Origin of the sequence: Nocardia sp. BMG51109 (assembly GCF_000526215.1) — a bacterium.
GTDB lineage: Bacteria > Actinomycetota > Actinomycetes > Mycobacteriales > Mycobacteriaceae > Nocardia.
Genome location: NZ_JAFQ01000004.1, coordinates 2,699,331 through 2,757,001, shown reverse-complemented (window position 1 = coordinate 2,757,001; position 57,671 = coordinate 2,699,331). Strand labels below are relative to the sequence as shown.

The window sequence follows — 57,671 nt, the reverse complement described above, 5'->3', positions numbered from 1 at the left end:
CGCCCACGCGGGCACCGGCCCGGTTGGCGGCCGCCTGGGCCAGCGCCGCGGCCACCAGCGACAGCCGCTCGTCCGGCTCGGAAACCAACGGTGCGGAAAGGGTTTCGATCCCGTGCGTGTCGAAGAACGCGGTATCGGTGTCGCCGGCCAGGAATGCCGGGTGCCGCAGCACCCGCACCAGCAGATCGCGATTGGTGACCAGGCCGTGAATCTTCGCCCGCTGCAACGTCGTCGCCAGCAGATGCGCCGCCTCCTCGCGACTGTCCGCGTAGGAGATGACCTTTGCCAGCATCGGGTCGTAGTGCACCCCGACCACCGAACCGTCGACCACGCCGGAGTCGAGACGGATTCCCGGTTCGGTCAGCACGGTGAACTCGGCGGTGTGCCCCGTACCGGTCCGGGACGGCCGCGAGCCGACCGCTGCATCGGATACCGTTGCGGCACGGCCGATGTCGAGCTTGTGGACCGTGCCGCTCTGCGGCTGCCAGTCGTGCGCCGGATCCTCGGCGTACAGCCGGACCTCGATCGAATGCCCCCGCATCGGTGGCGGGGCGGTAGGCAGCCGATGCCCCTGCGCGACCTGCAATTGCAGCCGGACCAGATCCAGGCCCGTGGTGTTCTCGGTGACCGGATGCTCCACCTGCAAGCGAGTGTTCATCTCCAGGAAGAAGAACTCGCCCGTCTCATCGGCCAGGAACTCCACTGTTCCCGCCCCCTCGTACCCGATGGCCTCCGCGGCCAGCCGTGCCGCACGAAACAACCGCCCCCGCATACTGTCCGCCTCGGGCGCACGCCCGCCGTCCAGCCGCTCCACGAGCGGCGACGGCGCCTCCTCCACGACCTTCTGGTGCCGCCGCTGAATCGAGCACTCACGCTCGCCGACCGCCCACACCGTGCCGTGCGTATCGGCCATCACCTGTACCTCGATGTGCCGCCCCGTCTCGAGATAGCGCTCGCAGAACACCGTCGGATCCCCGAAGGCCGATTCCGCTTCGCGCCGTGCGGCTTCCAGCTGCCCGGGCAGGTCGGCCGGCGCACGCACCACCCGCATGCCGCGGCCGCCGCCACCGGCGGAGGCCTTGATGAGCACCGGCAACCGGTCGGCGGTGATCTCCGCCGGATCCAGCTCGGCCAGCACCGGCACCCCGGCGGCGTCCATCATCTTCTTGGACTCCACCTTCGAGCCCATCTGTTCGATGGCGGCCACCGGCGGGCCGATCCACACCAGCCCGGCCTCGAGCACGGCCCGAGCGAAATCGGCGTTCTCGGAGAGGAAGCCGTAACCGGGATGGATCGCATCGGCTCCGGCGGCCCGCGCCGCCTCGATGATCAGGTCACCGCGCAGATAGGTCTCGCCGGGCGTGTTCCCCGGCAGCGGAATCGCCGCGTCGGCCTCCGCCACGTGCGGGGACCGCGCATCGGCGGCGGAATACACCGCGACCGTGCCCAGGCCCATGCGACGGCAGGTGGCGAAGACCCGGCGCGCGATCTCGCCGCGGTTGGCGACCAGGACTGTCGTGATCATGCCGGCCCTCACAGTCGGAAGACGCCGAAGCCCTCGGCGCCCTTGATCGGGGCGTTGTGGATGGCCGACAACGCCATACCCAGCACCGTGCGGGTGTCGCGGGGATCGATGACGCCGTCGTCGTAGAGGCGCCCGGACATGAACATCGGCAGCGATTCGGCCTCGATCTGCGCCTCGATCATCGCGCGCATCCCGGCATCGGCCTCCTCGTCGAACGGCTGCCCCTTGGCCTCCGCGGACGCGCGGCCGACGATCGAGATGACCCCGGCCAGCTGTGCTCCGCCCATCACCGCGGATTTCGCACTGGGCCAGGCGAAGACGAACCGCGGATCGTAGGCGCGCCCGCACATGCCGTAGTGCCCGGCGCCGTAGGAGGCGCCCATCAGCACCGAGATGTGCGGCACCGTGGAGTTGGAGACGGCATTGATCATCATCGCGCCGTGCTTGATGATGCCCTTCTGCTCATACTCCTTGCCGACCATGTAGCCGGTCGTGTTGTGCAGGAACAGCAGTGGCGTCTGCGACTGGTTGGCCAGCTGGATGAACTGGGCCGCCTTCTGCGACTCCTCGGAGAACAGTACGCCGCGCGCATTGGCCAGGATGCCGACCGGATAACCGTGCAGCTCCGCCCATCCGGTGACCAGGCTGGATCCGTAGAGCGGCTTGAACTCGTCGAAGTCGGAGCCGTCGACGACGCGGGCGATCACCTCGCGCGGGTCGAAGGGCACCTTCAGATCCGTCGGCACGATGCCGAGCAGCTCCTCCTGGTCGTGCAGCGGCTCGACGACCTCGGCACGCGGCGCGGGGCCCTGCTTACGCCAGTTCAGCCGCCGCACAATGGATCTGCCGATCCGGATGGCGTCCTGCTCGTCGGCGGCCAGATAGTCGGCCAGTCCCGAGACGCGCGCGTGCATCTCGGCGCCGCCCAGCGACTCGTCGTCGGACTCCTCGCCGGTAGCCATCTTCACCAGCGGCGGGCCGCCGAGAAACACCTTCGACCGCTCCTTGATCATGACCGTGTAGTCGGACATGCCCGGGATGTAGGCGCCGCCGGCGGTGGAGTTGCCGAAAACGAGTGCGATGGTGGGAATTCCGGCCGCCGACGCCCGGGTGAGATCGCGGAACATCCGCCCGCCCGGGACGAAGACTTCCTTCTGCGTGGGCAGATCGGCGCCGCCGGACTCGACCAGGCCGATCACCGGCAGCCGGTTCTGCATGACGATGTCGTTGGCACGCAGGTTCTTCCGCAGCGTCCACGGGTTCGAGGTGCCGCCGCGCACCGTCGGATCCGGCGCGACGATCATGCATTCGACGCCCTCCACGATGCCGATCCCGGTGATCACGCTGGCGCCGACGTGGAAGTCGCTGCCCCACGCGGCCAGCGGGCACAGCTCGAGGAACGGCGAATCCTCGTCGATGAGCAGCTCGATGCGCTCGCGCGCGGTCAGCTTGCCCCGCTTGCGATGCCGGGCGAGCTTCTCCGGGCCGCCGCCGGCGATCACCTTCGCGAATTCGCCCTCGACCTCGGCAAGTTTCTCCTCCATGGCCTCCGCCGCGGCCCGGTACTCCGCCGCCCCGGCATCAATGGCAGTCCGCAACACACTCACGCTGCATCCTTTCCGGCACGAGCGGGGCGCTCCGTGGTTACGCTCCGCTGCCACCTCCGCGCCTGACCGCTCATACTGCATCCATTCCGGCATGAACGGGGCGCTCCGTGGTTACGCTCCGCTCCCGCCTCCGCGCCTGACCGCTCATGCCGTGAACCCCAATCGTTTTGCTGCCAAACCGGTCAGGATCTCGGTGGTGCCGCCGCCGATGCCGAGAATGCGGATGTCGCGGTACTGCCGCTCCACCTCGGACTCGCGCATATATCCCAGGCCGCCGAACAGCTGCACCGACTGGTCGGCCACCCATTCGGCGGACTCCACCGCGGTGTTCTTGGCGAAGCACACCTCGGCGATCAGATCGGTCTCGCCGTCGGCGGCGCGCTCGGCCACCCGGCGGGTGTAGACCCGCGCGATGTCGATGCGCCGTGCCATTTCCGCCAGCGTGTTCTGTACGGCCTGCCGGCCGACCAGCGGGCGGCCGAAGGTCTCCCGGTCCCGACACCACCGCACGGTGAGGTCCAGGCAGCGCTGTGCCTGCGCGTACGCCTGCACGGCCAGACCCACCCGCTCACTGACGAAAGCCGCTGCGATCTGGGCGAATCCGCTGTTCTCCGGGCCGACCAGATTGTCGACCGGCACGCGTACGTCCACATAGGACAGTTCGGCGGTGTCCGAGGCCAGCCAGCCCATCTTCTCCAGCCTGCGGCTCACGGTGAAGCCGGGCGTGCCCTTCTCGACCACCAGCAGCGACACACCGGCCGCACCGGGACCGCCCGTCCGCACCGCGGTGACCACGAAGTCGGCGCGCGTGCCGGAGGTGATGTAGGTCTTGGCGCCGTTGACGACGAAGTGGTCACCTTCGCGCACCGCACTGGTCGTCAGGTGCCCGACATCGGATCCGCCGCCGGGCTCGGTGATGGCCAGCGAGCCGATCCGCTCGCCCGCCAGCGTCGGTTTCGCCCAGCGTTCGATGTGGCCGGCATTGCCGGACGCGATGATGTGCGGCACCGAGATACCGCAGGTGAACAGCGAGGCGAACAAGCCGCCGGACGCGCCGGCCTGATGGATCTCCTCGCACACGACGGCCGCGTCGATGCCGTCACCACCCGCGCCGCCCGCGGATTCGGGGAACTGGATCCCCAGCAGTCCCAGCGCACCGGCCTTCTTGTGCAGCTCGCGCGGGATCTCGCCCGCCCGCTCCCACTCGTCCAGCTGCGGCAGAATCTCCCGCTCCACGAAACCTCTGACGGTGGAACGCAATGCGCGGCGTTCCGGGGTCTCCCACACGTTCATGTCAGCAACTCCACGGGGATATCGATGTGCCGGGACCGCAGCCATTCGCCGAGCCCCTTGGCCTGTGGATCGAAGCGGGCCTGATAGGCCACGCCCTGGCCGAGGATGCCCTCGACGATGAAGTTCACGGCACGCAGGTTGGGCAGCACGTGCCGGGTGACCGGCAGCTTCGCGGTTTCCGGCAGCAGCGACCGCAGTTCGGCCACCGTCAGCGCGCGCACCAGCCAGCGCCACTGCGCATCGGTGCGCACCCACACCCCGATATTGGCGTTGCCGCCCTTGTCACCGCTGCGGGCCAGGGCGATGGCGCCCAGCGGAACCCGCCGGGTCTCGCTGGGCGGCAACGGTTCCGGCAGCACCGGCTCGGCCACCTCGGCAAGCTCCAGTGTCGTTGCGGCCGAACCGATCTCCGCCCGACGCCCGTCCGGCAGCACGGCGGTGTGCGGCACCTCGGCGGCATCGACGTAGCCCGCGGTGAAGACCCCGTAGGGCGCACCGTTGCCGGGCGGCGAGGTCAGCGTGCACCCCGGATAGCTCGCCAGCGCCAATTCCACGGCGGCGCCGGAGAATCCGCGGCCCACCACCTTCGGATCCGGATCCCGGACCACGCACCGCAGCAGCGCGCTCGCCCGTTCCTCGGTGTCGGCATCGGGCCGATCGGTCCGGCTCAGCGTCCACTCCAGCTCGGCCGGCCGCGCCGGCAGCGAATTCTCCAGCTGCCGGCGCACCAGCCGGGCCTTGGCCTCGATATCCAGTCCGGTGAGGACGAAGGTCATCTCGTTGCGGAATCCGCCGAGCGTATTCAGCGACACCTTGAGCCGCGGCGGCGGCGCCTCGCCGGTCACTCCTGTCACCAGCACTCGATCGGGACCCGCCGCGCCGAGCCGGATGCTGTCCAGCCGCGTCGTGACGTCCGGCCCCGCGTACCGCGCGCCCTGGATCTCGTACATCAGCTGCGCCTCGACGGTATCCACGGTGACCGCGCCGCCGGTGCCCTCGTGCTTGGTGATGACGCTGCTGCCGTCGCGACGCACCTCCGCGATCGGGAACCCGGGGCGGTCCGGGTCGGCGATCTCGGTGAAGAACGCGAAGTTGCCGCCCGTCGCCTGGGTACCGCATTCGATGATGTGCCCCGCCACCACCGCACCGGCGAGCGCATCGAAATCGTCTCGGGCCCAGCCGAAATGGGCGGCCGCCGGACCGGTCGCCAGCGCGGCGTCGGTGACCCGGCCGGTCACCACCACATCCGCACCCGCGGTCAGGCATTCCGCGATACCCCAGCCGCCGAGATAGGCGTTGGCGGCCAGTGGCGTGCCCAGCCCCAGCTCCGCCGCCCGCGGCAGCAGATCGTCACCCTCGACATGCGCGACTCGTGCTGTCACGCCGAGCTTTTCGGCCAGCTCGCCGATCCGCCGCGCCAGCCCCGCCGGATTCAGCCCGCCCGCGTTGACGACGACGCGGACGCCGCGCTCCAGTGCCGTCCCGAGGCAGTCCTCCAGCTGGCGCACAAAGGTTTTGGCGTAACCGAGCTGTGGATCCTTCATCCGGTCCCGGCCCAGGATCAGCATGGTGAGCTCGGCGAGGTAGTCGCCGGTGAGCACGTCGAGCCGCCCGCCCTCGAGCATTTCCCGCATGGCGCTCAGCCGGTCGCCGTAGAATCCGGAACAGTTGCCGATCCGGATGACCTCCGGGTCGGCGGCCAGCCTCGTCATCGCCCGGCGCCTCCTGTGGTGACTGGGCGCAGCCTCCTCGCCGCGTCGGAGTCCAGGGTCACATCGAGCCCGGAAAAAATCAAGCCCGCGTGCTTGTTAATTGGCGGAGGTTCGGCAAAGTGGCAGCTGAGGCGGGGTACGAGAGGTCGGCGGCAGCGGTCGGCTCCCGGCACGGCAAGATGGCACACGTGCCCCATTCCGTGCTCGTGGTCTTACTGTTCGCCCTGGCCGGGTTCCTGCTCGGCGGTGCCTACACCAACTGGACGAAGGCCCGCCGACTGGCGATCGCGCTCGGCGTCTGCGGCGTGCTGGCCGCCGCCGGGGCGGTCGCCTGGATGCTCTGACCCGCGTCAGTCCTCGTCCAGCCGGTAGATCCGCAGATCCTCCGGCACCCCGCTCAGCGGTGCCGCGAAGAAGCTGCGCCGATAGGGCTTGGGCGCATAACTCAGTGCCGCAAGCGTTTCCGGATGCAGTGCCTGGAGCGTGGGCGCCGACAGCATCATGTTGCCGTTACCACCGGCCTCCATGACCCGGGCGGCTATCGTCACGTCGACACCCAGCCAGTCGCTGCCGATCTCGCGCGGGCTGCCGGTATGCAGGCCGATGCGCATCCGCGGCCGATAGCCCGACACCTCCACGGCCGCCAGGCTCTCCTTCGCGGCGACCGCCGCCTGCACCGCCCGGTCCGGCGAGGCGAACACCGCCATCACGCCGTCGCCCATTCGCTTCACCACCCGGCCGCCGCGATCCACGATCGGCGGCTCGATGGCCTTGGCGACCCGGCGCAGCAGCTCGAGGGTCGCCTCGTCGCCGACCGACAGCGACCAGCTGGAGAAGGCCACCAGATCGGTGAACATCACCGTCATCTCCTGGCCGCCCTTGCCGCGGCCCACCCGCTCCAGCATCGCCTGCCAGACCTGCAGGGCGCCCAGGCCGATCTCCTTTGCGGCACTGGGTGAGTCACCGACCAGCCGGTCGGCCACCCGGGCCACCGCGCGCGCACCGCCCGGGCCCGACACCGACAGCGGATCGCCGAAAGCCGGGTCGCCGGGCAGGTTTTCGCGTGCCCGGCGGATCGCGCCGATCACGTCGGCGCGCTGGTTGGCGGAGACCATCAGGGACGACAGCTGCCCGGCCCGGAACCGGCCGCTCGGACGGGGCGGGGAATCCTCGGCATCCGTTGGGGTGGGCGGTATCACAGCTTCGGGAACGGACGCGGCACCGGGCGAGACACCGTTGCCCGCGGGGTCTCCCCGGCGGCGTTCCGAACGGTCGGCCTGTGTCGCGCGAGCCGCGTTTTCGCCCTCACCGGAAGGCTTTTCGCGCTCGGCGCCGCCGCGCGGGCGCTCGGCGTCACTGTGCGCGAGGCGCGGGGTGTCCTTGGCTCGCTCGCTGCGCTCGCTCACGTCACGAGCGTATCTCAGCCCATCGTCGATGGGCGGATTACCGATTAACGCCACCTGCCACCTCTCGATCGGGCGGAGCGGGCACAACAGTGGGTCCGCCGACAAAAACGTGCTGGGGTCGCTGCCGCCGATGCTACGCACCGGTAGGCGCCGAGGGGAAGTTCGTGCCGGACAGTTAACCGAGGTTTTCCAGACGTGCACCGGCCCGATGCGAATCGGTTCGCATCGGGCCGGTATCACGTCGCGCGGGCCGGGCAGTGGCCCGCGCGACTCGGGCGCAGCGGTCCCCCGACAGGACCGCCCTCCCGTCCCCGGGTAGGCGAGGGTCTGCTTTCCCCGGGGGCTCGGGCAGGTTCAGGCGTCTCGTTTCTCCACGGTATACAGCGCGGCACCGAGGACGACGGCCACGAAGACCGTGAAGTAGATCAGGCCGCCCCAGGGACCCCAGTGCCAGTTTCCGGCGCCCTCGCCGCCGAGGAAGCGCTGCATGTTTGCGAACGGCAGGAACGGCTGCACATTGCGCCCGAAGCTGCCGAAAGCGCCTGCCAAGGGCTCTACCAGCATCGGCCACAGCACGATCAGCGCGATCGCGGCGGCGGACTGGCGCACCAGCGCCCCGATGGCCACGGCCAGGACCGAGCCGAGGAAGGCGTACAGCGGCACGCCGATCAGCCCGCGCCAGTCCGCGGCGGTGGACAGGGTCAGATGCGCCCCGGCATCCGAACCGGTGATCATCTTGGCGATGCCGAAGGCCAGCACCGCCAGCACCGCGGTGAGCACGGCGCCGAACACGGCGACCAGACCGGCCTTGGTGGCGATCACCTGGATCCGGTTCGGCGTCGCCTGGAAGGTGGTGCGGATGATGCCGAAGCGGTATTCGCTGGTCACCGTCAGCGTCGCCATGATCATCAGGATCATCACGCCCAGGCCGGTGAGGCCGGACACCGCCTCCGACATGGTGATCTCGAGGCCGCCCTCCTTCCCGTAGGAGGCGTTGGCCACCAGGCCGAACACGGCCGCCAGGCCCAGGCCGATCACCACCACCGACGCGGTGCACCACCAGGGCGAGCGGGTGGAGGTGAGCTTGATTCGTTCCGCCGTCAACACGCCCATCAGAGCGCCCCTCCCATCGCTGTGTAGGATCCGGCGTCCGCGGGGCCCTCCGTGGTTACGCGAGCTGCCGCCTCCGGGCCCGTCGCTCCCGCCGATTCGATACCCCCACCGTGATACTGCACGGCATCACCGGTCAATCGCATGAACGCGTCCTCGAGCGAGGCCCGCTGCGGCGCCAGCTCGTACAGGGTGACGCCGTTCTCGCCGGCGAGCTTGCCGACGTCGTCGCTGGTCTGGCCGACGACCAGCAGCGCCGCCTCGTCCTCGCGCACCGTCATGCCGTGGGAGGTGAGCAGGCTGCGCAGCTGATCGAGCTGCGGACTGCGCACGCGCACGGTCGCTTCCGAGGCATGCTCTATGAATTCCTTGGTACCGGTGTCGGCGATCAACTTGCCGCGCCCGATGACGACCAGATGGTCGGCCGTCTGCGCCATCTCCGACAGCAGGTGGCTGGAGACCAGCACCGTGCGGCCCTCGCCGGCCAGCCGCTGCATGAACCGGCGGATCCACAGGATGCCCTCCGGATCCAGGCCGTTGACCGGCTCGTCGAACATCAGCACCGGCGGGTCGCCGAGCAGGGCGGCCGCCAGGCCCAGCCGCTGCGACATGCCGAGCGAGAAGCCGCCGGCCTTCTTACCGGCGACCTCGCTGAGGCCGACCAGGCGCAGCACCTCCTCCACCCGGGACTGCGGAATGCCGTTCGTCGCCGCCATCCAGCGCAGGTGCGCGCGGGCCGAACGGTTGGGATGTACCCACTTGGCCTCCAGCAGCGCACCGACGGTGCGTAGCGGATGGTCCAGTTCGCGGTACGGCTTGCCCTGGATCACGGCGGTGCCCGCCGTGGGCCGATCCAGGCCCAGAATCATGCGCATCGTGGTCGACTTACCGGCGCCGTTGGGGCCGAGGAATCCGGTCACCTGGCCGGGCTTGACGGTGAACGTCAGATCGTCGACAGCGACGGAGGTGCCGAACCGCTTGGTCAGGCCAGTCACTTCGATCATGGCACCCAGTCTTGCCGAGAAACGGCGCGCGGACCATCGCTCGAAGGTCGCGAGTCGGGTAGTCCTCCGGGATGACGGACACCCGCATCCCGGCCGAACGAACCCCGAACCCGGGGCCGGGCGAACCCCGACCCGTCAGCACTCCGGTCCCGCCCCCGTCGAAGCCCCGGTGACACCCCTCAAAGCTCCGGTGACGACGCCTGCGCCCAGAAGCGCTTGGGAATCCGGCCGGCCTCGCGCGCCAGATATCCGGCCTCGACCGCGCGGGCCATGGCCTCGGCCATCAGCGCCGGGCGGCGGGCCCGGGTGACCGCGGTGGCCAGCAGCACCGCCGAGCAGCCCAGTTCCATCGCCAGCGCGGCGTCGCTGGCGGTGCCGATGCCCGCGTCCAGGATCACCGGAACGCCCGCCGCCGCGACGATCATCTCGATGTTGTGCGGATTGGCGATGCCCAGCCCGGTGCCGATCGGCGAGCCCAGCGGCATCACGGCCGCGCATCCGGCGTCCTCGAGGCGCCGGGCCAGCACCGGATCGTCGGTGGTGTAGGGCAGCACGACGAAACCGTCGTCGACCAATTGCTCCGCGGCGCCGACCAATTCGATGGCGTCCGGCAGCAGGGTGCGCTCGTCGGCGATCACCTCGAGCTTGACCCACTCGGTGTCGAGGGCCTCCCGGGCCAGCCGCGCGGTCAGCACCGCCTCGGCCGCGGTGCGGCATCCGGCGGTGTTCGGCAGCGGCGAAATATCCAGTCGTTTCAGCAGATCGAGCACGCCGGTGCCGCCGGCGGCGTCGACCCGGCGCATGGCGACCGTCGTCAGCTCGGTCCCCGACGCCAGCAGCGCCTCCTCCAGCACCGCGAGGTTCTCGGCGCCGCCGGTGCCCATGATCAGCCGGGAACCGAAGGCACGGTCGGCGATCCGCAGCGGTTCGACGGCGGCGGCGGTCTCGATGCCCGGCGCGCTAGCCACCCTGCACCGCCGTGAGCACCTCGATCTCCCAGCCCCGGCCGACGGGCTCGTCCCAGCGGGACTTGGGGAAGACGGCGCCGTCCACGGCGAGCGCGATCCCCCGGCACGGCAGCCCCAGCCGGTCGAGCAGCTCACGCACCGTGAGCTGCTCGGCGAATTCGTGATCCTGCCCGTTGACGGTGACCCCGATCGGAATCGTTGCTGTCATCGAATACCTCCTGATGATGATGGGGCCGAGACCTCCGAAAATCGGTGCGGCTCGGCCGCTTTCGCTTCGGCGAGGACCTCGTCGGCGAGCAGGGCGGCGACCGCTTCGGCGGTGATCGGCACGCCCAGGATGCCGTTGCGGCCGTGCCCGGCGGCGACGATCACGCGGTCGGTGAGCCGGCCGATCAGCGGCAGGTTGTCGGGGGTGCCGGGGCGGGCGCCCGCGCTCGTCTCCCACAGTTCGTATTCGCCGAGCGCGGGCAGCACGGCCTCGGCGTCGGCGATCAGGTCGCGGACCCCGGCGACGGTGACGGCCGTGTCGAAGCCCGCCTCGTATTGCGTTGCGCCGACGACTATTCCGTCGCCCCGCGGGACCAGATACAGCGGCCGGCCGTGCACGCGGGCACGGATCACCCGGCGCGGCGGCGGGGGCGCGCCGGGACGGTGCCGCAGGCGCAGAATCTCGCCCTTCACCGGACGGACCGGCAGGGACGGCCACAGCCGCGCGGCCGCGGCGCCGGTGGCCAGCACGATCCGATCGTGGTCGAGATCGTCCACGGCCGAGACCGATTCGGCGCGGATGTGCACACCGGCCCGCGCACAACAGCGCCGCAGTGCCTCGACCAGCGCCCGGTTGTCCACCGCCGGTTCGGTGGGCGCGAGCAGGCCCGCCCGCACCGTCCGGGCCAGGTCCGGCTCCACCTCGCGCACCCCCGGACGATCGAGCAGCCGCAGCTCGTGGCCGTGCCCGGTGACGAAATCGGCGATGGTCCGCAGATCGGCCGCATCGGCGGCGTCCAGCGCGACGGTGAGGGTCTGCTCGGCCACGAAGACCGGCACACCGGTCGCGGCCCGGATCCGGTCGGCGAACTCCGGCCAGCGCGCCAGCGCGGCCGCGCCGAATTCCAGGGCCTCGTCCTCGCCGGGCCAGCCCTCCGACAGCGGGGCGAGCATGCCACCGGCAACCCAGGACGCACCGGAACCGGCGGCCGGATCGAAGACGGTGACCGACCACCCCGACTCGGCGGCGCGCCACGCCACCGAGAGCCCGATCACACCCCCACCCACGACGGCCAGAGTTCGCATACCTTCCACCTCGCTCGGTCCCGAATGCCCGGGATCCGTTCGACTACCCGGGCCCGTTTCGGCACGCCCTTGCAGTGCCGAACCGCCTCCCCGCGCGGCCGCCTTCGCTGCGGGGACATCCGGATGTTTCGCCTACCCAAGGTACCGCGACTACGGTCGGTCGGGTGCAACCGTCCCGTCCGAACCGACCCACCGCTCCCCGAGAACGCCTGGCCTCGGCCCTGCTCTACCTCTGCACCGACGCCAGACGTGACAAAGGCGACCTCGCCCGGTTCGCCGAGGCGGCGCTGGCCGGCGGGGTCGACATCATCCAGCTGCGCGACAAGGGTTCGGCCGGCGAGGCCCGGTTCGGCCCGCTGGAGGCGCGCGCCGAACTCGGCGCGCTGGCCGAGCTGAAGGCCGCCACCCGCCGCCACGGCGCGCTGCTCGCGGTGAACGACCGCGCCGATATCGCGCTCGCCGCCGGCGCCGACGTACTGCATCTGGGCCAGGACGATCTCCCGCCCTGGTACGCCCGCAAGATCGTCGGCCCGGACGTGGTGATCGGCCGATCCACGCACAGCCGCGAGCAGGCGAGCCTGGCGGCAACCGAGGAGCACATCGACTACTTCTGCACCGGCCCGGTGTGGACCACGCCGACCAAGCCCGGCCGCAGCGCCGCCGGCATGGACCTGGTGCACACCACCGCCGAGTCCTCGCCGGCCCGCCCCTGGTTCGCCATCGGCGGCATCGACCACGAGCGCCTCCCGGAGGTTCTCGACGCCGGGGCCACCCGCGTCGTGGTCGTCCGCGCCATCACCGAGGCCGGCGATCCGGAGGCGGCCGCCCGCGAACTCAAGCAGCGGCTGGCCGGCAACGCCGGGAACTGAGCGGGCTCACGCCGCGGCCCGTTGCCCGTCGACGACGGCAAGTCCTCGTCCGGCAGCGGCACCGTCATCATCCCGGCATGTCCTGCGCGGTATTCGACGAGCACCAACACTGTTGCCGCCGTGCGTGCTCGCCCCGGCCCCGGTTCTCAGGCGGCCGTGACCGGGTCGAGGCGGATGGGTACGCCGTTGAGGTGGGCCATGCCGGCGAGGCGTTCCACGTCGACGATCTCGGTGGACATCAGGACGTTGATGTTGGCGCCGCCGGCCTCGTTCGCGCGCCGCCAGCCGCCGCCGGTGTGGCCCCAGCCGTGCGGGATGGCGACGGTGCCCTGGGTCATGTCCTCGCTGAGCCGGGCCGTCACCTCGATGGAGCCGTGCGCGGAGCTGACCCGGCAGCGGTCGCCGTCGGCGATGCCGGCGACGGCGGCGTCCTCGGGGTGGATGCGGGCGGCGTGCTCGCGGCGGCCCATCAGCGACTCGGCGTTGTGCATCCAGGAGTTGTGGGACTTCAGCTCGCGCATCCCGATCACGCGCAGCGGGTAGGCGGGATCGTGCGGCGGCGCGGACAGCTCGCGCAGTTCGTCGATGATCCGCGGGTCGGCCAGCTGCACGCGGCGATCCTTGTGCTGCACCACCTTTCGCAGCACGCCGGTCTCGACGCGGTCGGCCAGCACCATGCCGTGCGGGTGCCGGCGCAGCGTGCGCAGGCTGATCCCGTTGCGGCGCAGGCCGAACCGGTCGCCGTACGGCCCGGTGCGCAGCGCCAGATCCAGCAGCAGCCGGGGCGACAGGCGCGCGGCGCGACCGCCCGGAACCCGCCTGCGCAGTTCCCCGATCCACCGGGCGAGCGGACCGAAGGCGAAGGGCTGCACGCCGATCCGCCGGGCGATCTCGTCGACGATCTCCCATTCCTGGCGTGCCTCGCCGTACGGTTCCAGCACCGCCTCGGTGTACTGCGTGAACGGAATCGGGGCGAGCGCGGTGAACGGCAGCGGCGCGTCGTCGCGTTCCAGGAAGGTGGTGGCCGGCAGCACGTAGTCGGCCATGCGGTTGCTGTCGTTGAGATACAGGTCGATCGAGACGAACAGGTCGAGTTGCCGCAGCGCCGAGGCGAGTTCGTCGCTCCCCGGCACCGACAGCACCGGATTGCCGGCCGAGGTGAACAGGGCCCGCAGCTGCCCCGTGCCGGGGGTGGTGATCTCCTTGGCCATGATCGCGGCCGGGAAGGTGCGCAGCACATCCGGGAAATCGCCGATCCGCGAACGGCTCGAGCCGTATCCGACCAGTCCCAGTCGCGCATTGAGTTCGGAGACCGCCACCAGCTCCTTACCGAACACCGAACCGCCTCGGCGGTCCAGGTTTCCGGTCACCACGGCCAGCGAGTCGAGCAGAACCGACACCAGGGTCGCGTGCCGCCCCAGGCAGGTTCCGGTGCGCCCGTACACGGCCGCCCGCGGGGCCGCGGCCAGATCCCGCGCCAGCGTGCGCACGACATCCGGATCGAGCCCGGTCACCGGCGCGGTCGCCGCGGGCGTGAAACGGGCCACCGCGGCACGCAATCGGTCCACCCCGGCGGCCTGCTCGCGCAGCACGGCCGCGTCCTCCAACCCCTCGTCGAAGATCACCTGCAGCATCGACGCCAGCAGCCAGGCGTCCGTATCCGCCCGCACCCCGACGTGTTCGAACATCCGGGCCGTCTCCGAGCGCCGCGGATCGACCACGACCACCCGGCCGCCGCGCTTGGTGATATCGGCCAGCTTGTCGCGGATGCGCGGCGCGCTGACCACACTGCCGTGCGACACAACGGGATTCGCGCCGACCATCAGCAGGAAGTCGGTGCTGTCCAGATCCGGCACCGGGACGCTGGTCAGCGAGCCGTACAGCAGGTGGCTGGCCACGAACCGGTTGTTGACGTCCTGCGAACCGGCCGAATACACGTGCCGCAGCCCGGCGGCGATCTGGAACCCGGCCGTCCACAGCGTGTGCGAATAGGAGAACGTCGACGGATTGCCGAAATACCAGCCCAGGCTTTCCCGTCCGTGCGCATCGATGAGCGCGCGCAGCCGGGCGCCGATATCGTCGAGGGCCGTCTCCCACGACACCCGCTCGAACGAGCCATCGGCGGTGCGGCGCAACGGATACAGCACCCGGTCCGGGTCGTTCTGCACCTCGGTGAACGCGATTCCCTTGGGACAGGCGAAACCCCGCGACAGCGGATGGTCCTTGTCGGCCCGCAACCGCACCAGCCGGCCGTCCTCGACGGTGGCGATCAATCCGCAGAGCGGTTCACAGATTCGGCAGTACGTCGCAACCTCGCGTGCTGTCATGTTTCAAGACAACACCTGCGCCATCGTGAGGAACAACACATTTCCGGCCACATCCATCGAGACGTCGTCCGCCGGGGCGCAGATCCGTGCCGACCGCCCGCCCAGGCCGTTCGAATGCAGCCAGACGAACCCGTCGTCGGCCAGGTCGATGGTGCGCGGCAACGCCGCCGCTACCGCCTCGGCATCGCCCACCTCGTCCAGGCTGACCCGGGCCGACTCGGCCCGCAGCGACGGCCACGCCGCCGCGAAACCCGGATGCAGCGGACGCGCGTCCACCTCCTCCTCGGGCACCCAGGCCAGCTCCATGCTCTCCCGATTGGCGGTGGTGGGCAGGGGTTCCGGCACATCGGCGACGACCGTGGTGTAGGTCCAGCCGCTGGGCGCCTCCGCCGTCACCCGCTCGCCGCGCACCCGCACCGCCGCCGGGAGGATTCCGGCCTCCTCGTGCGCCTCCCGCACCGCCGCCCGCACGCTGGTCTCGTGGCTGTCGCGGGCGCCGCCGGGCAGTGCCCAGGTGCCGCCCTGATGGCTCCACGGCGCCCGGTGCTGCAGCAACACCACGGCACCGCCGCCCGCGCGCGGGGCCCGCAGCAACAGTCCGGCCGCTCCGAACAGGCCCCACTGCCGCGTCCCGTCCGGGGATTTCAGGAAGCCGTCTCCGTCACCACGCATGCTCGTCCCGTCCCATCCTCGCAGGCACCGTCGCCCAGCCACCGCCATGCGAGGACAAACACCACGAGACGGCGCCGATACGACCACAATAAGCTCAGTCCGCGAGCACGCAGCCCGGACAGCGATCGGAGGTGGCCATGACTCGCACCGCGCAACCGCGGCTCGACGAGCTGTCGCCACGCGCCGCCGCGGCCGCGGTACGCCGCCGGCTCGACGCCACGGAACTGCGCACCTTCGTGCACTCCTCACCGGCCAAGCTGATCGCGATCGGGTTGCTGCTGCTGTTGCTGTGCCTGGCGGCGGGGATCGTGACGGCGTCCGCGGTGAGCAGCCGCCAGCACGCCCTGGACCGGCTGCTCGACGAGTCCGAGCCGGAGGCGAACTCCGCGCAGCGCCTGTACACCTCGCTGTCGGTGGCCGACGCCGCCGCGGGCACCGCCTTCATCTCCGGCGGCCTGGAGCCCGAACTCGTGCGTGATCGCTACACGCAGGCCATCGGCCAGGCCGCCGCGGAACTGGTCGTCCAGTCCCGCACCGGCGCCGACGATCCGGACCTGCCGCTGCGCACCGGCATCGCGACCCAGCTCCCGGTCTACACGGGCCTGATCGAGACCGCGCGCGCCAACAACCGCGAGGGGCATCCCGTCGGCGCCGCCTATCTCAGCGAGGCGTCCAATCTGATGCAGACGACGATGCTGCCGAACGCGCGCCGACTACAGGAGCATCGGGCCGACGCGATCACCGCCACCCAGCACCGCCATGTACAGCCGCCCTGGGCGGCGATCGTGCTGCCGATCGCGACGCTGGGCGCACTGCTCACCGCGCAGCTGTACCTCGCGCGGCGCTGGCGCCGATTACTCAACCCCGGCCTGCTGCTGGCCTCCGGCACGCTGGTGATCCTGCTGACCTGGACCGTGGCCGCCGGGGCGATCTCGGCGGTGTCGACCATGCGCGGCCGCGACGACGGCGCGGTGCCGACCTCGGAGCTGACCGAGAGCCGCATCCTCACCCAGCAGGCCCGGGCGGCGGAGACCCTGAAACTGGTGCGCCGCGACACCGGCGGCGACTACGACCACACCTACAACGACGCGATCGCGCAGCTGACCACGCGGATGGCCGGATATCCCGGCGACGCACCGGGTTCCGGCGACGTCACCACCGCGCGCGGCGCGCTGGACCGCTGGCAGCAGGCGCATCAGCGCATGAACGACGCGCTGACCCGCGGCGATTTCCCCGGCGCCGGCATGGTGGCGATCGGTCCCGGCGCCACCGGGGCCGCCGCCCAGGTGGATTCGCTCGACAACGCGTTGCGCGACGGCATCTCCGATACCCGGGACGAGCTGCGCGGCGAGATCTCCGACGCGGCCCGCTCGCTCGATCTGCTGTCGCCCGGCGCGCTCACGCTGTCCGTGCTCGCCGCCGTATTCGTGGTGGCGGGACTGTGGCCCCGGCTCCGGGAGTACCGATGAGGGGACGAATGACGGCGCTGGTGCTGGCCGCGGTCGCCGCCGTGGCCACCGGCTGCGGCGACCGTCCGGCGACGCCGACCGGCGGCACCGTCGGCTACTCCGCGCCGCTGCCGGCGAAAGCGGCTATGGCACAGACCGATTCGCCGCCCCCGCCGCCGGTCGATCAGAGCTGCGACGCCACCGCCAGCCTGCGGCCCGGCACGGGCGGCCCCACGGTGGACGCCATCCGGGCCCGCGGCAGGTTGCTGGTCGGCCTGGATCCCGGCAGCAACCTGTTCAGCTTCCGCGATCCGATCAGCGGCGCGCTGGTCGGGTTCGACACCGATATCGCCAGGGAGATCGCCCGCGACCTGTTCGGCGATCCGGAACGGATCGAGTACCGCATCCTCGGCTCCGCCGACCGCGAGCGCGCCCTGCAGGAGCACACCGTCGACGTGGTGGTCAAGACCATGACGATCACCTGCGAGCGCCGGCAGCGGGTCGACTTCTCGAGCACGTATTTCCTGTCGCACCAGCGGGTGCTGGCGGTGAAGAACTCGGGCATCACCGGACTCGACGACCTGGCGGGCAAGCGGGTGTGCGTGGCGTCGGGGACGACGTCGCTGGATCTGATCCGGCGCAACCAGCCCGCGGCGTCCATCATGACCGTGCCCGCCTGGGCCGACTGCCTGGTCGTGCTGCAACAGCGTCAGGTCGACGCGATCAGCACCGACGACGCGCTGCTGGCGGGCCTGGTGGCGCAGGACCGGTCGTACACCGAGATGGTCGGCGACAATCTCAGCGACGAGCCGTACGGCGTCGGCATCCCGAAGGGCAACGACGACATGGTGCGCTTCGTCAACCGCACCCTGGAGCGCCTGCGCACCGACGGCACCTGGGAGCGCATGTACCAGAACTGGCTGACGGTGCTCGGCCCCTCCCCCGGACCACCGCAGCCGAGATACCGGGACTGACGACCGTGCCCGACCGAGACGAATCCGCCTCCGGCCCCGCCGAATCTTTCTCCGGCCCCGCCGAATCCGTGCCCGGACCGCCTCGACCCGATCCGGAGTTCGCGGGCACCCAGCGGCACGAACCGCCGCAGACCCAGGCCGTGCCGCCCGACACCACCCGAACCCCGGCCGTTTCCCCCGACACCGCCGCAGTCGAACCACCCGGCACCACCGCAGTAGAACCGCCCGGCACCACCGCGGTCGAACCGCCCGGCACCGCCGTGGTGTCACCCGATACTGCCGCCGGGCCGGAGCCCACGCGGGCCGAAAGTACCGCGGCGACACAGCCGTCCGGCCGCAGCGGGCGAACGGGCCGCAGCCGGACGTCGGTGCGGCGGCTCGGCGCCGGACTGGTGCCGATCACCACGGCGCCGCCGGTGGATCCGCGCACGGTGGTGCTCACCGACCCGATGGTGTCCGAGGGGCGCCGGTACTGCTGGCGGTGCGGTAAACCGGTCGGGCGGACCACCGCGACCGGACCGGCGAGCACCACCGGAACCTGCGAAACATGCGGTGCGCCTTATGATTTCCGGCCCTATCTGGAGCCGGGCGAGATGGTCGCCGGCCAGTACGAGGTGCAGGGCTGCATCGCGCACGGCGGGCTGGGTTGGATCTTCCTGGCCGTCGACCGCAACGTCAGCGATCGCTGGGTGGTGTTGAAGGGACTGCTGCACAGCGGCGACGCCGAGGCGCAGGCGGTGGCCGTCGCCGAGCGCCGGTACCTGGCCGAGCTGGCCCATCCCAGCATCGTCAAGATCTACAACTTCGTCGAACATCCCAGCCCCGAGGGTGTTCCGGTGGGCTACATCGTCATGGAATACGTCGGCGGCCGCTCGCTGCGCACCATGCTCGACGACTACTCCCGGCCCGACCGCATGCCGATCACCGAGGCCATCGCCTACGTGCTGGAGATCCTGCCGGCGCTGGAGTATCTGCACTCGCTCGAACTGGCCTACAACGATCTCAAGCCCGACAACATCATGATCACCGAGGACCAGGTGAAGCTGATCGACCTGGGCGCGGTCACCGTCTTCGAAGCCTACGGAAACCTGTACGGCACCAGGGGATTCCAGGCCCCCGAGATCGCCAAGACCGGTCCTACCGCGGCATCCGACATCTACACCGTCGGCCGCACGCTGGCGGTGCTCACGCTGCCGATGCCGATGACGATGGGCCGCTACCTCGACGGCCTGCCCGATCCGGAATCCGCACCGCTGCTGGCGAGCCACGAATTCTTCCACCGGCTGCTGATGCGCGCCACGGATTCCGATCCCGCACAGCGCTTCCCGTCGGCCCGGGTGACGGCGACGCAGCTGGCCGGCGTGCTGCGCGAGATCCTGGCGGCCGAGACCGGCAACGAGCACCCGCAGTTGTCGACGACATTCAGCCCACCGCGCACGAGCTTCGGCACCGAAGAACTGCTCGCCCAGACGGACTCCTACGCCGACGGCATCGCGCGCAGCGCCGATCTGGTCGCCCGCGATGCCGCTGCGGCACTGCCGGTTCCGTTGATCGATCCGGCCGACCCGTCGGCCGCGCTCCTGGCCGGCGCGGTGCACCCGGAGCCGAGGCACGCGCTCGACGCGGTGCGCACCGCCCGCTCGCGGGCCGCGGCCGAGCCGGGCGGGGCGCCGGAAAACTTCGAGACCGAATGCACCCTCATCGAGGTCCGCATCAACCTGGATCTGCGCCGGCCGGCGACCGCGCGCGAGCTGCTCGACCGGCTGGATTCGGACTGGCGGGTCGACTGGTTCCTCGGTCTGGCCGGACTGCTGGAGCTGGACTACGAGCAGGCGTTCGGCCATTTCGATGCCGTGCTGCGGGCGCTGCCGGGCGAGATCGCCCCCAAGCTGGCGCTGGCCGCGACCGCCGAACTTATACTGCAGCACTGGGATTCGCCGGATCCGGGACAGTGGCGCACCTTCGCCGAACAGTTCTACGCCAGCGTGTGGCGCACCGACCGCGGCGTGGTGAGCGCGGCGTTCGGCCTGGCGAGGCAGCTGGCCGCCACCGGCCGCGTGGTCGAGGCGGTGCGGGCGCTGGACGAGGTCCCGGCGGCCTCGCGGCACTACACCGAGGCCCGGATGACCGCCGTCCTGATGCTGCTCACCGCCGCCCCGGTAGGCGACCTCGACGAGGCCACCCTGCACATCACCGCGGCCCGCGTACAGGCCCTCCCGCCGAGCGAGCACCGCACCACCCAGATGCGCGTCCTGGTACTCGGTTCGGCACTGGCCTGGCTGCGGTCGGGCAACACCCCGAAACAGCCCGACGCCACCCTGTTCGGCGAACCCTTCACCGAACGCGGCCTACGCCACGGCGCCGAGATCGAACTACGCAGCCTGGCCCGCTCGGCCCCCGACCGCACCCACCGCTACGCCCTCGTCGACCTCGCCAACGCCATGCGCGCCAAGACCTGGTTCTGAGCGGGGCGGCCGCCGAGCACCGGTCGTGTTCAATGTCCGGAAACGTTCAATTCCGTCGAACACTCCCGGATGTCGAACACTGCCGCCCCGCAATAGCTGATCATGCGATGGGCTCTGCGGCGGAGCGGGCCCCGCTCCCAAGGCGGACAGCCATGTCAGAATGCTGGGTATGAGTGCGGCGTACGCGGGTCTGGTCGTTTGGGACGTCGACGGCACCTTGATACCGGCCGACTTACGTTGGCTCCGAAGGGCTGTCGCTCGCACGTACGGTCTCGAGGAAGAGTCGATCGTCTTCCCGAAAGCGCGCGTGCATGGGTACACCGATGAATCGATAGTTGTGGATACCGCTATGGCTTCGGGGGTCCGGCCGGAAGTCGCCGAAGGCGGCGTCGAGCGGTTTCACGAGGTGATGGCCCGCGTCATGTCCGAGGGGGAGCGGGAGCTTGCCCGCGATCAGCCTGCGTATCCCGGCGCGGCCGATTCCATTGCCGCGCTGCATGAGCATGGGCTTGTCCAGACTGTCTTGACCGGAAACCTGCGTGTCGCAGCGGAAGTCAAGCTTCGCGTATCCGGTCTGGACCGATACCTGGATCTGGGTATCGGTGCGTTCGGTGATGATGCGCGTAACCGATTCGAGCTTCCTGCCGTGGTCATCAAGCGGTTCGCCGCTCAGTACGGCACTACGCCGGATGCGAGTCGGACTGTTGTCGTTGGTGATGCTCCGAACGATATTGCCTGTGCCCGTCACGCAGGTTTTCACGTTATCGCTGTCGCGCATCGGATGCCCCGAAACGAGCTGGAGGAGCATTCTCCCGATGCCGCCCTGGATCGACTGGATACAAATATGGTGCTCTCGACCGTGACGGAATTGGCAGGAAGCCGTTAGGAGTCTGTGAGGGCTTCCATTCGCTCCCGCAGCTCCCGAATCGGTTTTCGGTTCCCCCCCATGGTCGCAGTCGACTTAGAGTGCGGTCCATGTCCAGGGCTTCGGTACCAGCCCACGCAGGCACGCGATGCGGTGCTCGGCTTCGGTGGCAACGGATTGCCCGGCATCCGATCGGTCGATTGCGAATCCGACCCACCGGAGTTCTTGTATATCGGCGAGGACTCGATAGCCCGACCATCGAGTTACGTCGTAGCCGCCGTAGGCGGCGACAAAGCCTTGATACTCACTGTCGGTGATCCGCCGGAAATCGGTGTAGTCGACCGCCAGCTGAACGAGATCCCACTCACGTCGCCCCATCGACACTTTGTCGAGGTCGAGCACGATGGGATCGCCCGAGGATGGTACGACGAGATTTCCTTGCCAAGCGTCTCCGTGTATCACACAGTGTGCCGCCATATCGTCGATCTCGTTGTACTGCCGCCGTAGTCGCGCGTGGTGGTCCAGAAGCCACGATCGGTCGCTGTCGTCGATCGTGGCTGCGGAGTCGATGCGTTCTCGTAGTCCGGCGAATGGGTTGTAGCTCGGTAGCCTGAAGTCGGTCGGCGGTGTCAGAGCATGTAACCGTTGGAGCATCCCGCCCAGCTCCTCAGGCGTCGATGGCCTGTGATCGGGAATTAGTTCCCACCAGGTTACGGGCCGCTCGGCCACCACCGTCGGTTGCGTCGTTCCACGCACAGCCTGAACCGTGGCGATGCCGGAACGATTAAGCCATTGCGAGATACGCAGCTCCCGCTGTGCAGTCTCGGAACTGTGCGGCTTGCCGATCCGGGCCACGATCCCGTTGGCCAACTCGAAGATTGCATGAGAACCGTCACGAATTGTCACAGCGCCGTTGACTTCGATACCACTGAGCTTCGCCGCCCGAACGAGTATCTCGCCTGCCGTTGGCGCTGCGGAACGACTCACGGAAGTACCTCGTCCGAATCGGTGGTGAGAGTGCTATACAGTTCGTCTACTTCCGGGATGCACAGATGTTTGACGGACACACGAGCCAGCGTCCGCAGCTCGTCTCGGATTCGTTGGGAATCAAAGTCTTTCGCCCTGTTCGCAGCCTGCGAACCGATCGCGGCTGCTTCCCGGGGATCCCCGATACGCATGGTCAGGGTGGCAAGTCGCGTCAGCGAGAATGTTCGTGACCGAGGATAGTTTTGGCCTTGTCGCCGTATTGCCTGGCCGATCCGAGGCGCAGCCAGATCGATCTGCTTGCGTGCGAGGGCAACCGGAATGAGAGCCTTACCGGTACTGCCCATGTGCTCGGCTTCGTCGTAGTAGCACATCCAGGGTGCATCTTCACCCGACGTACGGTCGGCGAAATGCTCGTCTGAGCACGCAACCTCGTGCAGCGCCTCATCGGTGCGGCCGAGGGTGGCGAGAAACTGTGCCCGTAATGCCCCGAGCATGGCGCGAGTGGTGGCGGAGAGCCGGTCGGACCGCACTTGGGCAAGTTCGATCAAGGACAAGGCATCATCGGAGCTGTTGGTGTAGGCGGTCATACGAGCCATGTCGGCGAGTGTGCTTGCCCGTAGCTCCCATGATCCGGCAGCGTCTGCGCACCACAGAGCAAATCGGGCATGCTGTTCGGCAGCGGTGAAGTCGGCAATGTCGAAGGCAGCGAACGCCGCGACGCCGCTGAGATTTCCGATGGCTTCGAACAACGCACGCTGTGTCGCGGGTGCGATTTGCCCTCGCAGGAGGGGCGCGAACCGGTGAAGCTCTTGGTCGGCGGTAGTGGTGGCCGATCCGCCGCCATGAAGGTTTCCGGTGGTCGCGGCACGTCGCGCAGCTTCCCTTACTGCGTCGACATCGGACCAAACGACACTGCTGGCGAGCCGGGTCTCAGGTACATAATTGGCAGGCGCGACCTCTAAATTGAAGGGGCTGAACACATTTGCGGTAAGCGAAGCGCGAGGCTCGTCTGCCCGGTCAACTTCGTTCGTGCGATTACGCCGTCTTGTTTGCTGATCGGTTTTTGCTTGGGCGCGAAGGGCGATCAGGGCGCCGTTGGCGCTCAGCGCGGTGTCGAGCGCTGCTACGAGTTCTTGTGAGGGGAGGGTGGCGTCTTCCCACTCGGTTATGGAGACGTATTGGCGTGAGTATCCGGCCCTGGCTGCTAGTGCGCGCTGGCTGAACCCCGCCTCGAGCCGCCGTCGCTTGATTTCGCGCGCCAGTTCATCGGCAACGGTGGTTCGTTGCCGTTCTGGTTGGCCTGTCGGGTCGTTCGTCGGCCCCCTGCTCATGGGTCCATTCTGGCCTACCGAACGGGTATGGCAAGTCGGCTTTCGGGCGACTTGCCATCTTTCTTGCCTGGCGGGGGCGGGGTTTTGCTCGATGTGGGCACCGCGGAACCGGCGGCCCGGAATCGAGTGGGAGGCGCAAGCCATGACAACGACGACCCGCCAACGGATGCACCGTGTTCAAGGCCGAACCTAGCGACACCATGCGCGATCTCGGCATCGTCCAGTCCGGTGCCGCAACTTTCACATGCGGGGCTGACCGTGTTCGAGGTACGTGACGGCGCCCGACGTGTACGCGCGGTAGGCGCAGGTGAGACGTAGCGCGAGTCGCTGAATTACATAGTTGGACAGGTTGTTTACGTTCACCCATTCAAATTTGTCTATTTCGATGCCATCGAGGTGAATGTTGTGCTCGTCGTCGCCCAGCTCACCACAATCGAATACATACAGTATTTTGTCGCCTTCGGCGTCACTTGGTGCCCAGTCGTGAACCAGCAGCCGATCGACAGACCTGTTCAGGCCCAATTCTTCTCGCAGCTCACGCTCACAGGCTGATGCAGGGGATTCTCCCCGGTCGACGTAGCCTCCGGGGATGTCCCATCGAATACCATAGGTCTTGCGAACCAGCAAGATATCCTCACCATTGACAAAGAGCGCCCCGGATGCAAGTCGAGGTGTCGCGAACTTTGCGGCTGGATCATCCATCAGATCGACTCTACCGCGTTCACGCGACGCGCCAACCTATCGATTTCGACCTGTCTACTAACAGTGCTTCGTACCAATGTAGCGACCACCTTTCTACTCAGATAATGTTGGTGTACCTGTTCAGGGGCCATTCTCTCGGCGGCCAGCATCGTACTGAGCGCATCATCGCGATTACCTGCCAGGCTGTGGGCGCGCGCAACATCCAGCAGGTAGCGCACCCGCCGTTCGACAGGAACGCTACTCAAATCAACCGTGGAGCCGAGTACGGTCTTGATGTCGCCGAGTTCCGCCGCAGTATTCGCTCTGTGAATAGCAACATTGGTGAGCCCGAATGCGGTCCACAGATGATTCGCGTCTCTCGTCAGGCGATGCGCCGCGTCGTTAGCTTCATCCAGGTAGCCTACTGTTCTTGCTTCGTCACCGAAACGTGCTGCCGCCATTGAGCCGACAAGAAGAAGTGTCCCGTATACTGAAAGCGCGCTGTCGTTCCCCGAAATCTCCGTCTTCAGTAATTCCGTACCAGACTCCACCAGATTCATTGCGGATTCAAAGCGCCCGGTCGACAGCAATGAGAAGGCAACCGACCGGATCAAGGAGCCTCGAATCGCCGAATTGCTAGCGGAATCCGATGCGCTCAAACCTCGTTCGGACGCAATCCATGCAAGATCGACTTCACCCGCTTTGATCAACACCGACGCGGCGGCTTGGTAGGCCAACGCGAGTACCCGATACAGCCTGTCTCGTTCCGATTCCTTGCACTGCCGCAAAACAAGTTGTATATCGGCAAGCAACATCGCAACCCGACCGGCTGCAGCCGCAAAACGTGACTGTTGGTACGCGACGAAAGTGACTTCCAGATCACGTTCCAGGCACTCGACCGAGGGAATTTGACCTGACTGACTCGATCCGAATCGGTCGGGGTTGAAACCGTAATCCGTCAGTACAGCACATAGTTCCATGATCGCGGGCGATCTTTGTCGTATCGAACTGTCATCCGCTGGCGTTGAAGTCCTAGTGACCGCAAGTGCTGTGGATGGCTGACTGATTTTGGCCTGGGCGCGGAGGGAAATCAGTGCCCCTTCTGCGCTCAGGGCGCTGTCGATAGCGGCGACGAGTTCGTATGAGGGGAGATTTGCGTCCTCCCATTCGGTCATGGTGACGTATTGGCGCGAGTAACCGATCTTGGATGCCAGTACACGCTGGCTCATGCCTGCCTGATTCCGGAAGCGCTTGATTTCGCGCGCCAGCTCATTGGCCACGGCCGCACAGCGTTTCGCGCGGTCCAGCGGTTCGGGTTCGGTGGTCGGGTCACCGGTTGGCCCCCTGCTCATGGGTCCATTCTGGCCTACCGAACGGGTATGGCAAGTCGGCTTTCGGGCGACTTGCCATCTTTCTTGCCTGGCGGGGGCGGGGTTTTGCTCGATGTGGGCACCGCGGAACCGGCGGCCCGGAATCGAGTGGGAGGCGCGAGCCATGACAACGACGACCCGGCACGGTGTTCCGCTGTTGGCCGCCGAGCAGCGGGCGAGGATGCGGCCGGAACTGCTGGACGTGGTCGAGTACCGCAAGTCCGGTTTGAGCCTGAACTGGATCGTCGGGTGCCCGCTGGACTGCGGGTACTGCGTGCGGCACCTGTTCGACAACTTCGCGATGAAGGTCCCGCGCGCGCTGATGAGCGACGAGGAGGCGGCCGACCTGTTGACCGGGCACAGGTATTTCCGGCCGCACGTCACCCCGATTCAGCTGTTGAATCGGGCTACCGATCCGATGTTGCCGAGGGTCAAGCAGCACACGCTCGGCATGCTGAAACTGCTGGACGCGCGCGGGCTGACCAACCATGTTCTCGTGATCACCCGGTGGCGGATCGATCCCGAGGACTGCAAGGTTCTGAACTCGATCGAGAACTTGAAAGTTACTGTGCTGGTGACTCATTCGGGTATCGATGATCCGCGTATCGAGCCGGTGGACTCGGCGATCGCGGCGCGGTCGCTGGTGACGGCGTTCGAGCACTCCGACCGGTATCGGGTGGTGTTGTACTGGCGGCCGATCGTGCCCGGTCTCAACGACTCGGATGCGCATCTGTGTCGTGCGCTCACGCTGAGCCGGCACGCGCACGCGACCGTGTTCACCGGCCTGTTCTTCAAAGACCAGATCCGCGACTACTACCGCGCGAACGGGCTGCCCGAACCCTATGCGGAGGGCGCGCGGCGCAAGGTGTTCCCCGAGGCGCTGGAACGGCGGATTCTCGATGCCGCCGACATCGGCCGGCCCGGCTCCCCGCTGTTCCGCAAGACCAGCTGCGCGGTCGCCTACGCGCACGGTGTCGCGGACTACAACGGCCATTACGGGATTCGGGAGCTGTGCGACATCTGCCCGGCAGCCCAGCTACGGCGCTGCGCCCGGGCGTGGCGACACCCCGACGGTCGGCATGTCGCCGAACAGGCCGCCGAGCTGGGCGGCAAGCTCATCGGCATCGATGATCGCGCCGTGGTCGTCGCCGGGCTCGACGAGCAGCGCCGCTACTTTCTCCAGCACGGTCACGGCTACCAGGTGCACGACATCGCCAAGCCCCACCACGACCGCCGCCACGGCCGCGCCGACCTCGGCTGGCCTGCCACGAGGGAGAACACGCCACGATGACGAACCCGATTCCGTTCCCGGCCGCCCTGCACGCGCGGCAGCTGGCCGTGGCCGATGTAGAGGGCAACGGGCAGAACCCGCCCGAGATCATCGAAATCGCGGTGCTGCTGGTCGACGGGCCGGTCACGCCGGATGCGTTGCGGTCGTGGCTGATCCAGCCACAGCAACCGGTCACGCCGATCGTGACCCGCAAGGTACACGGAATCAGCAACACCGACCTCGCCGACTGCCCACGGTGGCACGAGGTGGCCGACGAGATCGACGAAGCACTGTGCGGGCGGGTGCTGGTGGCCCACAACGCAACCGTCGAGCGGAAGGTCCTCACCGCGCATCTGCCCGACTGGAATCCGCCGCTGATCCTGGACACGTTGCGGCTGGCGAAACAGGTGTGGCCGGGCCTGGACTCCTACGCCCTGGACAAGCTCATCGAACGCGGCCGACTCGACACCACCCCTGTTGCCGGGCAGGGCTACCACCGTGCCGGGTACGACAGCTGGGCGGCGTGGCAGCTGCTGTGCGCGCTGATCACCGACGGCGAACTGGACTGGCCCGCCCTGGTCGCGGCGGCCGGTCTGCCCGACTTCCTGCCCGCACCCGAACCCGAAGGAGGCTTGTGGTGAACACCGATGAGCAACCGGTCACCATCGCGGTGGTCGGCACCCATTCCACCGGCAAGAGCACCTTCCTCGCCCGGCTGGCCCACGAACTACGCCGGACCGGTCTCCAGGTCGCCACCGTCGCGGACCTGGGCGAACAAGCCCAGCGGATGGGGATGCCGATCCTGTGGAACCACACCTGGACCTCCACGCTGTGGATCATGACCAGGGGCATCAGCAACGAACTCGAGGCATGGCTACACGGCGACGTCGTACTCGTCGACCGCGCCGTCCCCGACGCACTGGGCTACTACCGGGCCGCCCTCGACTATCGCGGCGAAACGACCGACCCCGACGGGTGGGCCTATCTGGACACCCTCGCTCGCGCCCACAGCGACCGCTACCACCTGATCTTCCGCACCCAGCTCGACCCCGACATCCCGTTGGGCACCAACAAAACCCGCGACGGCAACCACCAATTCCGCACCCTCGCCGACCACCACGTCGGAGCCGTGCTGGGCGAGCTGGCCCTGCCGTGGCTGCCTCTCACCGCCGACGGACACGACGCAGCGCTGACCCTGGCCGCCAACTTCGTTGCCGAACAACTGGGCGACGACACGATGCCCGGCCCGGCCACCGCAACCGCGTAACCGGCCCGACTCCTCGAACACCTCGTGGTATCAGCCGGAACTCGATGGGGCATGGCGGCACACCGATCCCCAGTTCTGCACTTACGCAGCAATAGGCCGAAAAGAACACGCGGACAATGCTGTCCGTGACGGATGCAAGACCAGGAGAAAGGTGGGGGCGGAATGAGAACACCACGGTCGGTGATCATCGACACTGACATATGGTTCGACGCCGACGACGTGATCGCGGTCGCAATCGCCGCACTCACCGTGCTCCCACTATCGATCGTCACATCGGATGAAACCGGCGGGCGGCGCGCAGGGGCTACCCGCCGATTCCTGGATTCGTTCGGCCGCACCGACGTTCCCGTCGTCGCCGGCCGCGGCCTTGCCGACAGTGCCGAGAGATTCCTGGTCGACGACTACATTGCCGACACACCCGCACAGCCGACCGATGTGGCCGGGATGGTCGCCCGCGTGTGTGACACCGGCAGCGGAGTCGACTGGGTCGGTATGGTCTGATGTCGAACCTCGCCCACGTTTTCACCGTCGAGCCGCACCGTTCGGAGCTGATCGAGGTGTGGCAACAAGGTGGATGGCTCGACGAGTACCGAGATTTGCGCAGGGCATCACACAATTTGCGACTCGATCAGGTAGCGGCCGGGCTCGCCTTGCGTACCGCGCTCGCACCGCGATTGTTGTTGTCGGACTGGACGAACGACGATCGGCTGGCAATCACACCGGACTCGGATCTGTTCCGGCTGATGTCGAAACCCGATGTGCCGCACTGGGCCCGATGGATAGCCGTCAGCCTGGAACGATGGTGTGACCGGAAACCGGCGAGCAAGATGCACGACCCGTTGCTCCTGTCCGCGACCCTCGGCCTGCCGTTCGTCCGATTCGATGAAGTGCGGGTACGCATCGAGCCCGATGCACGTATCTACCGGGACAGGCGCGGCCGATTGATGCGGGTCGCCACCGACGTCGACTACGCCGGATTCATGGCGTGGCTCACCGACACCATCGAAAACGGTATCGCGCAGTTCGAACTCTAGCGCGATGGTCCTATAGACCGTCAAGCCCAAATGAGCTGTGCGCCGGCCGGGTTCGCTGGCCGGTCGCCGCGCCTGCCGCGCGAAGTGCTCGCACGTCCGCACATGCCGATTTCAGCGACTTCGCGATGGTGCTGACGATTCCGTGCCGGCTTCGGGTCGGGCAGTGATGGCGGCGGCAACAACGAGCAGTGTCAGCAGGATCACGGCCATGAAAACCTGGGGGTGTAGGCCGAGGATCGACCCGTTGTCGAACTCGGGGTCGTGCACCGCCGTGCCGGGGAACAGCGTGGCGCCCAGCAGACCCAGCCATGGCGTGGCCAGGATCGCGCAGGCCGCCCACATTCGAGAGCGAGTTGGGTTCCCTCGCTGAAGTAGCAGTGTCAGTGCGACCGCACTGAGCAGAACAGTCATGACGATGTACTGGGCGTCATGGAATTTCGCGTGCGGCGGCCACGCGTCGTTACGTAGGTGCTGGACGGCGCTCGCCGGGATGACCAGGTCTGCGAGCACCGCACCGACCGCGGTGATGATCGTGACGAGTACGGCAAGAAGGCGCGGAGCGGAGAAGGACCTGGTTGTCGAGGTCATCATGTTTACAAGATTCCTTGCTGGCGTATGGTTTTCGCGGATTGGCAGCGCAGGAAGTCATCGATGACGGCGCGCACGTAATCGAGTTCGAAGGGTTGGTTGGCGACCAGTCGCCGGAAGAACAGCGGGCCGTGGAGCTGATCGACGACGACATCGATATCCAGCTCCGCGGGCAGCTCGGCGCGCGCGATGGCGGCAGCCAGAATCTCGCGTACAACCCGGGTGCCAGACCGATACAGCGCCTCCTTGACCTCCGCGAATTTCGGGTCGACACCGGCTCGTTCGATCATCACCCGCATTCCCTGCTCAGTGGCGGGTTCGTGCAGCATCGCGCGGGTCGCCGCGAGTGCGGTCAGTAAATCTGCGCGCAGGTCACCGGTCGGCGGCGACTGCGCCGACATGATGTGCAAGACGACCGTGGCGCGCACCAGATCAGGCGGCTCGGGCCATAGCCGGTACAGCGTGGCCCGGCTGATACCGCTACGTGCGGCGACAGCACCATGGGTCAGTCCGGCCAATCCCTGCTCGATCAACAGTTCCCGGGCCGATGCCAGCGCGTTATCACGACTGCGCACCGTTCGCGGATCTGGTGGTCGCACAACACCCCCTTATGCGACAGTTTGTTCCAAAGTTATGGAACAAACTGTATCGAAGTTGGCGTGGGATGAGAAGTCCCACGGGCAGATTCCCTGGACGGCCGACTGGTGCGGAGGCAGTTGTCCCTCCCGCGCGTCCTCCAGCGACGGATGCACGCTCATGCCGCTGCGCGGGCGTTGGTCTGCCGTCCAGAATGGTTGGTGGCACGACCTTTGAACGCTCGCACATGCCGATGAGCGGATGTTCGAGCGCTACAAGTTGATCAGTCGAGAGTCGGTTCGTTGGAGGGGTGCAGTCGCGGTGTGCGTTTCTCAGCTCCCCACCACCATTGGATGGTGGGGAGACAGGGCGGCGTGATGCTTTTTGCTCCGACTTCGTCGATCGTGTCGAGAGTTGTCGACAACTGGTGGCGGTTCGCGGTGTCGTAGCGGCGGCTTGCAAGTCCCCAATCGAGGTTTCCGCGGAGCTGGTGGTCGAGGCCCCGCAGGTAGTGAGAAAGGTTGTCCTCGGCGGCAAGTGCGCCGCGATGGTGCAGGTACTGGCGCATCGCCTGGTTGCGCATGTGGAGTGCTTTGGTCAACGCCTGCTGCGGGCTGCACGCCTCATGACTGCTGATGGCGGTTACCAGGTTGATATGGTCGATGCTGTTCTGTACCTCTGTGCGGTACGAGTAGATGTCATTGTCCCAGGCCAAGATCGCCGCGGTGATGTCGGTCAACGTACGCACGGCCGGCCGGGCCAATTGTGCGGAGGTGAGCTCGAAGCCGCCGGCCAGTTCGATCAGGCCGATGCCGTAGGCAAGAGCCCCGGAGTCCAATTGTCTTATCGTGGTCAGCGTGTTCATGCTCGGCACCGCACCTGCCTGCCGGTAAATGGATGCCCAGACCGCTCCGAGTGTGAATCCGCGATAGAGATCGGCCCAGCGCCCGAACACTGCGGGTGTGGCAAGGTTCCGGAATGTTTGACAGATCTCCTGAAAAGCCGAGGCGTGCGGGCCGTCCATTGCATCCGATGATGGTGCGTCGAGCATCCGTACCAACCCGAAGTGCTGGTCGGCCACCGTGATCAGCTGGTGCGTCGCGACCTGCTCGATCTCGTCGTCGAATGCGAAACCCCAGCAGTGTAGTCGGGAGATTGCCTCGAGCGCCGCGGTGGTGCCGTAGGGAAACAGCCTCGCCACCAGGCCGCCGACATTGGCCTGTTCCAGCTTGCGACGGGTTGACTCGTTGCTGTAGAACTTGCGCTTTCGCATCCAGTCGACCGTTCGTTGTTCGATCCTTCTCGCTTCGGGGTGTACAGCGGACGGTATCGGGCAATAGATCCGGGGGTACTCGGCCGTCACCGGGTCGGTCGGCGGTGTCATGATGTGGTCCTCGTCGAAAAGTCCGATCGCAGACCGCTCACTTTGCCGGGACTATTGGGCACTTGTGAGCGGTAAGATCGTTGCCGAGTGCTGTAAATACTGTGCTGCTCATAGCGATTGGTCTCTGTTATCGGCGCGGAGAACGAGTCCGGTCGGTTGCACGGTGGCGCCGGCGGTCTCGCGGACTCGGCAACCTGGCGCCAGGGACATCTGCCACTGTGTTGCGATGGCGGCTACGACGACGGTCATGACCGTCAAGGCGAAGGAGTCGCCGATGCATTTGCGGTTTCCGAGCCCGAATGGAATGAATGCGCCGCGCGGAAGCGCGTCGGCCTGTTCAGGCAGCCAGCGGTTGGGAGAGAAATGCATTGGGTCGCGGTATATTTCGGGATCACGATGCAATGTGGTGAGGCTGAACAGCACCTCCGATCCGCGTTCCAGTCTTATGCCGCCTACATCGACCGGTTCGATGGCTCGCCGCATCAACACCCAATTCGGGGTGTGTAGCCGTAGCGTTTCGGTCAGGATGCAATTGGTGTATTCCAGGGCGTGGATGTCGTCGAATTCGATCGGCCGACCGTGCAGTACTGCCTGCAGTTCCGTCGCGAGCCGTTGCTCGACTTCGGGTTGTAAGGCCAGTTCATAGAACAACCACGACAAGGTGGTGGCGGCGGTTTCGGTCCCGGCCATGATGATGGAGATGACCTCGTCGTGCACGTGCTGGTCGGGCATTCGACTGTCTGCGTCGGGTCCGAGTGGACCCAGCAGCGTCGAGAGCAGGTCACCGTGGTCGACCCCTTCGGCGTGATACGAGCCGATCACTTCGTCGACGATCCGGTGGACGGCTGCGACGGCTGCATCGAAACGGCGGTTGCTCGGCAGTGGCAGCTTTTCCCAGAAGCTTGCCGGCGCCAGCGCCCGTGCAGCCGACCCGTTGATCGCCACCGGGAGAGCCTGCTGGAACTCACTGCTGCGTGTCGGTCCCAGACTGGTCGAGAACATCGTGCGTGTCACGATGTCGAATGTCAGGTCGTGCATCTCCTGGCAGAACGGAATCTGTTGCCCGCCACGCCAGTTGGCAGTACGGTGTTCGGCCCGCGTCCGCATGGTTTCGAGGTGACCGCGGATTCGGTCGCGGTGAAAGGCCGGTTGCAGCAGGCGCCGCTGCTGCAGGTGGAATGCGCCGCAGGAGTTCGGAAGGCCGTTCCCGAGGTAAGGGCGAGTCTTGTCCATCAGGGTGCCCTTGTCGAACTTGTTGCTTTCCGCCAGCAGGATCGTGCGGATCAACGCCGGTGAACTCACCACGAAAACCGGGCGCGTGCCGAGGAAGATCTTGACGATCTCCCCACGCGCTCGGACGTCGGCCAAGAAGGCCAGCGGATGCCGGGCCAGCCGGGCGACATGCCCGAACAGCGGCAATCGTCCCGGGGCTGTCGGCACTGTAGTTGTTGCAGAGGTCATGACAACTCCAGTACGTCGGGTTGAAACGGAGCACCCACTGCGGATGCCCAGCAGAAAAGGTGCCCCCACCGCTCTTGTATTGGCTTGTGCTGGAATGAGTTGCGGGTTTCCGCCGGTTGTTTTGCCATGGCCGTGTCCTCGTTGGCCGCTGGTGCGTTCCGCGGCTCTCATGGGTGGGTCGCGCTACGATTCTCTGATCGCGATGAGTCCGGCCAAGGTAGTCAAATCTTCGGTCGTCATTTGGTCCGGCAGTGCCGCAATCGCTGCGGAAACTCGCTGCTCGGCGTACTGCAGCGCCCACGATCTAGACCCTGTGGCCTCCATCAGCGCTGTGATGCGAGCCGCTCCGGCTTCGGTGATCGGTTGGTCAGCGCAGTACAGACTGGATAGTTCCTGCGAGGCAGGTGTGCCCGATGCCAACGCAGCCACCACAGGGAACGATCGTTTACGCCGGAGCAGGTCGGTACCAACGGGTTTGCCGGTTACGGCCGGATCTCCCCAGATGCCGAGGACGTCGTCGGAGATCTGAAACGCTAGCCCGAGCTGGCGGCCGAATTCGTCGAACGCAGCGATGGTTTGGGAGTCGGCGCACTGTCCCCCGCAGACCTCGAGCGCCCCGGACTCGAGCAGCCCCACTGCACGGCTGGCCATCGCATCCGGCAGGGCATCTGCCAAGACCCGGACGGCCAGAGCGTGAAGGGCGTCTCCCAGGCAGATCGCGTGCGAAACACCCCAGACACACCAAATTGTTGCGCGACCACGGCGCGTCCGGTCGCCGTCGATGGCGTCGTCGTGGATCAGCGTGAAGTTGTGCAGCAGCTCGACCGCCACCGCGACGGGCACCGCGACCATCGGGTCCGCACCGCAGCCAGCCGCTGCGGCGAAAACCAGCGCGGACCGCAGCCCCTTGCCCCACCCCGCCCGGATCGGGACACCGGTCCGGTCGCACCAGCCGAAGTGGTAGCGCGCCATGTCGCGCAGCGACCGCGGCAAGGACTCGACAGCGTCCCGCAGCGCCGACTCGCACAACTGCCGGGCCTCCGTCATCAGCTGCTGGGCGGCAGTGTTGACGGGGACACTCACGGTCTCGGCCATCGGGTCGACTCCTCCCCGCCCACCAGTAGGCGAGCATCCTCTGGCCTGCGGCCTTCGGCAGCGATCCGCAGAACCAGCCGAACCGGCCATCCCCGGAAACCACGCCGATACCAGACTCACCTACCGGCCAGCGAAACCGACGAGCCTGGCGCGCATAGCGGCAATGCGCCCACCGCATTCTTGCGGTACTCAGCTGAGGACCACTCGAGACGGCGTCTCAAAATGAACGCGATTCCATCCCCTATATGCCCTGCCGACTACAGGCCGGTCAAGGGTCGGTCATGCCGCTTATCGCTCGCTTTTGCCTGGTTGCAGCGGTATGCCGGCACTTGAAGCGCGTGTCTGTTTAGAACCTATACAAGCCGCTACTCGGGCGAGGCTGGCTGACGGCCGGTGTCCGCCGCGCGCGGGCTGGCCCGGGGCTTACGCTGGATTGTCGTGGCGCAGGCGAGGTGTCCTCGCTGCGGCTCCGAGCCCGCGCCTTCGCAACCCAACCAGCAGACGGAGAATGGCTGCCCGGCACGTTGTACAGCTGGGCACTTCTCTATACCACCGGCGCCTGCTGGTACGTGGTCGCCATCACCCTCCAGGCGCGCAACCAGCACCAAGACGTCACCTTCTCTCGGGGATTCAGACTTGTGGTGTGGCGTTGTGTCGCACACACTCCGGTGGAGTTTTGCGACGGTTCTCTGGGACGCGTACCTCTATTGTTCCGTGTTGCTACGAGCAGCAGCCCGAACCGGTCTGCAACTAGCTGTGTTTCACCATGTTCCACGCGCGTCGCGGTCAGTCCTGCCGCTTCACCTAATGGCTTGGTGTTCCTTCGCGCAAGCCGCTGTGCCTATGGTCATCAACAGCACGGGGTGCGTCTCCTAGAGGGGATAGCGCTGCGGCGAGTGCGGCGACCGCGAAGACAACGACGGTGCAGACGAGCGTAAGGCGATTCCCGATCTGCCCGGCGAGGATGCCTGCAATGAGTGCGCCGAACGCAGCTATCGTTCGATTGATCGAACGCCGGGTGGCGTTCACTCGGCCAAGAAGCTCGTCCGGGGTGAGCGTCTGCCAAAAGCCCATTTCATTGGAGTTCTCTGTGCCGGCGGCGAGTCCCTGTAAGACCAGTGCGACAAATAGTAGAGCAGCGCCGATGTCAGTGGCAGGGGCGATGGCCACGAGAAGCCAGGTGATCGGGTATGCCACACGCGCGGCAATGATCACCCGTCCTGATCCGATCCAACTGCCGCACCGGGGCGCGATCGACGCGCCGACCAGGCTGGCGATTCCGAAGACTGCCAGCAATATCCCGAACGTATAAGCAGTGAATCGCAGCGATCGCAAGGCGAGCAGGGAAAGTACCGTCATAGCAGCGCCATTGGCGAGAAACCAGACATGCGTCGACACCGCCAGTGGGCCGAGCGTGCGATGGCGATAAGTCCACCGCAAACCGTCGCGGATCTCCGCACGAAGATTGCGGGCACGAGCCACGGGTCGGGGCTCGTCGACTCGGATGCTCACGGTAAGTGCGGCATCGACGACGTAGCTGATCGCGTCGACGGCGACCGCCACAGGGGCTCCGAGCAGACCGACGAGTCCGCCGCCGATTGCTGGTCCGAGAGTCGTAGCGGCGGCGTCTGTTTGATCGAGGCGCGCATTGGCCGTGACCAGACTCGCTCGGGGTACGAGGCGAGGAAGCAGCGACTGGGTTGCCGCGAACCCGAAAACCGAAAAAGCGCCGAACGACAACAGCGCGATGACCAATGCCCAGATCTGCAATAGTCCCGTGAGCCATAACGCCGGGACTGCCCCCAGAGAGAGCGCACGCCCAATACTTGCCCACACGAGAATGGGTTTGCGACGCCACCGATCGGCGTAAACGCCTGCGATGAGTCCTAGCGCCGCGTATGGCACGAACTGAGCGGCGCTGACGACGCCGACCTCGAACGGTGTCGCACCGAGTACTTGGACCACCAGAACAGGCATCGCAGCCGCGGTCACCGCCGAACCGAACGAACTAATCGCCGCAGCCGCCCAAAAGCGGTAGAACGAAGGGCGCGAGGAAGAATCATCGAGACCACCCACCGGATCACTCCCTCACCCGTTCTGCACTGACACCAGACGAGGGTCAACGGTCCATCGGATGCCACCGCCCTGCGCGACCGTCGCAGGCCGGCCACTGCATCTCTACAAATTCGCCCCAGTTCGGGCAAGGGCGCATTCGGGCATCCGGCCAACCACGCACCATCGACGCGATCGACGCCAGTCCTTCCACCACATATGTGGTGGTCTGCTACATCTTAACGAAAGACGCTGAGCTGCAACAATGTTCTCAGATCCAGGCATCAACTCTCCGGGACCCCCAGAGAAGCCGACGTCTTCGTGATGGTTACGGGCACGGAGGGTGACTGCGACCACTGGTGGGCGGTGCTATTCGCTACCTGCTCTATTCTCTCGCGCCACGTGCGGGGTGGTTGATCGGGTCGTCTGCGAGGTCAGGAGTGAGCGCTCGCTCAGTGCACCATTGGGTAGTCGACACTCTGGCCCGGTCCTGAGAGCGCTCGATAATGCCGAATTGAGTGCGTTCAGGCTGCCCGGTGAACGCGCGGCATGTACCAGTGATCCGCGTGGACAGAAGGCGGTCGGGGCCCCGGACGAGACGATTGTCCGTGGGCCCTCACAGAGGGATCAAGATCCACGACTGCTCCGCGTCACCAGGTTTGCACGGCATCAAATGGACAGACCAGGTGCCGCCCTTCATCTCGCCGGTGGCGGCATTGGTAGTGCCGTTGAACTGGCCCTTCTGCCAGCAGAACTTCCCGGGCGGATTGTCCGGGCCGATCGTGCCCGTGCCGGGTTTGCCGGGGATGGATTGATATGTCCACTTGGGGGCCGCCGTTTTGCGGGCTTGCGTTGACTTGCACGATCGTCCCCAAACCGTGGGCTCGTCGGTGTCGACCTGTATCACATCCAGGCAGGTATTGCGGAGCTCCCCGTTCTGCAGTCGCGACGCCCCCGCATCGTCGATGGCTTCCCACCTCTGGTCGACGGCATCAGGGTTGCAGGGCGCGAGGTCCACAGTCGGCGCGAACCCTTTCGGTCTTTTCAAGGCCACGCACAACTCGGAGTTTGCCCCGAGTTGGATGCGGAACGGTGTCTTCCCTGTTGGCCATTCGGCCGAGGCTGTCCCGGTCAGCAGGCTGCCGGTCAGCATCGTCAGCCCGACCACGGCGATCGAACGACCCAGTCTCCGTGCGACTCCCATACTGCCACACTCCATTTCATAATCAACGACACGCGTGGACCACTGGTTACGCAAAGCAATTCGGAACCAAACCGACCAGGGATTACTTCACAGCAGAAGCACGCTACAGCGGAACAGACCTGGGTGGATGCAACGCCACGCCCTTCGGCCGACCGCACTTCTCTTGCCGCAACCCGTGCGTTGATCGGTCGTCCAAATAGGTTGGCCGACAGCGCTTCCTGATGCACGTTCATGCCGAGTCGAGTGCGTGCACGGGCTGTCCGGTTCGGGGAGGTGTCCACCGACTCACACGCGCGACCAGCGGCCTCGAACGCTTCAGCATCCGCGGGCTCGATCCGGTCGTCGGCACGAACATCAACCACTACCGCACCCCCATCACGCATCCGCACGAAGTAGTCCAGCACGTGCCGCCGGATCCGGCCGTCGTCGCGCCATCGCAGCGAAAATGGCTGGGACGCAACACCGGTCACATCCACATCGGCGTCGAGCGCGATCAGATGATCCCGCTCCAGCCACGACTCGTAACCGACATGCTCACCGGTCGTGGCGAACCACCACCACCCCGGAAACTCCTCTGACCTCGATACGACGGAAACCGGCGAGCCGGTGAACAGCACTCGAACGCGACATCCCAGCACTGCGACAACACCACAGTCGACCGCTTGCCGGGATTCGCGAAGAACTCGACAGTGAAAAGGTCCGCCACGCTGACAGAATCGCGAGCTACCGGCAGTGCCGAGCCCAAAACATCCTCCCGCCAACACAAGTCGAACCGCTAGGATCGGCGCAACTGTAATGGCAGGAACGAGCCGATGGCTCATTTTCGATGGCAACGGCTCAACCCCGCTGGCAGCGGACATGAATTTTGGCGTCACTCGGGACCGATCCGGGGCGGGTCTATCCGTGAATTTTGGCGTCACCCCGGGTCGGCGTGTCTGGTCGCTGGACGTGTCAGAAGGGCTCGGTGTGGAGGTCGCGGGCGGGATCTCGATGCCGCTCAGCAAGGTGGCGAACCGGTTTAGGTCGGTGAGTGTGTAGCCGTTTCGATCTGGAGTGCTCGCAGCTCGGCGAGTACCGCGGCGTCGCGTGCCTCGCACGGCGCCGGTAGGTGGGGCGGGGTGGGTCCGGCGAACGGGTCGGTCAGATCGTGATGTACCTGCTCGAATAGGATTGCCTGCATGTCTCATGCGGGTGACGTGCCTGATCTAGAACTGACACGGGTGATGGCTGCGTCCCCTGACGCCATCTGGTCGGCGTGGAACGACCCGGCCAGCATCGCTCAGTGGTGGGGACCGGCCGAGTTCACCAGCACGGTGCGTGAACTCAACGTCGCTGACGGCGGGCGATTCGATGTCGTTATGCATGGTCCCGACGGCACCGATTTCGCTAACGTCTACATTTTCGATGAAGTCGAACCGGCCCGGCGAGTCGCCTACGTTCATCAAGGATCGGAGGAGTGGGGGCTTGCCCCATCGCGTTCCGTCATGCTGATAGATGTGGAGGACCAAGGCGTATCCCGAACTCGCGTGACGCTGCGCTCGTACTACGCATCGGATGAGGACCGTCGACGCCATCTGGAGGATTTCCAGGCTGCTGACGGTGCACGGCAACTGCTCGAACGACTTGAAGAAGTAGCGAGATCTCGATAGGCCAGGTAGCCGATCCGAAGCCGAAGCGAACAGGATGATTGACGACCTGAGCTGGTCGGCCGCGCCCTAGTCGTGGCGCCCGAACGCACTCTCATGCCGCATGGTGCGAGGTGAATCATCCGGAATTATTGGGTGACAAGGGTTTACAACGCATCCCCCATGCCGGCGTGCCAGGATGGAGCGCATGATTCAGGTTCCAGAAGGCCATGCACTTCCCCCTGATCCGGCCCGGGTAAGCGGCTATGACAGCATCGCCGAGGGCTACACGGCCGAGAACGAGACCGGCGTCCTGCACGCGTACTACAACAGGCCCGCGATCCTGGAACTCGCCGGGGACGTGACCGGGCGGCGGATCCTCGACGTCGGTTGCGGCTCGGGTCCGCTGTTCGCCGCGCTGCGCGATCGTGGCGCCGTCCTGACCGGAATCGACGCGAGCGCCCGGATGCTGGAGCAGGCGCGACAACGCCTCGGCGCCGAGGCGGACCTGCGGCTCGGTGACCTGGCCGACCTGCTCCCTTTTCCCGACGGCGCGTTCGACGACGTTGTCGCGTCTCTGGTGCTGCACTACCTGCGGGACTGGGGACCGGCGCTGGCCGAGCTGCGGCGCGTGCTGATCCCCGGCGGTCGGCTCGTTGTCTCGGTCGAGCATCCTTTCGCCAATTTCCTGGGGCAGCGCTTGGCCGGGGACACGACCGACTATTTCCAGACCCGCAACCGGATCGACGAATGGACCATGGGCGGGCAGACTGCCCAGCTGAGTTTCTGGGACCGGCCATTGCACGCGATGACCGACGCCTTCACCGCCGCCGGCTTCCGTATCAGTGCCATCAGCGAACCGCCGGCCCTGCCCGCCGCCCGCGATCTGATCCCCGAGGTGCTCGGCGAGAGCGCCGACAACAGGTTCCTGTGCTTCCTGTTCTTCGTTCTGCACGCTGACTGATCGCCGCCCTACTGCCCGTCCGCACCTACCCGGCACATACATCTTCGCTGTCAAACGTCCTGGCAGAGTCGCTCGGCTCACGCTCCGAGCACAATGGACCAGGAAGGACCGGTCGGTGGCCGGGTCACGGCGCTTGACGGACGGCGTCGGTGGCGTGGATCAGCGTGGTGGTACCGGCGCCGAATCCTGAAGTGCGACGGGTGTTCCCGGCGGCGGAGCTTCCGCCGGCGGGAACCCCGGCCCGTCACTTGCCGAGCGAGCGCGACGGCATGATCCACCGCGAGGTGCAGCAGTCCATCCCGCCGCGCGTCGAATACACCCGCACTGCCCTCGGCGCCCAGGTCGCCGAACACCTCGAGGCCCTGATCGTGACGCTCGAGACCAATATCGACATCATCCAGCAGGCCCAGGCGGCCTACCACCGCGACCAGGTTCTGTGTCCGAGTGAATCGGGGGTGGCATCGCTGCGCGGTCCCGCCCCGCAACTGGTTCTGAAAGCTGTTGTCCGCGTGGGCAGATGGACAAGTTATCCCGCAGGTGGTTCAACTTCACCGCGCGAGCAGCGGCAGCGCCGGGAAGGTGAAATCTTGCCACAGCAGCCGCGATGCCTCCTCCGGGTAGGCGGTGACCGTCGACGGTGTGTCGAAGATCTGGGCGAGGCGGTGATCGGCGTCGTACGCCGGCCAGCCCGGGTCGCCGTGCGCGGCGAATGACGTCCACGACCCCCGGATTCGCGCCGACAGCTCCGTTGCCTCCGGCGAGGGCGGGTCGCCGATCAGCGTCGCGGTCTGCCCACTGCCCAGATTGCCGAAGACGAGCGGCACATCCAGACCGTGGCAGGCGCCGAGTGCGCCGCCCATGCCCGGGGCAGTCCAGGTCAGCTCGTAGAGGTGGGCTCGGCCGCCGCCGGCGATCTGCGCGTCGGCGAGCCGGACACTCGGCATGCGGAACAACCAGTCGGCGTTGACCAGCTCGTACAGCTCCTCATCGCCCGCGGCCGGGAACGCCTCCCGGTACCGGCGCGCACCGTCCGGCCCGGCGGCGAGAACGTGCAGCGCGGTTTCGGTGTGCTCGCGTGTGACCTGGCCGAGCACACCGTCGATCAGGCTGAACAACCGGTGCTCGTCTCGCGTGTGCCCGACGAGAAGCTCGACGTCCCGGGCGGTGCCCTCGGCCAGCGCCCGCCAGGGGGTCGTGGGCAGCACGTCACCGTCGACAACCGGCGCATACGGAATCGGCCGGTGGGCGATCTGCCCCCAGCGCTCCCGCCACTGGTCCATCTTGGCGAAGACCTCGTCGCCGGCGGCGGACAGCAGGTCCGGCGCCACCGCCGACAGCCCGGCCACCGTGGGCGCCACCCCGAGCTCGGCGGCGAAGGCCGCGGCGAGGTCGGCGGCCAGCTCGGGAGAGAAGAACGTCCCCGGCACGCTCTGCGCGATCGCCCGGCGGAGGAGCCCGGCGGCGCACGGCATCGCGAGCAGCGCGGCGACCGATCCGGCACCCGCAGACTGCCCGAAGACCGTCACCCGGTCGGGGTCGCCGCCGAACATCCGGATGTTGTCCCGCACCCACTCCAGGGCCGCTACCTGGTCGAGCAGTCCACGGTTGGCCGGGGCGCCCTCGATCCGGGCGAACCCCTCGATGCCGAGACGGTAGTTGAGGGTCACGACCACGGTTCCGATCGCGGCCAGGTGCCCGGCGTCGTATTCCGGCAGGCCGGAGTTGCCCATGGCATAACCACCGCCGGGAATCCACACCATCACCGGGAGCCCGGAGGCCGGATCCGGTTCCGGCGTCCAGACATTGACCGTCAGCCAGTCGCCTCCGGCGGTGTCCTGAGACACCGCGAGCACGGCGGACTGCGGGGGCGGCGGGCCGTGGGCGAGGGCGGGCCGCACCCCATCCCAGCCGCGCACCGGCTGCGGCGCGGCGAAACGCAGGCCGCCGACCGGTGGTTCGGCGAACGGGATGCCGCGGAAGACCGCCAGCCCCGCCTCCCGGCCGCCGCGCAGCACACCGGCCGCCGTGCGGACCTCCGGCTCGGACTCGGACGGCTTGCTGGCTGCGGCCATTCGCTGTGCCTCTCTATGGCTGTTGACCGAGCATCCCCGCGCACACGGATCCGGCGCAAACCATTTAGGGCCACTTCATATCTCGCCGCACCGAACGGCTCTTCCTCCGTTACGGCTCCGCGTGGCCGACCACACGGCCCTGTCACGCGACGTCACCCCGACCCCCGACTACGACGAGGGCGACGCTCTCCAAGACGGCTGATCCGCCGGTTCGGAATTGCGCAGCGCAGGATTCGCGGTCGTGAGCAGCTCTGTGGCAAGGCCGGTTCGCGCGGTCTCCCGCTGATCGGCTGTTGCCGGGCACTCTCGGGTGATCTCGCCAGGTGTGGCATCAACTATGCGACCGGCCGGAGCTGCCGAGTTCTCGACGCGAGACAGAACCTGTTGCGGGCACTCGGTGGTTGTGCCGTGCATCCGTTCAGGCCACCAAGCGAGCAGCCGCGCGGGCGATGGCCAGCTCCTCGTCGGTCGGTACCACGAGGACGGCCACCTCACTGCCGTCCGGCGAGATATACCGTGCCGCACGGTCTTTCGACTCGTTGCGATCGGGGTCCACCGCGATGCCGAAGCGCTCCAGACCGGCCAGTGCATCGGCGCGGACGCGGGCATTGTTCTCCCCCACACCGGCCGTGAAGATGATCGCATCGACCCGGCCCAGTTCCACCAGGTACGCGCCCAGGTACCGGCGCAGCCGGTGGACGTAGACGTCGTAGGCCAGCCGGGCCGCCTCGTCCCCGGTGTCGATGAGCCGGAACAGTTCTCGGAAGTCGTTGACCCCGGACAGGCCCTTGATGCCCGAATCCCGGTTGAGCAGGTTGTCGATGCCGTCGATGTCCAGCCCGGCGGTGCGCACCAGGTGCGGGACGATCCCCGGGTCGATGTCGCCGGAGCGGGTGCCCATCACCAGGCCCTCCAGCGGCGTGAGGCCCATCGTGGTGTCCACCGCGCGACCGCCCCGGATCGCCGACGCCGAGGCGCCGTTGCCGAGGTGGAACACGATCTGGTTCAGCTCGGCCGGATCGCGGCCCAGCAGCTCGGCCGCTCGCCCGGACACGTACTCGTGCGACGTGCCGTGGAATCCGTATCGCCGAATCCCGTGCGCGGCAGCGACCTTCGCGTCGATCGCGTAGGTCTTGGCGGCCTCGGGCAGGCCGTGGAAGAACGCGGTGTCGAACACCGCGACCTGCGGGACCTCCGGCAGCAGCGTGCGGGCCGACTCGATGCCGGTCACATTGGCCGGATTGTGCAGCGGCGCAAGCGAAGACAGCTCGCTGATCGACTCCACCACGGAGTCGTCGATCAGGGTGGGCCGGTAGAACACCTCACCACCGTGCACCACCCGGTGCCCGACCGCGGTGAGCCCGGCGGTGCGAGGATCGTGCCCGCTGCGGGCGAACAGGTCGAACACGATGCGCAGCCCGGCGGCATGATCCGCAATCGCACCCTGGTGTTCGAGGGTGCGCCCGTCACTGCGATGCTCGACGGTCGTCGCGTCCTCCGCGACCGATTCTCCGATCCGCGACACCAGCCCGGACGCCGCCATCTCCCCCGAATCCGGATCCAGCAGTTGATATTTGATCGACGACGAGCCGGAGTTGATCACCAGGACCTGCATCGCGCCTCCTGTCTGCCGTGTGCCCCTGTCGCGGGCAACGCCGAGGGGGTGCCCCTCATTCCGTGCCCTGCCCTGCTCGAACGGGCGTCCCGCACTGTCGTGCCGAGCCGTACTGCGCACGCCACGCCCGCCGCAGCGCGTCCGCACGCCTGCGTGACGCTCTCGTGCCGGCACCGGCGTTCGCGCTCATTCCGACTGCGCCTGGATCGCGGTGATGGCGATGGTGTTGACGATGTCGGCGACCAGGGCGCCACGGGACAGGTCGTTGACCGGCTTGCGCAGCCCTTGGAGCACCGGGCCGATCGCCACCGCGCCCGCGCTGCGCTGCACGGCCTTGTAGGTGTTGTTGCCGGTGTTCAGGTCGGGGAAGATGAAAACCGTTGCGCGCCCGGCGACTTCCGAGTTCGGTAATTTGGTGCTGGCCACCGTGGGCTCGATCGCCGCGTCGTACTGGATCGGCCCCTCCACCAGCAGCTGCGGGGCCCGCTCGTGCACGAGCTTGGTGGCCGTGCGCACCTTGTCGACATCGGCGCCGGTGCCCGATTCCCCGGTCGAGTACGACAGCATCGCCACTCGCGGATCGATACCGAACCGCTCGGCGGTCCGCGACGAGGAGATGGCGATATCGGCCAGCTGTTCGGCGGTCGGGTCGGGCACCACGGCGCAGTCGCCGTAGGTGAGCACCCGGTCGGCCAGGCACATGAGGAACACGCTGGAAACCGTCGAAACGCCCTGCTCGGTCTTGATGATCTCGAACGACGGGCGGATGGTGTGCGCGGTGGTGTGCGCCGCCCCGGACACCATCCCGTCGGCGATCCCCTCGTGCACCATCATCGTGCCGAAATACGAGATGTCGGTGACCACTTCGCGGGCCCGCTCCACCGTCATCCCCTTGTGCGCCCGCAGCTTTGCGTATTCCTCCGCGAACTCCTCGCACAGATCGCTGGTGCGCGGATCGAGCACCTGCGCCGCCTCGAGGTCGAGGCCGAGTTCGGCGGCCCGCCCGCGGACGGCGGCCTCGTCGCCGAGGATGGTCAGATCGGCGATCTTGCGTTGCAGCACCCGGCCGGCGGCGCGGAGAATGCGGTCGTCGTCGCCCTCGGGCAGCACGATCCGGCGCCGGTCCCCCCGGGCCCGCTCCACCAGCTGATATTCGAACATCTGCGGGGTCACCACCACCGCCGGTTCGGGCACCGCCACGAGTTCCAGCAGCTTGCGCCCGTCCACCCGCTGCTCCATCAGGGCGAGCGCGGTGTCGACCTTGCGGATGCTCGACAGCGAGACCCGGCCGCGGGTGCGGGCGGCGGCATTGGCGGTGTCGTAGGTGCCCAGCGGGGTCGTGAGGATCGGCAGCTTCGGCCGCATGCCGTCGATCAGCCGCGCGACCGTGGGCTCGGGCCGGATGTCGCCGTTCATGATGATGCCCGACAACGACGGAAACCCTTCCGCCTCATGGGCGTTCACCAGCGCCAGCAGCGCGTCCGAGCGATCGCCCGGGACGATGACGGCGGCGCCGTCGGTGAGCCGCTCCAGAATGTGCTCGGCGGTCATGCCGCCGACCATGACCGACAGCGCCTCGCGCTGCAACAGCTCCGGATCGCCCGAGTACAACTCGCCGCCGATCGCCCCGGACAGTTCGGACATGGTGGGCGCGGTGAGCAGCGGCACCTCCGGCAGCGTCCACACCGGCGGGCCGGCCACCCGCACCGCATCGGCGATCTCGTCGAGCCGGTCCGGATCGCATCGGTTGACCACGACGGCGGTGAGGTGGGCGTGCTCCTGCGCCAGCTCGCCCTGGCACAGCTCGGCAACCTGCACCATCTGCTCCGGTGTGCGCCCGGAACCGCGCAGCACCAGCAACACCGGCGCGCCCAGATTCACCGCGATGCGCGCGTTGTACCGCAGCTCGCTGGGACTGGCCACATCGGTGTAGTCGCTGCCGACCACCACCACGGCGTCGCAGACCTTGGCCATCTCGTGGAACCGCATGACGATCTCGCTGATCGCCGCGTCCGGGTCGGCGTGCACCTGCTCGTAGGTGACGCCGCAGGCCTGTTCGTAGTCGATATCCGCGGTGCAGTACTCGAGCAGCAGCTCCAGGATGTAGTCCGGTTCGGTCGCCGAGCGCATGATCGGCCGGAAGACCCCGCCCCGCGGCGTCGTGGCGGACAGCATCTGCAGCGTCCCCAGCGCCACCGTCGACTTGCCGGTGTCGCCCTCGAGCGAGGCGATGTACACGGTGGACGGAGCGGTATCGGCCATGCCCGAGAGCTTAGTGACCGATTGCCGGCCGGCCCGGTGGCGAACTGGCGAATTTCCGGAAATCACATTCCCTCGGGCCACGCATCGTTATGTCCGACATGCCGGAATCATCCGCCGCCACCGCCGGTTCCACTCGGCATGACGATCGATCTCGGCGCGTTTCTCCCGACCTCCACGCCCGATCCCGACCACCCCGTCCTCGGCGACGTGCGAGCCGCGGCGCGACTGGCCGAAGCGGGGGGCCTGGATTCGGTATGGTCCACCGATCACCTGGTGGCCAGCGCGCCGATTCTGGAGAGCACCGCGGTGGTGGCCACCGCGGCGGCGGTGACCGAGCGGATCCGCGTGGGGTTCGGCGTGCTGCTGCTGGCCCTGCGCCCGGCCGCCTGGGCGGCCAAGCAGGTTGCCACGCTGCAATACCTGTCCGGCGACCGGATCCTGCTCGGCGTCGGCACCGGCAACCCGGCGCACGGTGACATCGGCTGGCGAGCGGCGGGACAGGAGTTCACCGGCCGCGGACGGCGCACCGACGAGGCGCTGGCCGTCCTCCCCGATCTGATCGCCGGGCGTCAGGCGGTCTTGCCGGACGGCACCGAGGTGGCGCTGTCCCCGGGCGCGACCGTCCCGCCGATCCTGGTGGCGGGCAACGGAACCGCGGCCCTGCGCCGCACCGCGACCCATGCCGACGGCTGGATCGGCATGGACCCGACTCCCGACGAACTGACTACGGCGAAGGCGGAATTGGCCGAGCGGGCCGCGGCGGTGAACCGCCCCACCCCCGCCGTCACCGTCGTCACCGCGCTGCCCACGGACCTCGCCGAGGCGACCGACAAGATATCGGCGTACGCCGCCGCAGGCGTCGAGAGGGTGATCGTCGCACCGTTCTTCGACGACTGGCGTCGTGTCTACGAGTTCATCGCAAAAGTCAAGTCCGCCTTGTAATTCCCCGAAGGTCGGTTCGCCGAGTCTGCGCGAGCACGGCCGCCGGGGCGGGCACGATCAATCATCACGGCGCCTCCGCGAGTTCGGTCCCGCCCCATCCGTTCGGGCGGGTGATGCCGTCCATCAGCAGATCGAGCAGGCGTTCGGCCTGCCCCCGCTGGTGGCCGGACCCGGCTACGAGGGTGACACCCGCCAGGGCCGCGAGAATGTCGGAGGCGGGCACGTCCTGCCGGATCACGTCCTGGGCGATTCCCGCGAGGCGGAACTCCTCGACCGCACCGGTCAGCTGCTCGCGCGTCTGTGAACTCAGCCGCTCATCGCTCCGGAGGAGGGATTTGAGCGTGTCGGCCATGCCGTGCTTGGTAGCGAGGTAGTCCAGCACCTCGGACATCCATGTCCGCAGGGCTCGGTCGGCGGGCAGCGCACCGAGCAGGGCCGCGGGCCGGGCGGCGAGGCGGGCGGTCTCGTAGCGGTAGGTGGCGTCGACGAGTTGCTCGCGGGTCGGGAAGCGGCGGTACAGGGTGCCGATGCCGACGCCGGCGTCCTTGGCGATCTGCTTCAAGGTCGCGGCGGCGCCGTCCCGGGCGAAGGCCGCGGCGGCCGCGGCGAGCAGTTTGTCCTCGTTGGCTCGCGCATCGGCCCGGGTCGGCCGGGCGCTCGGATCGGCCATGGTCGCCTCCCTGGTTGCTATACGGAGTCGGCTCCACTTAATGTGGGACGGTAAGCGGAGCCTACTCCGCTTGCTGCGACGGTAGCACCCGCCGGTCGCGCTTCCACATCCGCAGAAGGGCCGTTCATGCAGTACCGCACGCTGGGAAGTACCGGAGTCCAGGTCAGCTCGCTGTGCCTGGGCTCGATGATGTTCGGGCAGTGGGGAAATCCCGATCACGGCGAGTCGATCGGCATCATCCGTGCCGCGGTGGACGCGGGCATCAACATCATCGACACGGCCGACGTGTATTCGGGCGGCGAGTCCGAGGTGATCGTCGGGAAGGCACTCGCCGGGCGGCGCGACGAAATCGTCCTGGCGACAAAGGTATCCAGCCCGATGGGCCCGGGCCGCAACGAACGCGGCGCGTCCCGACGCTGGATCATCCGCGCCTGCGAGGCGAGCCTGCGCCGCCTGGACACCGATCACATCGACCTCTACCAGGTGCACCGCCCCGATCCCGCCACCGATCTCGACGAGACCCTGGGCGCGCTGACCGACCTCGTTCGCGCGGGCAAGATCCGCTACGCGGGCTCGTCGACGTTCTCCCCCTCGACGCTCGTGCAGGCCCAGTGGACCGCCGAGCGCCGGCACCGCGAACGCTTCGTCTGCGAACAGCCCCCGTACTCCCTGCTGACCCGGGGCATCGAGGCCGACGTGCTGCCGACCTGCGAGACCTGTCGAATGGGAGTACTGGCGTGGAGCCCGCTGGCCGGTGGATGGCTGTCCGGCCGCTGGCGTCGCGACGCGACCGACCCGACCAGCCACCGCACCCGGACGATGTCCTTCCCGACCACGCTCGCCCACTACGACCTGAGCATCCCCGGCAACCGGGCCAAGCTCGCCGCCGCCACCGAACTCGCCGCCCTCGCCGACGAGTCCGGCCTGACTCTGATCCAGCTGGCACTCGCCTTCGTCACCACCCATCCGGCGGTGTCCGCGGCGATCATCGGTCCCCGCACCGCCGAACACCTCCAGAGCCAACTGGCCGCCGCGGACATCGTCCTGGACCCTGCGGTACTCGACCGCATCGATCGCATCGTCGCGCCGGGTGTCGATCTCAACCCCGAAGACACCGGCTACGGCGCGGCCGTACTCGCCGACCCGAAGCGTCGCCGCCGTCACGTCTCCTGGTGAACCGCAACGATTCCCATCGGTGCACCCCGGGTCCCGATCCCGCCGGGCACCGGTACCTACTCGATGAACTTGGCGGCCAGCAGCAAGGCGGCGAGAACACCGGCCACGACGATGAACCCGTAGTGACCTGCCGATCTGCCGTAGTCATAGGTCGATACGCCGACTACCAACGCAATCATGAGGAACAGTAAGCGCTTCACCGCGGGCCCCCTCGGACTCACCCTCACGGTAGAAGGCCCGGCTTCGGTTGCGCCACAGCGAAATAGACCAGTGGCAGCGCTGCGGCAACGACAGGGCAGCGGTATAGGCAGCACGTGGGTCGGCCACGCGCTCAGGCGGGATCCGCACGGCCGGAACTCGCCCCGTCTCGTACCGAACCCGGTCGCCGACAAGCATTCTCGACGACCGGGCCCGATACTTTTACAGCGCCCGCAACCGCGGCGCCAGATCGCGCTGGAACAGGTCCAGGAAGCGCTTCTGGTCGTGTCCGGGTGCGTGGAAGACCAGGTGGTTCAGCCCCGCGTCCAGGTAGGGCTTGATCTGTGCCACGGCCTCATCGGGATCGCTGGCCACGATCCAACGCTTGGCGATCTGCTCGATCGGCAGCGCGTCGGCGGCGGCCTCCATCTCGATCGGGTCGGTGATGCTGTGCTTCTGCTCGGCGGTCAGCGACAGCGGCGCCCAGAACCGCGTATTCTCCAGCGCCAGTTCCGGATCGGTGTCGTAGGAGATCTTGATCTCGATCATCCGATCGATGTCGTCGCGCGTGCGCCCGACCTTGGCGGTGCCCTCGTCGACGGCCGGCATCAGCTTCTCGGTGTAGAGGTCCATGCCCTTGCCGGAGGTGCAGATGAAGCCGTCCCCGGCGCGACCGGCGTACCGGGCCACCAGCGGCCCGCCCGCGGCGACGTAGATCGGGATGCCGCCCTTCGGCACGTCGTAGATGGAGGCGCCGACGGTGGTGTAGTACTGGCCCTCGAACGTCACCCGGTCGCCGGTCCACAGCGCCCGCATCAGATCGACGGACTCCCGCAGGCGGGCGAACCGCTCCTTGAACTCCGGCCACTCACCCTTGTACCCGGTGGCGATCTCGTTGAGCGCCTCCCCCGTTCCCACGCCCAGCATGATGCGATCGGGGTACAGGCAGCCCATGGACGCGAACGCCTGCGCGATCACGGCCGGGTTGTACCGGAAGGTCGGGGTGAGCACGGAGGTGCCGAGCTGGATCCGCCGGGTGCGCTCGCCCACCGCGGTCATCCACGCCAGCGAGAACGGCGCATGCCCGCCCTCGTGCCGCCACGGCTGGAAATGGTCGCTGACCGTGGCACTGTCGAGCCCGTGCTCCTCGACGAGAACCCCGAGCTCCACCAGCTCCCGGGGACCGAACTGTTCCGCCGACGCCTTGTACCCGAGCTTGAGTCCACTCACTGCGCCACTCCTGTTCGCTGTCGCTTGCCTGCTGCGGGGCACATGCCCCGTCGATCGAATGCAGCGCCGGGCGATCCCGCCGTATTTCGCGGCGGGCGATCACCGCGGCACGCACCCGGGCCCTCGCGGCGGCAGAGGCCCGCATGTAGCGCTCCGCCGCCTGCGCCCGGCCACTCGGGCCGGACCTTCTTCTCGAACATAGTCAGCGCGGCCGGCCGCTGTGTGAATGGTCGCAACTTCCCGAGTTGTCCACATCCGAACAACCGATAGCTCAGAATTGACTGGTGACCGCCGACGACGAACCCATCCTTTCCTACCTCACCGATATGGACGGGGTGCTGGTACACGAGGACCATCTGGTGCCGGGCGCCGACAGGTTCCTGGCCGAACTGCGCGCCGCGGAGATCCCGTTCCTGGTGCTGACCAACAACTCCATCCGCACCCCGCGCGACCTGCAGGCCCGGCTGCGGCACACCGGCCTGGACATTCCGGCGGAGGCGATCTGGACCTCGGCGCTGGCCACCGCGACATTCCTCGACGAGCAGCGCCCCGGCGGCACCGCCTACGTGGTCGGCGAGTCCGGGCTGACCACGGCGCTGCACGAAATCGGCTACGTGCTGACCGACAGCGACCCGGACTACGTGGTCCTCGGCGAGACCCGCACCTACTCCTTCGAGGCGATCACCACCGCCATCCGGCTGGTCGAGCGCGGTGCCCGGTTCATCGCCACCAATCCGGATGCGACCGGCCCGTCCCGCGAGGGCCTGCTGCCCGCGACGGGTTCCGTCGCCGCCCTCATCACCCGCGCCACCGGCCGCGACCCGTACTACGTCGGCAAGCCGAACCCGCTGATGATGCGCTCGGCATTGCGCCGCATCGGCGCGCACTCCCAGTCGGCGGTGATGATCGGCGACCGCATGGACACCGACGTGATCGCCGGCCTGGAGGCGGGCATGCGCACGATCCTGGTCACCTCGGGCATCTCCACGAAGGAGTCCGTGGAGCACTATCCGTACCGCCCGACGACGGTCATCGACTCCGTCGCGGACCTGGTCGGCCACACTTCGAACCCGTTCTCGGTCTGAACACCTGTCATTCCACAGTCGCCCTGATCCGCCGGCGGCCACATCGGCAGCGGATCCCCACCGGTCGCAGCGCTCCGGCCGGGCACCGAATCCTGCTACGCCGAGGACATGACCACCCAGTCCGACGCCGCCGAACACCTGGTCACATCATCTCCGTCGAGCCTGGCACAGGTTCCGGGCCACCGCGCCGCGGCGACCAGGTGCTATGCGCGCGGCGTCGACCCACCACGTCCGGATCGGGAGCAGACTGGAGAAACAGACGGCGCAACACGGCCCTCGCGGTAATTCGGCAACCCTGAATCCAATGTTAGCCTCGCCGAATTGTCACCAGCACGGCCGCCGCGCGCGGCCAGTTTCGACGATCGGAGAGCCGCATGAGCACACTCGTCGACCGCGTGCACGCGATCAACTGGAACCGCCTGCCCGATCCCCAGGACGCCGCGGTCTGGGACCGGCTGACCGGGAACTTCTGGTTGCCCGAACGGGTGCCGCTGTCCAACGACCTGCACACCTGGGAACAGCTCACCTCGACCGAACAACAGCTCACCACAAGGGTTTTCACCGGCCTCACGCTGCTGGACACCGCGCAGGCCACCGTCGGCGCGGTGGCGATGCTCGCCGACGCGCTCACCCCGCACGAGGAGGCCGTGCTGACCAATATCGCCTTCATGGAGTCGGTGCACGCCAAGTCCTACAGCTCGATCTTCTCCACGCTGTGCTCGACCCGCCAGATCGATGCGGCGTTCGACTGGTCGGAGGACAATCCGCACCTGCAGCGCAAGGCGCAGATCATCGTCGACTACTACCGCGGCGACGACGCGCTGAAGCGCAAGGCCGCCTCGGTGATGCTGGAGTCGTTCCTGTTCTACTCCGGCTTCTTCCTGCCGATGCGGTGGTCGGCGCGCGGAAAGCTCACCAACACGGCCGATCTCATCCGGCTCATCATCAGAGACGAAGCAGTGCACGGCTTCTACATCGGCTACAAATGCCGGCGCGGCCTGGCCGAGCTGACCGAGGCGGAGCGCCGGGACCACCGCGACTACACCTACGAACTGCTGCACGCCCTGTACGCCAACGAGATCGACTACGCCCACGACCTGTACGACGAGGTCGGCTGGACGGCCGACGTGCTGCCGTTCATGCGGTTCAACGCCAACCGGGCACTCGGCAATCTGGGCTACGAGCCCGCCTTCGCCGCCGAGGACTGCCGGGTCGATCCCGCGATTCTCGCCGCGCTCGATCCGGGCGCGGGCGAGAACCACGACTTCTTCTCGGGCTCCGGCAGTTCCTACGTCATCGGCAAGCAGCAGCAGACCGAGGACGCCGACTGGGACTTCTGAACCCGGACTTCTGAACCCGGACCGGCTCCCGAGCCAGGGCCGGACGCCGGACGCCCGGCCCCCGGCCGATCAGCTCAGCGCCTGATCCAGGTCGCCGAGCAGATCCTCGACGTCCTCCAGGCCCACGGAGATCCGTACCACGCCGTCGGTAATCCCCACGGCCGCACGGCCTTCCGGCCCCATCGCCCGGTGGGTGGTGGTGGCCGGATGCGTGATCAGGGTCTTGGCATCGCCGAGGTTGTTGGAGATGTCGACGATGCGCAACCGGTTCAGCACCTCGAACGCGCGCTTCTTCCCTTCGTCCGCGAGCGACGCCAGCTCGAAGGTGACCACGGTGCCGCCGCCCGACATCTGCCGCGTGGCCAGCTCGTGTTGCGGATGGGACGGCAGGAACGGGTATTTCGTCCACGACACCGCCGGATGCCCCTCCAGGAACTCCGCGATCCGCAGCGCCGACTCGGCCGACCGGCCCACCCGCAGCGGCATGGTCTCCAGGCCCTTGAGCAGGGTCCAGGCGTTGAACGGGCTGAGCGCGGGGCCGGTGTGCCGCATCAGGTGCTTCACCGGACCGTCGATGTAGTCGGCCGTGCCGAGGATCGCGCCGCCGAGCACCCGCCCCTGACCGTCGATGTGCTTGGTGCCCGAATACACCACCACGTCGGCGCCCAGGTCCAGGCTGCGCTGTAACAGCGGCGTGGCGAAGACGTTGTCCAGCACCACCTTCGCGCCGGCGGCATGCGCCAGCTCGGCCACCCGCCGGACGTCCACCAGGCTCTGCATGGGATTGGCCGGCGTCTCGAAGAACACCGCCCGGGTGGGCTTCGACAGCGCCTCCTCCCACTGCGCGGGGTCCTCACCGTCGACGAAGACGGTCTCCACGCCCCAGCGCGGCAGGATCTCGTTGCACACCACGAAACAGGAGCCGAACAGGCTGCGCGCGGCCACCAGCCGGTCACCGGTGCCCAGTAACGCCGCGAGCGAGGTGAACACGGCCGACATGCCGCTGGCCGTCGCGAAGCATGCCTCGGCGCCCTCCAGCAGCCGCATCCGCTCCTCGAACATGGCGACCGTCGGATTGCCGTAGCGCGAGTACACGAAATGCTCGACGTCGCCGGTGAATGCGGCCTCGGCCGCCTCGGCGCTCTCGTACACGAACCCGGAGGACAGATACAGCGCCTCGGAGGTCTCCTCGAACCCGGACCGCCGCAGGCCGCCGCGCACGCCCAGCGTCGCCGAGCCGACGCCGTCGGGCAGCGGCTTGTCGAAGGCGCCCCCGGTGATCACGACTGCCTCCACGGCAGCCCGTGCGCCCGCCACCCGGCGCCGCCGCGATGAGCGTCGGCGTCCAGCGGACCCTCGAACCCCTCGAGCACGTTGTAGGACGGCGCGAATCCGGCCGCCGTCGAGGCCGCCGCGGCGCCCTGCGAGCGCTGACCGGACCGGCACAGGAAGATCACCGGCCCGCTCCCGTCCGAATCGCGCTCGGCGAGCACCTCTTTCAGCTGATCCACGAACCGCCCGTTCGGCGCGCCCGCGATGTCGACCCATTCGATCAGCGCGGTCGGCCGATCGAGGGAACTGGTGTCCGGCACCCCGACGAACCGCCACTCGGCCTCGGTGCGCACATCCACCAGCACCGCGTCCGGGTTGTCGCGCAACAGATCCCACGCCTGCTGCGGGGTGATATCGCCCGCGTAACTCACTTCTCGTACCTCCTGAGAATCCGCACTTGCCGCATCGTGGAGACTTCGATGCGTGGCCTGGTCGTCACCCGGAGCACCCCACCGCGGAGGAGGGTTGCCGGCCAGCGAGCCGGGGCTTGGCGCTGGCGCTCATGACCTGAAAATAGAGAGTGCCTGGTCACAGGCCCGTGTGTCAAACCTGGTCGCGCTATCACTGGCACACCAGCCAGGAGCCGCCCGAGTGGACGAGGGTCCACGTCGCGGTCGTCTCGCGGCCATCGATCCTGCTCGTCACGGTCGCGTGCGCGCGATCGCCGTCGACGGCGGTATCGGTGATCCGCGCGATCTCGACCTTCTTGCCGAGCGCGTCCGGGCCCAGCGGCGACCGATTCGGATCGAATCCCTGGCACGCGGCGGTCGCGCGCCGCTCGGCATCCGTATCCGCCTGCGCCGTCGCGAAATTGCCGACGGCCACCCCGATCCGGTCCTCGGGTGTGACGGACTTCTCCGTCGGCCGCGCCAGGGCCAGGGCCACGCCCCCGCCGATCACCACCACCGCGACCGCCGCGGCCGCGAGGAACGGCACCGCGGACCGTGTGGTGTCGCGCTGGTCGATCGGAATCGGGTCGTGGGCGTCGTCGGTCATGCGTCGATCATCCCCGGTCGGGGCGGGTGTGCGAGATCACACCCGAGTTTTCCCGCCGGATCCCGGGAATAACCGCGATAGCCGCCACCGATAGACTCGGCAGAACCTCCTGGCCCCGGCCAGGAACGAACGACATCCTGCGGAGCAACGAGGCAGCATCGATAGGAGTCGGATCCGCCGGGTGCCGCCCGGCCCACACGTCAACTTAGCCTAAGCTAAGAACGACGGCTGAAAATACACGGCTGAGTACATGACGGACAGAGTTCTCGACCAGAGGGTGCGCGTAAGAATGACGGAATACAGTGCGACCAACCCACTGCGCATTGCGATCGTGGGTGCCGGACCGGCCGGAATCTACGCCGCCGACGCCCTGATGAAGTCCGATGCCGAGGTGAACATCGACCTGTACGAGCGGATGCCGGCCCCGTTCGGGCTGATTCGCTACGGTGTCGCTCCCGACCACCCGCGCATCAAGGGCATCGTCGCCGCGCTGCACAAGGTCCTCGACAAGCCGCAGGTGCGGCTGCTGGGCAATATCGACTACGGCACCGACATCACCCTGACGGATCTGCGCCGGTTCTACGACGCGGTGATCTTCTCCACCGGCGCCAACGCCGACCGCGCGCTGCCGGTGCCGGGCATCGACCTGGACGGCTCCTACGGTGCCGCCGACTTCGTGTCCTGGTACGACGGCCACCCCGACGTGCCGCGGTCCTGGCCGCTGGAGGCGGAGAAGGTCGCGGTCCTCGGCGTCGGCAACGTCGCGCTGGACGTGGCGCGGGTACTGGCCAAGACCGGTGACGAGCTGCTGCCCACGGAGATCCCGCCGAACGTGTACGAGGGCCTGCGCAGCAACAAGGCCCTCGAGGTGCACGTGTTCGGCCGCCGCGGACCCGCGCAGGCCAAGTTCACCCCGCTGGAGCTGCGCGAACTCGACCACTCGCCGAACGTCGAGGTCATCGTCGACCCCGCCGACATCGACTACGACGAGGGCTCGGAGGCCGCGCGCCGGCATTCCAAGCAGGTCGACATGGTCTGCAACACCCTCGAGCAGTGGGCGATCCGCGATGCGGGCGACCGTCCGCACAAGCTGTTCCTGCACTTCTTCGAGTCGCCGCACGAGATCGTCGGCGAGGACGGCAAGGTGACGGGCCTGCGCACCGAGCGCACCGAGCTGGACGGCACCGGCAACGTGAAGGGCACCGGCGCTTACAACGACTGGGACGTGCGGGCGGTCTACCGGGCCGTGGGCTACCTGTCGCAGAACATCCCGCAGCTGCCGTTCGACGAGCAGGCCGGCACGGTCCCGAACGAGGCCGGCCGGGTGCTGGCCGACGAGAACGCCGACGAGCACGCGCAGCGGTTCGTGCCCGCCACCTATGTCACGGGCTGGATCAAGCGCGGCCCGGTCGGCCTGATCGGCCACACCAAGGGCGACGCCAACGAGACCATCGCCTGCCTGCTCGACGACGCCGCCGGCTTCACCCACGCCCCCGAGCGGGAGCCGGAAGCCGTCACGACGTGGCTGGAAAGTAAGGGCATCCCGTTCACCACCTGGGCCGGCTGGTACCGCCTCGACGCCCACGAACGCTCCCTCGGCGAGCCCCAGGGCCGCGAGCGCGTGAAGGTCGTCGAGCGGCACGAGATGCTCGCCGCCAGCGAGCCGCACAAGGCCTGAGACGAGGATGCGCCGCCACTGAGTTCGGGCCGCTGCCACCGGGGTTCATCGGGCCGCCGCCCGGGACGTTCACCCCGGCTCTTACGCATTCGTCATCGTCGTGAGGCATGCTGATCACGTGTTCGATGCCCATCTCCACATCATCGATCCGCGGTACCCGCTGGTCGAGAACGAGGGCTACCTGCCGGAGCCCTTCACCATCGAGGATTATCGAAAGCGCATGTCCCGCTTCGATATCGACGGTGGTGCGGTGGTGGCCGCGTCGTTCCAGGGCACCGATACCGACTTCCTGCGGGCGTCGCTGGCCGAGCTCGGCCCGGACTGGGTGGGCGTGGTGAACCTGGACCCGGACGCCACCGACGAGGACATCGCCGACCTGGACCGCGCCGGCGTGCGCGCGATCCGGTTCAACCTCAAGCGCGCCGCCGGCGACATCGTGACGCTGACCATGCAGGCCCTGCGCGCCTACGAGATCGCCGGCTGGCATGTCGAGCTGTACATCGACGGGTCCATGCTCGGCTCCCTGGAACCGGTCATCTCGAAGCTGCCGGCGCTGTCGATCGACCATCTCGGCATGTCCGACGAATGCCTGCCGTATCTGCTGGATCTGGTCGATCGGGGCGTCAAGGTGAAGGCGTCCGGATTCGG

52 protein-coding genes, 1 pseudogene and 1 riboswitch (2 of these 54 cut by a window edge) are annotated in these 57,671 nt (G+C 67.7%); of the genes and pseudogenes, 20 read left to right on the top strand and 33 right to left on the bottom strand.

The window, feature by feature from the left end; translation table 11 throughout:
• From D892_RS0113910 to D892_RS0113895, 4 genes are all read right to left on the bottom strand, one after another.
• A protein-coding gene (locus D892_RS0113910; RefSeq protein ID WP_024801814.1) for a biotin carboxylase N-terminal domain-containing protein crosses the window boundary here: on the bottom strand, positions 1–1,525 show its 5' portion. It extends 563 nt beyond the left edge of the window; only the first 1,525 of its 2,088 coding nucleotides appear in the window; its start codon is at positions 1,523–1,525; the stop codon falls past the left edge of the window.
• Between the two features lie 8 nt (positions 1,526–1,533).
• A complete protein-coding gene (locus D892_RS0113905) occupies positions 1,534–3,132 on the bottom strand; it encodes an acyl-CoA carboxylase subunit beta (RefSeq protein WP_024801813.1) in 1,599 nt (532 codons plus the stop codon).
• A gap of 144 nt (positions 3,133–3,276) precedes the next feature.
• Positions 3,277–4,425 (bottom strand): acyl-CoA dehydrogenase family protein, encoded by a 1,149-nt coding sequence (locus D892_RS0113900; protein ID WP_024801812.1) that lies wholly within the window; start codon positions 4,423–4,425, stop codon positions 3,277–3,279.
• Positions 4,422–6,137, bottom strand: a complete 1,716-nt coding sequence (locus D892_RS0113895; RefSeq protein WP_024801811.1) for an acyclic terpene utilization AtuA family protein — start codon at positions 6,135–6,137, stop codon at positions 4,422–4,424. Before D892_RS0113895 ends, D892_RS0113900 begins: the two co-directional genes overlap by 4 nt.
• A gap of 119 nt (positions 6,138–6,256) precedes the next feature.
• Here D892_RS0113895 and D892_RS46655 point away from each other — a divergent pair, with 119 nt between their 5' ends.
• A complete protein-coding gene (locus tag D892_RS46655; protein ID WP_156959507.1) occupies positions 6,257–6,481 on the top strand; it encodes a hypothetical protein in 225 nt (74 codons plus the stop codon).
• 6 nt (positions 6,482–6,487) lie between these two features.
• Here D892_RS46655 and D892_RS0113885 read toward each other — a convergent pair whose 3' ends face one another.
• The 6 genes from D892_RS0113885 to thiO form a co-directional block, all read right to left on the bottom strand.
• Positions 6,488–7,252: an adenylate/guanylate cyclase domain-containing protein gene (locus tag D892_RS0113885; protein WP_036568839.1), complete on the bottom strand. Its 765-nt coding sequence runs from the start codon at positions 7,250–7,252 to the stop codon at positions 6,488–6,490.
• A 645-nt stretch (positions 7,253–7,897) separates the two neighbouring features.
• Positions 7,898–8,656, bottom strand: a complete 759-nt coding sequence (locus D892_RS0113880; protein ID WP_024801809.1) for an ABC transporter permease — start codon at positions 8,654–8,656, stop codon at positions 7,898–7,900.
• Positions 8,656–9,657, bottom strand: a complete 1,002-nt coding sequence (locus D892_RS0113875) for an ABC transporter ATP-binding protein (RefSeq protein WP_024801808.1) — start codon at positions 9,655–9,657, stop codon at positions 8,656–8,658. Before D892_RS0113875 ends, D892_RS0113880 begins: the two co-directional genes overlap by 1 nt.
• A gap of 179 nt (positions 9,658–9,836) precedes the next feature.
• On the bottom strand, positions 9,837–10,607 hold the full coding sequence (locus D892_RS0113870; RefSeq protein WP_024801807.1) for a thiazole synthase: 771 nt from the start codon (positions 10,605–10,607) through the stop codon (positions 9,837–9,839).
• A 10-nt stretch (positions 10,608–10,617) separates the two neighbouring features.
• Complete coding sequence (gene thiS / locus D892_RS0113865; protein WP_024801806.1) at positions 10,618–10,833, bottom strand: sulfur carrier protein ThiS; 216 nt, start codon at positions 10,831–10,833, stop codon at positions 10,618–10,620.
• Positions 10,830–11,918 carry a glycine oxidase ThiO gene (gene thiO, locus D892_RS0113860; protein WP_024801805.1) on the bottom strand — a complete coding sequence of 363 codons (1,089 nt, stop codon included), beginning with the start codon at positions 11,916–11,918 and terminating at the stop codon, positions 10,830–10,832. Before thiO ends, thiS begins: the two co-directional genes overlap by 4 nt.
• A gap of 164 nt (positions 11,919–12,082) precedes the next feature.
• Between thiO and thiE the strand changes: the two genes are divergently transcribed.
• Positions 12,083–12,787 carry a thiamine phosphate synthase gene (gene thiE, locus D892_RS0113855; protein ID WP_024801804.1) on the top strand — a complete coding sequence of 235 codons (705 nt, stop codon included), beginning with the start codon at positions 12,083–12,085 and terminating at the stop codon, positions 12,785–12,787.
• Positions 12,788–12,933: 146 nt separating this feature from the next.
• On the opposite strand, the gene D892_RS0113850 is transcribed toward thiE, so the two are convergent.
• The gene (locus D892_RS0113850; RefSeq protein WP_024801803.1) at positions 12,934–15,114 is read right to left on the bottom strand and encodes a molybdopterin-dependent oxidoreductase; all 2,181 of its coding nucleotides are present in this window, start codon (positions 15,112–15,114) and stop codon (positions 12,934–12,936) included.
• 3 nt (positions 15,115–15,117) lie between these two features.
• The gene (locus D892_RS0113845; protein ID WP_024801802.1) at positions 15,118–15,786 is read right to left on the bottom strand and encodes an NUDIX hydrolase; all 669 of its coding nucleotides are present in this window, start codon (positions 15,784–15,786) and stop codon (positions 15,118–15,120) included.
• A 137-nt stretch (positions 15,787–15,923) separates the two neighbouring features.
• Between D892_RS0113845 and D892_RS0113840 the strand changes: the two genes are divergently transcribed.
• From D892_RS0113840 to D892_RS45155, 4 genes are all read left to right on the top strand, one after another.
• Positions 15,924–17,255: a hypothetical protein gene (locus D892_RS0113840; RefSeq protein WP_024801801.1), complete on the top strand. Its 1,332-nt coding sequence runs from the start codon at positions 15,924–15,926 to the stop codon at positions 17,253–17,255.
• Positions 17,252–18,208: a glutamate ABC transporter substrate-binding protein gene (locus D892_RS0113835; protein WP_024801800.1), complete on the top strand. Its 957-nt coding sequence runs from the start codon at positions 17,252–17,254 to the stop codon at positions 18,206–18,208. Before D892_RS0113840 ends, D892_RS0113835 begins: the two co-directional genes overlap by 4 nt.
• A gap of 140 nt (positions 18,209–18,348) precedes the next feature.
• The gene (locus D892_RS0113830) at positions 18,349–20,673 is read left to right on the top strand and encodes a serine/threonine-protein kinase (protein WP_156959955.1); all 2,325 of its coding nucleotides are present in this window, start codon (positions 18,349–18,351) and stop codon (positions 20,671–20,673) included.
• Positions 20,674–20,842: 169 nt separating this feature from the next.
• Complete coding sequence (locus tag D892_RS45155) at positions 20,843–21,559, top strand: HAD family hydrolase (protein WP_084161543.1); 717 nt, start codon at positions 20,843–20,845, stop codon at positions 21,557–21,559.
• Positions 21,560–21,634: 75 nt separating this feature from the next.
• On the opposite strand, the gene D892_RS0113820 is transcribed toward D892_RS45155, so the two are convergent.
• The 4 genes from D892_RS0113820 to D892_RS45140 form a co-directional block, all read right to left on the bottom strand.
• Positions 21,635–22,525 (bottom strand): phosphotransferase family protein, encoded by an 891-nt coding sequence (locus D892_RS0113820; RefSeq protein ID WP_232236081.1) that lies wholly within the window; start codon positions 22,523–22,525, stop codon positions 21,635–21,637.
• Positions 22,522–23,856 carry a helix-turn-helix transcriptional regulator gene (locus D892_RS45150; protein WP_198036896.1) on the bottom strand — a complete coding sequence of 445 codons (1,335 nt, stop codon included), beginning with the start codon at positions 23,854–23,856 and terminating at the stop codon, positions 22,522–22,524. The genes D892_RS0113820 and D892_RS45150 overlap by 4 nt, the downstream gene beginning before the upstream one ends.
• Before the next feature lie 240 nt (positions 23,857–24,096).
• Positions 24,097–24,558 carry an NUDIX hydrolase gene (locus D892_RS45145; protein ID WP_036567026.1) on the bottom strand — a complete coding sequence of 154 codons (462 nt, stop codon included), beginning with the start codon at positions 24,556–24,558 and terminating at the stop codon, positions 24,097–24,099.
• On the bottom strand, positions 24,558–25,889 hold the full coding sequence (locus D892_RS45140; RefSeq protein WP_198036895.1) for a helix-turn-helix transcriptional regulator: 1,332 nt from the start codon (positions 25,887–25,889) through the stop codon (positions 24,558–24,560). The genes D892_RS45145 and D892_RS45140 overlap by 1 nt, the downstream gene beginning before the upstream one ends.
• 142 nt (positions 25,890–26,031) lie before the next feature.
• On the opposite strand from D892_RS45140, the gene D892_RS0113800 reads away from it, so the two are divergent.
• The 5 genes from D892_RS0113800 (at position 26,032) to D892_RS43665 (ending at position 29,478) form a co-directional block, all read left to right on the top strand.
• Entirely contained in the window at positions 26,032–27,198 is a 1,167-nt protein-coding gene (locus D892_RS0113800; RefSeq protein WP_024801794.1) for a hypothetical protein, read from the top strand.
• On the top strand, positions 27,195–27,818 hold the full coding sequence (locus D892_RS0113795) for a 3'-5' exonuclease (protein ID WP_024801793.1): 624 nt from the start codon (positions 27,195–27,197) through the stop codon (positions 27,816–27,818). The genes D892_RS0113800 and D892_RS0113795 overlap by 4 nt, the downstream gene beginning before the upstream one ends.
• The gene (locus D892_RS41150; protein ID WP_198036894.1) at positions 27,815–28,444 is read left to right on the top strand and encodes an AAA family ATPase; all 630 of its coding nucleotides are present in this window, start codon (positions 27,815–27,817) and stop codon (positions 28,442–28,444) included. Before D892_RS0113795 ends, D892_RS41150 begins: the two co-directional genes overlap by 4 nt.
• A 162-nt stretch (positions 28,445–28,606) precedes the next feature.
• On the top strand, positions 28,607–28,945 hold the full coding sequence (locus tag D892_RS43670) for a hypothetical protein (protein WP_156959506.1): 339 nt from the start codon (positions 28,607–28,609) through the stop codon (positions 28,943–28,945).
• Entirely contained in the window at positions 28,945–29,478 is a 534-nt protein-coding gene (locus D892_RS43665; protein ID WP_051499058.1) for a hypothetical protein, read from the top strand. The genes D892_RS43670 and D892_RS43665 overlap by 1 nt, the downstream gene beginning before the upstream one ends.
• Positions 29,479–29,589: 111 nt before the next feature.
• Here the strand turns inward: D892_RS43665 and D892_RS0113780 are convergent, their stop codons facing one another.
• The 8 genes from D892_RS0113780 to D892_RS45130 form a co-directional block, all read right to left on the bottom strand.
• Positions 29,590–30,066, bottom strand: coding sequence for a DUF6640 family protein (locus D892_RS0113780; protein WP_051499658.1), 477 nt, complete (start codon positions 30,064–30,066; stop codon positions 29,590–29,592).
• A gap of 5 nt (positions 30,067–30,071) precedes the next feature.
• Positions 30,072–30,665 (bottom strand): TetR/AcrR family transcriptional regulator, encoded by a 594-nt coding sequence (locus tag D892_RS0113775; protein WP_024801790.1) that lies wholly within the window; start codon positions 30,663–30,665, stop codon positions 30,072–30,074.
• A gap of 260 nt (positions 30,666–30,925) precedes the next feature.
• A complete protein-coding gene (locus tag D892_RS0113770) occupies positions 30,926–32,026 on the bottom strand; it encodes a hypothetical protein (RefSeq protein WP_156959505.1) in 1,101 nt (366 codons plus the stop codon).
• Positions 32,027–32,134: 108 nt separating this feature from the next.
• Complete coding sequence (locus D892_RS0113765) at positions 32,135–33,487, bottom strand: cytochrome P450 (protein WP_036567022.1); 1,353 nt, start codon at positions 33,485–33,487, stop codon at positions 32,135–32,137.
• 183 nt (positions 33,488–33,670) lie between these two features.
• Entirely contained in the window at positions 33,671–34,582 is a 912-nt protein-coding gene (locus tag D892_RS0113760; protein WP_024801787.1) for a polyprenyl synthetase family protein, read from the bottom strand.
• Positions 34,583–35,386: 804 nt separating this feature from the next.
• Positions 35,387–36,658 carry an MFS transporter gene (locus D892_RS45135; protein WP_084161067.1) on the bottom strand — a complete coding sequence of 424 codons (1,272 nt, stop codon included), beginning with the start codon at positions 36,656–36,658 and terminating at the stop codon, positions 35,387–35,389.
• Between the two features lie 592 nt (positions 36,659–37,250).
• The gene (locus D892_RS0113750) at positions 37,251–37,802 is read right to left on the bottom strand and encodes a hypothetical protein (protein WP_024801786.1); all 552 of its coding nucleotides are present in this window, start codon (positions 37,800–37,802) and stop codon (positions 37,251–37,253) included.
• Positions 37,790–38,455, bottom strand: coding sequence for a TnsA-like heteromeric transposase endonuclease subunit (locus tag D892_RS45130; RefSeq protein WP_198036893.1), 666 nt, complete (start codon positions 38,453–38,455; stop codon positions 37,790–37,792). Before D892_RS45130 ends, D892_RS0113750 begins: the two co-directional genes overlap by 13 nt.
• Positions 38,456–39,016: 561 nt before the next feature.
• On the opposite strand from D892_RS45130, the gene D892_RS45125 reads away from it, so the two are divergent.
• The 3 genes and pseudogenes from D892_RS45125 to D892_RS49175 all read left to right on the top strand — a co-directional run.
• Positions 39,017–39,487 carry an SRPBCC domain-containing protein gene (locus tag D892_RS45125; RefSeq protein ID WP_084161065.1) on the top strand — a complete coding sequence of 157 codons (471 nt, stop codon included), beginning with the start codon at positions 39,017–39,019 and terminating at the stop codon, positions 39,485–39,487.
• Positions 39,488–39,671: 184 nt separating this feature from the next.
• Positions 39,672–40,427 (top strand): class I SAM-dependent methyltransferase, encoded by a 756-nt coding sequence (locus D892_RS0113735; protein WP_024801784.1) that lies wholly within the window; start codon positions 39,672–39,674, stop codon positions 40,425–40,427.
• Between the two features lie 269 nt (positions 40,428–40,696).
• Positions 40,697–40,786: pseudogene (locus tag D892_RS49175) on the top strand (winged helix-turn-helix transcriptional regulator); the annotation flags it as partial.
• 189 nt (positions 40,787–40,975) lie between these two features.
• Here the strand turns inward: D892_RS49175 and D892_RS0113730 are convergent.
• From D892_RS0113730 to pta, 3 genes are all read right to left on the bottom strand, one after another.
• Positions 40,976–42,499, bottom strand: coding sequence for a carboxylesterase/lipase family protein (locus tag D892_RS0113730; RefSeq protein ID WP_024801783.1), 1,524 nt, complete (start codon positions 42,497–42,499; stop codon positions 40,976–40,978).
• Positions 42,500–42,917: 418 nt separating this feature from the next.
• Positions 42,918–44,114 carry an acetate kinase gene (locus D892_RS0113720; RefSeq protein WP_024801782.1) on the bottom strand — a complete coding sequence of 399 codons (1,197 nt, stop codon included), beginning with the start codon at positions 44,112–44,114 and terminating at the stop codon, positions 42,918–42,920.
• Positions 44,115–44,300: 186 nt separating this feature from the next.
• Positions 44,301–46,376, bottom strand: a complete 2,076-nt coding sequence (gene pta / locus D892_RS0113715) for a phosphate acetyltransferase (protein ID WP_024801781.1) — start codon at positions 46,374–46,376, stop codon at positions 44,301–44,303.
• Positions 46,377–46,514: 138 nt separating this feature from the next.
• Between pta and D892_RS0113710 the strand changes: the two genes are divergently transcribed.
• Positions 46,515–47,318 carry an LLM class flavin-dependent oxidoreductase gene (locus D892_RS0113710; RefSeq protein WP_024801780.1) on the top strand — a complete coding sequence of 268 codons (804 nt, stop codon included), beginning with the start codon at positions 46,515–46,517 and terminating at the stop codon, positions 47,316–47,318.
• 64 nt (positions 47,319–47,382) lie between these two features.
• On the opposite strand, the gene D892_RS0113705 is transcribed toward D892_RS0113710, so the two are convergent.
• Positions 47,383–47,988 (bottom strand): TetR/AcrR family transcriptional regulator, encoded by a 606-nt coding sequence (locus tag D892_RS0113705; RefSeq protein ID WP_024801779.1) that lies wholly within the window; start codon positions 47,986–47,988, stop codon positions 47,383–47,385.
• Between the two features lie 126 nt (positions 47,989–48,114).
• Between D892_RS0113705 and D892_RS0113700 the strand changes: the two genes are divergently transcribed.
• Positions 48,115–49,164 carry an aldo/keto reductase gene (locus D892_RS0113700; protein WP_024801778.1) on the top strand — a complete coding sequence of 350 codons (1,050 nt, stop codon included), beginning with the start codon at positions 48,115–48,117 and terminating at the stop codon, positions 49,162–49,164.
• 56 nt (positions 49,165–49,220) lie between these two features.
• Here D892_RS0113700 and D892_RS49170 read toward each other — a convergent pair whose 3' ends face one another.
• Complete coding sequence (locus D892_RS49170; RefSeq protein WP_255360222.1) at positions 49,221–49,343, bottom strand: hypothetical protein; 123 nt, start codon at positions 49,341–49,343, stop codon at positions 49,221–49,223.
• A gap of 241 nt (positions 49,344–49,584) precedes the next feature.
• A complete protein-coding gene (gene fgd / locus D892_RS0113690; RefSeq protein WP_024801777.1) occupies positions 49,585–50,592 on the bottom strand; it encodes a glucose-6-phosphate dehydrogenase (coenzyme-F420) in 1,008 nt (335 codons plus the stop codon).
• A gap of 326 nt (positions 50,593–50,918) precedes the next feature.
• On the opposite strand from fgd, the gene D892_RS0113685 reads away from it, so the two are divergent.
• Entirely contained in the window at positions 50,919–51,677 is a 759-nt protein-coding gene (locus D892_RS0113685) for an HAD-IIA family hydrolase (protein ID WP_051499657.1), read from the top strand.
• A gap of 374 nt (positions 51,678–52,051) precedes the next feature.
• Positions 52,052–53,017, top strand: a complete 966-nt coding sequence (nrdF, locus tag D892_RS0113680; protein ID WP_024801775.1) for a class 1b ribonucleoside-diphosphate reductase subunit beta — start codon at positions 52,052–52,054, stop codon at positions 53,015–53,017.
• Between the two features lie 69 nt (positions 53,018–53,086).
• Here the strand turns inward: nrdF and D892_RS0113675 are convergent, their stop codons facing one another.
• The 3 genes from D892_RS0113675 to D892_RS0113665 form a co-directional block, all read right to left on the bottom strand.
• Entirely contained in the window at positions 53,087–54,301 is a 1,215-nt protein-coding gene (locus D892_RS0113675; RefSeq protein ID WP_051499656.1) for an O-succinylhomoserine sulfhydrylase, read from the bottom strand.
• Positions 54,298–54,720 (bottom strand): rhodanese-like domain-containing protein, encoded by a 423-nt coding sequence (locus D892_RS0113670; RefSeq protein WP_024801773.1) that lies wholly within the window; start codon positions 54,718–54,720, stop codon positions 54,298–54,300. Before D892_RS0113670 ends, D892_RS0113675 begins: the two co-directional genes overlap by 4 nt.
• 17 nt (positions 54,721–54,737) lie before the next feature.
• A riboswitch (SAM riboswitch) is annotated at positions 54,738–54,857 on the bottom strand.
• Positions 54,858–54,910: 53 nt separating this feature from the next.
• Positions 54,911–55,345: a hypothetical protein gene (locus tag D892_RS0113665; protein ID WP_024801772.1), complete on the bottom strand. Its 435-nt coding sequence runs from the start codon at positions 55,343–55,345 to the stop codon at positions 54,911–54,913.
• 289 nt (positions 55,346–55,634) lie between these two features.
• On the opposite strand from D892_RS0113665, the gene D892_RS0113660 reads away from it, so the two are divergent.
• Positions 55,635–57,023 (top strand): FAD-dependent oxidoreductase, encoded by a 1,389-nt coding sequence (locus D892_RS0113660; RefSeq protein WP_024801771.1) that lies wholly within the window; start codon positions 55,635–55,637, stop codon positions 57,021–57,023.
• Between the two features lie 118 nt (positions 57,024–57,141).
• Positions 57,142–57,671: the 5' portion of an amidohydrolase gene (locus D892_RS0113655; RefSeq protein ID WP_024801770.1), read on the top strand. 313 nt of this gene lie beyond the right edge of the window; the window shows 530 of its 843 coding nt (coding positions 1–530); its start codon is at positions 57,142–57,144; its stop codon lies off the right edge, out of view.

What these genes read in the sequence shown, in the direction of transcription:
- D892_RS0113900 (WP_024801812.1), bottom strand. Translation starts at nt 4,425, where the DNA reads ATGAACGTGTGGGAGACCCCGGAACGCCGCGCATTGCGTTCCACCGTC.
- D892_RS0113895 (WP_024801811.1), bottom strand. Translation starts at nt 6,137, where the DNA reads ATGACGAGGCTGGCCGCCGACCCGGAGGTCATCCGGATCGGCAACTGT.
- D892_RS0113885 (WP_036568839.1), bottom strand. Translation starts at nt 7,252, where the DNA reads ATGGTCTCCGCCAACCAGCGCGCCGACGTGATCGGCGCGATCCGCCGG.
- D892_RS0113880 (WP_024801809.1), bottom strand. Translation starts at nt 8,656, where the DNA reads ATGGGCGTGTTGACGGCGGAACGAATCAAGCTCACCTCCACCCGCTCG.
- D892_RS0113875 (WP_024801808.1), bottom strand. Translation starts at nt 9,657, where the DNA reads ATGATCGAAGTGACTGGCCTGACCAAGCGGTTCGGCACCTCCGTCGCT.
- thiS (WP_024801806.1), bottom strand. Translation starts at nt 10,833, where the DNA reads ATGACAGCAACGATTCCGATCGGGGTCACCGTCAACGGGCAGGATCAC.
- thiO (WP_024801805.1), bottom strand. Translation starts at nt 11,918, where the DNA reads ATGCGAACTCTGGCCGTCGTGGGTGGGGGTGTGATCGGGCTCTCGGTG.
- D892_RS0113850 (WP_024801803.1), bottom strand. Translation starts at nt 15,114, where the DNA reads ATGACAGCACGCGAGGTTGCGACGTACTGCCGAATCTGTGAACCGCTC.
- D892_RS0113845 (WP_024801802.1), bottom strand. Translation starts at nt 15,786, where the DNA reads ATGCGTGGTGACGGAGACGGCTTCCTGAAATCCCCGGACGGGACGCGG.
- D892_RS0113840 (WP_024801801.1), top strand. Translation starts at nt 15,924, where the DNA reads ATGACTCGCACCGCGCAACCGCGGCTCGACGAGCTGTCGCCACGCGCC.
- D892_RS0113835 (WP_024801800.1), top strand. Translation starts at nt 17,252, where the DNA reads ATGAGGGGACGAATGACGGCGCTGGTGCTGGCCGCGGTCGCCGCCGTG.
- D892_RS45155 (WP_084161543.1), top strand. Translation starts at nt 20,843, where the DNA reads ATGAGTGCGGCGTACGCGGGTCTGGTCGTTTGGGACGTCGACGGCACC.
- D892_RS45150 (WP_198036896.1), bottom strand. Translation starts at nt 23,856, where the DNA reads ATGAGCAGGGGGCCGACGAACGACCCGACAGGCCAACCAGAACGGCAA.
- D892_RS45145 (WP_036567026.1), bottom strand. Translation starts at nt 24,558, where the DNA reads ATGGATGATCCAGCCGCAAAGTTCGCGACACCTCGACTTGCATCCGGG.
- D892_RS45140 (WP_198036895.1), bottom strand. Translation starts at nt 25,889, where the DNA reads ATGAGCAGGGGGCCAACCGGTGACCCGACCACCGAACCCGAACCGCTG.
- D892_RS0113800 (WP_024801794.1), top strand. Translation starts at nt 26,032, where the DNA reads ATGACAACGACGACCCGGCACGGTGTTCCGCTGTTGGCCGCCGAGCAG.
- D892_RS0113795 (WP_024801793.1), top strand. Translation starts at nt 27,195, where the DNA reads ATGACGAACCCGATTCCGTTCCCGGCCGCCCTGCACGCGCGGCAGCTG.
- D892_RS43670 (WP_156959506.1), top strand. Translation starts at nt 28,607, where the DNA reads ATGAGAACACCACGGTCGGTGATCATCGACACTGACATATGGTTCGAC.
- D892_RS43665 (WP_051499058.1), top strand. Translation starts at nt 28,945, where the DNA reads ATGTCGAACCTCGCCCACGTTTTCACCGTCGAGCCGCACCGTTCGGAG.
- D892_RS0113780 (WP_051499658.1), bottom strand. Translation starts at nt 30,066, where the DNA reads ATGACCTCGACAACCAGGTCCTTCTCCGCTCCGCGCCTTCTTGCCGTA.
- D892_RS0113770 (WP_156959505.1), bottom strand. Translation starts at nt 32,026, where the DNA reads ATGACACCGCCGACCGACCCGGTGACGGCCGAGTACCCCCGGATCTAT.
- D892_RS0113765 (WP_036567022.1), bottom strand. Translation starts at nt 33,487, where the DNA reads ATGACCTCTGCAACAACTACAGTGCCGACAGCCCCGGGACGATTGCCG.
- D892_RS0113760 (WP_024801787.1), bottom strand. Translation starts at nt 34,582, where the DNA reads ATGGCCGAGACCGTGAGTGTCCCCGTCAACACTGCCGCCCAGCAGCTG.
- D892_RS45125 (WP_084161065.1), top strand. Translation starts at nt 39,017, where the DNA reads ATGTCTCATGCGGGTGACGTGCCTGATCTAGAACTGACACGGGTGATG.
- D892_RS0113735 (WP_024801784.1), top strand. Translation starts at nt 39,672, where the DNA reads ATGATTCAGGTTCCAGAAGGCCATGCACTTCCCCCTGATCCGGCCCGG.
- D892_RS0113730 (WP_024801783.1), bottom strand. Translation starts at nt 42,499, where the DNA reads ATGGCCGCAGCCAGCAAGCCGTCCGAGTCCGAGCCGGAGGTCCGCACG.
- D892_RS0113720 (WP_024801782.1), bottom strand. Translation starts at nt 44,114, where the DNA reads ATGCAGGTCCTGGTGATCAACTCCGGCTCGTCGTCGATCAAATATCAA.
- pta (WP_024801781.1), bottom strand. Translation starts at nt 46,376, where the DNA reads ATGGCCGATACCGCTCCGTCCACCGTGTACATCGCCTCGCTCGAGGGC.
- D892_RS0113710 (WP_024801780.1), top strand. Translation starts at nt 46,515, where the DNA reads ATGACGATCGATCTCGGCGCGTTTCTCCCGACCTCCACGCCCGATCCC.
- D892_RS0113705 (WP_024801779.1), bottom strand. Translation starts at nt 47,988, where the DNA reads ATGGCCGATCCGAGCGCCCGGCCGACCCGGGCCGATGCGCGAGCCAAC.
- D892_RS0113700 (WP_024801778.1), top strand. Translation starts at nt 48,115, where the DNA reads ATGCAGTACCGCACGCTGGGAAGTACCGGAGTCCAGGTCAGCTCGCTG.
- D892_RS49170 (WP_255360222.1), bottom strand. Translation starts at nt 49,343, where the DNA reads ATGATTGCGTTGGTAGTCGGCGTATCGACCTATGACTACGGCAGATCG.
- D892_RS0113685 (WP_051499657.1), top strand. Translation starts at nt 50,919, where the DNA reads ATGGACGGGGTGCTGGTACACGAGGACCATCTGGTGCCGGGCGCCGAC.
- nrdF (WP_024801775.1), top strand. Translation starts at nt 52,052, where the DNA reads ATGAGCACACTCGTCGACCGCGTGCACGCGATCAACTGGAACCGCCTG.
- D892_RS0113665 (WP_024801772.1), bottom strand. Translation starts at nt 55,345, where the DNA reads ATGACCGACGACGCCCACGACCCGATTCCGATCGACCAGCGCGACACC.
- D892_RS0113660 (WP_024801771.1), top strand. Translation starts at nt 55,635, where the DNA reads ATGACGGAATACAGTGCGACCAACCCACTGCGCATTGCGATCGTGGGT.